Annotated in this window: 40 protein-coding genes and 2 tRNA genes; 22 read left to right on the top strand and 20 right to left on the bottom strand. The window is 60.7% G+C overall.

The window, feature by feature from the left end:
- Window positions 1-161: 161 nt before the first annotated feature.
- The 5 genes from VJR29_13980 to mraZ are packed head-to-tail and all read right to left on the bottom strand — an operon-like array spanning window position 162 to window position 4,979.
- The gene (locus VJR29_13980) at window positions 162-2,156 is read right to left on the bottom strand and encodes a penicillin-binding transpeptidase domain-containing protein (GenBank protein HKY64512.1); all 1,995 of its coding nucleotides are present in this window, start codon (window positions 2,154-2,156) and stop codon (window positions 162-164) included.
- A 39-nt stretch (window positions 2,157-2,195) separates the two neighbouring features.
- Entirely contained in the window at window positions 2,196-3,272 is a 1,077-nt protein-coding gene (locus tag VJR29_13975; protein ID HKY64511.1) for a cell division protein FtsL, read from the bottom strand.
- A gap of 15 nt (window positions 3,273-3,287) precedes the next feature.
- Window positions 3,288-4,211 (bottom strand): 16S rRNA (cytosine(1402)-N(4))-methyltransferase RsmH, encoded by a 924-nt coding sequence (rsmH, locus tag VJR29_13970; protein ID HKY64510.1) that lies wholly within the window; start codon window positions 4,209-4,211, stop codon window positions 3,288-3,290.
- Complete coding sequence (locus tag VJR29_13965; GenBank protein HKY64509.1) at window positions 4,177-4,539, bottom strand: STAS domain-containing protein; 363 nt, start codon at window positions 4,537-4,539, stop codon at window positions 4,177-4,179. Before VJR29_13965 ends, rsmH begins: the two co-directional genes overlap by 35 nt.
- Window positions 4,540-4,541: 2 nt before the next feature.
- Window positions 4,542-4,979, bottom strand: a complete 438-nt coding sequence (gene mraZ, locus VJR29_13960) for a division/cell wall cluster transcriptional repressor MraZ (GenBank protein ID HKY64508.1) — start codon at window positions 4,977-4,979, stop codon at window positions 4,542-4,544.
- A gap of 223 nt (window positions 4,980-5,202) precedes the next feature.
- On the opposite strand from mraZ, the gene VJR29_13955 reads away from it, so the two are divergent.
- Both VJR29_13955 and VJR29_13950 read left to right on the top strand, forming a co-directional pair.
- Entirely contained in the window at window positions 5,203-6,300 is a 1,098-nt protein-coding gene (locus tag VJR29_13955; GenBank protein HKY64507.1) for an FAD-dependent oxidoreductase, read from the top strand.
- Between the two features lie 59 nt (window positions 6,301-6,359).
- Complete coding sequence (locus VJR29_13950) at window positions 6,360-6,743, top strand: hypothetical protein (GenBank protein HKY64506.1); 384 nt, start codon at window positions 6,360-6,362, stop codon at window positions 6,741-6,743.
- An 83-nt stretch (window positions 6,744-6,826) separates the two neighbouring features.
- Here VJR29_13950 and VJR29_13945 read toward each other — a convergent pair whose 3' ends face one another.
- Window positions 6,827-7,162 (bottom strand): hypothetical protein, encoded by a 336-nt coding sequence (locus tag VJR29_13945; protein ID HKY64505.1) that lies wholly within the window; start codon window positions 7,160-7,162, stop codon window positions 6,827-6,829.
- A 66-nt stretch (window positions 7,163-7,228) separates the two neighbouring features.
- Entirely contained in the window at window positions 7,229-8,419 is a 1,191-nt protein-coding gene (locus VJR29_13940; protein HKY64504.1) for a hypothetical protein, read from the bottom strand.
- 126 nt (window positions 8,420-8,545) lie between these two features.
- Here VJR29_13940 and VJR29_13935 point away from each other — a divergent pair, with 126 nt between their 5' ends.
- On the top strand, window positions 8,546-10,105 hold the full coding sequence (locus tag VJR29_13935) for a sialidase family protein (protein HKY64503.1): 1,560 nt from the start codon (window positions 8,546-8,548) through the stop codon (window positions 10,103-10,105).
- A 115-nt stretch (window positions 10,106-10,220) separates the two neighbouring features.
- Here the strand turns inward: VJR29_13935 and clpA are convergent, their stop codons facing one another.
- A complete protein-coding gene (gene clpA, locus VJR29_13930) occupies window positions 10,221-12,506 on the bottom strand; it encodes an ATP-dependent Clp protease ATP-binding subunit ClpA (GenBank protein ID HKY64502.1) in 2,286 nt (761 codons plus the stop codon).
- 28 nt (window positions 12,507-12,534) lie between these two features.
- Window positions 12,535-12,855, bottom strand: coding sequence for an ATP-dependent Clp protease adapter ClpS (clpS, locus tag VJR29_13925; GenBank protein ID HKY64501.1), 321 nt, complete (start codon window positions 12,853-12,855; stop codon window positions 12,535-12,537).
- Between the two features lie 115 nt (window positions 12,856-12,970).
- Here clpS and VJR29_13920 point away from each other — a divergent pair, with 115 nt between their 5' ends.
- The 3 genes from VJR29_13920 (at window position 12,971) to VJR29_13910 (ending at window position 15,450) form a co-directional block, all read left to right on the top strand.
- The gene (locus VJR29_13920) at window positions 12,971-13,999 is read left to right on the top strand and encodes a zinc-binding dehydrogenase (GenBank protein HKY64500.1); all 1,029 of its coding nucleotides are present in this window, start codon (window positions 12,971-12,973) and stop codon (window positions 13,997-13,999) included.
- Between the two features lie 11 nt (window positions 14,000-14,010).
- Window positions 14,011-14,475, top strand: coding sequence for an FKBP-type peptidyl-prolyl cis-trans isomerase (locus tag VJR29_13915; GenBank protein ID HKY64499.1), 465 nt, complete (start codon window positions 14,011-14,013; stop codon window positions 14,473-14,475).
- Between the two features lie 210 nt (window positions 14,476-14,685).
- Window positions 14,686-15,450 carry a hypothetical protein gene (locus VJR29_13910; GenBank protein ID HKY64498.1) on the top strand — a complete coding sequence of 255 codons (765 nt, stop codon included), beginning with the start codon at window positions 14,686-14,688 and terminating at the stop codon, window positions 15,448-15,450.
- A 243-nt stretch (window positions 15,451-15,693) separates the two neighbouring features.
- Here VJR29_13910 and VJR29_13905 read toward each other — a convergent pair whose 3' ends face one another.
- Together VJR29_13905 and hemL are read right to left on the bottom strand one after the other, a co-directional pair.
- The gene (locus tag VJR29_13905; protein HKY64497.1) at window positions 15,694-16,935 is read right to left on the bottom strand and encodes a patatin-like phospholipase family protein; all 1,242 of its coding nucleotides are present in this window, start codon (window positions 16,933-16,935) and stop codon (window positions 15,694-15,696) included.
- Window positions 16,936-16,939: 4 nt separating this feature from the next.
- The gene (gene hemL, locus VJR29_13900; GenBank protein ID HKY64496.1) at window positions 16,940-18,247 is read right to left on the bottom strand and encodes a glutamate-1-semialdehyde 2,1-aminomutase; all 1,308 of its coding nucleotides are present in this window, start codon (window positions 18,245-18,247) and stop codon (window positions 16,940-16,942) included.
- Window positions 18,248-18,415: 168 nt separating this feature from the next.
- Here hemL and VJR29_13895 point away from each other — a divergent pair, with 168 nt between their 5' ends.
- From VJR29_13895 to VJR29_13875, 5 genes are all read left to right on the top strand, one after another.
- Window positions 18,416-18,817: a hypothetical protein gene (locus tag VJR29_13895; protein ID HKY64495.1), complete on the top strand. Its 402-nt coding sequence runs from the start codon at window positions 18,416-18,418 to the stop codon at window positions 18,815-18,817.
- A gap of 11 nt (window positions 18,818-18,828) precedes the next feature.
- Window positions 18,829-19,581, top strand: coding sequence for a hypothetical protein (locus tag VJR29_13890; protein ID HKY64494.1), 753 nt, complete (start codon window positions 18,829-18,831; stop codon window positions 19,579-19,581).
- A complete protein-coding gene (locus VJR29_13885; protein ID HKY64493.1) occupies window positions 19,578-20,630 on the top strand; it encodes a hypothetical protein in 1,053 nt (350 codons plus the stop codon). The genes VJR29_13890 and VJR29_13885 overlap by 4 nt, the downstream gene beginning before the upstream one ends.
- 83 nt (window positions 20,631-20,713) lie before the next feature.
- Window positions 20,714-20,805 (top strand) — tRNA-Ser (locus VJR29_13880).
- Window positions 20,806-20,941: 136 nt separating this feature from the next.
- Window positions 20,942-21,015 (top strand) — tRNA-Arg (locus VJR29_13875).
- Between the two features lie 144 nt (window positions 21,016-21,159).
- On the opposite strand, the gene VJR29_13870 is transcribed toward VJR29_13875, so the two are convergent.
- Window positions 21,160-21,888 (bottom strand): hypothetical protein, encoded by a 729-nt coding sequence (locus VJR29_13870; protein ID HKY64492.1) that lies wholly within the window; start codon window positions 21,886-21,888, stop codon window positions 21,160-21,162.
- 239 nt (window positions 21,889-22,127) lie between these two features.
- On the opposite strand from VJR29_13870, the gene VJR29_13865 reads away from it, so the two are divergent.
- Window positions 22,128-23,723: a CSLREA domain-containing protein gene (locus VJR29_13865; GenBank protein HKY64491.1), complete on the top strand. Its 1,596-nt coding sequence runs from the start codon at window positions 22,128-22,130 to the stop codon at window positions 23,721-23,723.
- A 200-nt stretch (window positions 23,724-23,923) separates the two neighbouring features.
- The gene (locus tag VJR29_13860) at window positions 23,924-24,577 is read left to right on the top strand and encodes a hypothetical protein (GenBank protein ID HKY64490.1); all 654 of its coding nucleotides are present in this window, start codon (window positions 23,924-23,926) and stop codon (window positions 24,575-24,577) included.
- A 68-nt stretch (window positions 24,578-24,645) separates the two neighbouring features.
- Here VJR29_13860 and VJR29_13855 read toward each other — a convergent pair whose 3' ends face one another.
- Both VJR29_13855 and VJR29_13850 read right to left on the bottom strand, forming a co-directional pair.
- The gene (locus VJR29_13855; GenBank protein HKY64489.1) at window positions 24,646-26,109 is read right to left on the bottom strand and encodes a hypothetical protein; all 1,464 of its coding nucleotides are present in this window, start codon (window positions 26,107-26,109) and stop codon (window positions 24,646-24,648) included.
- A gap of 20 nt (window positions 26,110-26,129) precedes the next feature.
- Window positions 26,130-27,326, bottom strand: coding sequence for a nitronate monooxygenase (locus VJR29_13850; protein HKY64488.1), 1,197 nt, complete (start codon window positions 27,324-27,326; stop codon window positions 26,130-26,132).
- 214 nt (window positions 27,327-27,540) lie between these two features.
- Between VJR29_13850 and VJR29_13845 the strand changes: the two genes are divergently transcribed.
- The 4 genes from VJR29_13845 to VJR29_13830 all read left to right on the top strand — a co-directional run bounded on the left by VJR29_13845 (window position 27,541) and on the right by VJR29_13830 (window position 30,631).
- Window positions 27,541-28,665 (top strand): helix-turn-helix transcriptional regulator, encoded by a 1,125-nt coding sequence (locus VJR29_13845; protein HKY64487.1) that lies wholly within the window; start codon window positions 27,541-27,543, stop codon window positions 28,663-28,665.
- A 258-nt stretch (window positions 28,666-28,923) separates the two neighbouring features.
- Complete coding sequence (locus VJR29_13840; GenBank protein ID HKY64486.1) at window positions 28,924-29,424, top strand: DUF1566 domain-containing protein; 501 nt, start codon at window positions 28,924-28,926, stop codon at window positions 29,422-29,424.
- A gap of 30 nt (window positions 29,425-29,454) precedes the next feature.
- On the top strand, window positions 29,455-30,210 hold the full coding sequence (locus VJR29_13835; protein ID HKY64485.1) for a hypothetical protein: 756 nt from the start codon (window positions 29,455-29,457) through the stop codon (window positions 30,208-30,210).
- A 40-nt stretch (window positions 30,211-30,250) separates the two neighbouring features.
- Window positions 30,251-30,631, top strand: a complete 381-nt coding sequence (locus tag VJR29_13830; protein HKY64484.1) for a hypothetical protein — start codon at window positions 30,251-30,253, stop codon at window positions 30,629-30,631.
- Here VJR29_13830 and VJR29_13825 read toward each other — a convergent pair.
- Entirely contained in the window at window positions 30,598-31,023 is a 426-nt protein-coding gene (locus tag VJR29_13825) for a hypothetical protein (GenBank protein ID HKY64483.1), read from the bottom strand. The genes VJR29_13830 and VJR29_13825 overlap by 34 nt on opposite strands.
- The gene (locus VJR29_13820) at window positions 31,020-32,435 is read right to left on the bottom strand and encodes a multicopper oxidase domain-containing protein (protein ID HKY64482.1); all 1,416 of its coding nucleotides are present in this window, start codon (window positions 32,433-32,435) and stop codon (window positions 31,020-31,022) included. Before VJR29_13820 ends, VJR29_13825 begins: the two co-directional genes overlap by 4 nt.
- 145 nt (window positions 32,436-32,580) lie before the next feature.
- Here VJR29_13820 and VJR29_13815 point away from each other — a divergent pair, with 145 nt between their 5' ends.
- Together VJR29_13815 and VJR29_13810 are read left to right on the top strand one after the other, a co-directional pair.
- Window positions 32,581-33,804: an NnrS family protein gene (locus VJR29_13815; GenBank protein ID HKY64481.1), complete on the top strand. Its 1,224-nt coding sequence runs from the start codon at window positions 32,581-32,583 to the stop codon at window positions 33,802-33,804.
- 135 nt (window positions 33,805-33,939) lie between these two features.
- Window positions 33,940-34,263, top strand: a complete 324-nt coding sequence (locus VJR29_13810; protein ID HKY64480.1) for a DUF6130 family protein — start codon at window positions 33,940-33,942, stop codon at window positions 34,261-34,263.
- Between the two features lie 17 nt (window positions 34,264-34,280).
- Here VJR29_13810 and VJR29_13805 read toward each other — a convergent pair whose 3' ends face one another.
- Window positions 34,281-35,879 (bottom strand): MFS transporter, encoded by a 1,599-nt coding sequence (locus VJR29_13805; protein ID HKY64479.1) that lies wholly within the window; start codon window positions 35,877-35,879, stop codon window positions 34,281-34,283.
- Window positions 35,880-36,088: 209 nt separating this feature from the next.
- Here VJR29_13805 and VJR29_13800 point away from each other — a divergent pair, with 209 nt between their 5' ends.
- Window positions 36,089-37,777 carry a phosphoethanolamine transferase gene (locus tag VJR29_13800; GenBank protein HKY64478.1) on the top strand — a complete coding sequence of 563 codons (1,689 nt, stop codon included), beginning with the start codon at window positions 36,089-36,091 and terminating at the stop codon, window positions 37,775-37,777.
- On the opposite strand, the gene VJR29_13795 is transcribed toward VJR29_13800, so the two are convergent.
- Complete coding sequence (locus tag VJR29_13795) at window positions 37,774-39,096, bottom strand: BamA/TamA family outer membrane protein (GenBank protein HKY64477.1); 1,323 nt, start codon at window positions 39,094-39,096, stop codon at window positions 37,774-37,776. The genes VJR29_13800 and VJR29_13795 overlap by 4 nt on opposite strands.
- The gene (locus tag VJR29_13790) at window positions 39,089-40,771 is read right to left on the bottom strand and encodes a hypothetical protein (GenBank protein HKY64476.1); all 1,683 of its coding nucleotides are present in this window, start codon (window positions 40,769-40,771) and stop codon (window positions 39,089-39,091) included. Before VJR29_13790 ends, VJR29_13795 begins: the two co-directional genes overlap by 8 nt.
- 154 nt (window positions 40,772-40,925) lie before the next feature.
- Between VJR29_13790 and VJR29_13785 the strand changes: the two genes are divergently transcribed.
- On the top strand, window positions 40,926-41,567 hold the full coding sequence (locus tag VJR29_13785; protein HKY64475.1) for a hypothetical protein: 642 nt from the start codon (window positions 40,926-40,928) through the stop codon (window positions 41,565-41,567).
- A 14-nt stretch (window positions 41,568-41,581) separates the two neighbouring features.
- On the top strand, window positions 41,582-42,451 hold the full coding sequence (locus VJR29_13780) for a metallophosphoesterase (protein ID HKY64474.1): 870 nt from the start codon (window positions 41,582-41,584) through the stop codon (window positions 42,449-42,451).
- Between the two features lie 59 nt (window positions 42,452-42,510).
- Here the strand turns inward: VJR29_13780 and VJR29_13775 are convergent.
- The coding region (locus tag VJR29_13775; GenBank protein ID HKY64473.1) for a hypothetical protein at window positions 42,511-43,774 on the bottom strand (1,264 nt) is incomplete at its 5' end.

Here is a 43,774-nt window from a genome sequence, read left to right as displayed (position 1 = left end):
CGAGGCCCAGGGTTACGGTAGAAATCCCATACAAGATCCGTTTTTGCTTCAGTGTATTCATCGCTCATCTGCCTTGTCATCCCGAACGAAGTGAGGGATCTCATACCCACCAAGGAGGTATGAGATTCCTCGGCCCCTTCGGGTCCTCGGAATGACAGGTGCTAAATCGGCGGCTCGCAGTCCAAAACGATCTCGGCTCCGGTTTCCAAATCGCCGCCGGCTTGCGGCTCTTGACGATTGCAGATCCCGCTGCCCCGGATCTTGACCTTGAAATTCTTCGACTGGCCCCGGCGGAGCGCTTCGCGCACCGAGAGCCCGGTCAGGTCGGGCACCGTGGTCTGAGCCACCACCGTTTCGCTGTCGCCCGAGATGGCTTCGACCGTTTCGACGGCTTCCTCCGGCGCGGCCACCGGCTTGCCCTTTTTGACGGCCGGCTTGGCCTTGCCTTTGGCTTCGGCGAGCTTGGTCTCGGGCTCGATCGGATCCGGCGGCGTCTTCAAATAAGCCAGGCTCTGACCCATGATTTCGCGGAACGGCGGGGCGCTGACCAGACCTCCATAATAATCTCCCTTGGGTTCGTCAATAGACACCAAAACCACCAAGCGGGGGTCGCGCGAGGGAGCGAAACCGACGAAGGAAGCGACGTATTTGTTCTTGGCGTAGCCCTTGGACCCGGCCACGACTTTTTGGGCGGTGCCGGTCTTGCCGGCGACCCGAAATTCCTCGAGCCGGGCGGCGGTGCCGGTGCCGCCCTTCTCGACGACGGTCTCCAGCATCTTGGCCATTTCCTTGGCGGTGGTCTCGCTGACGACCTGGCGGAGGATCTGGGGGCCGAAGGTCTGGAGGGTCTTGTCCTTGGAGTCGCGGATCTCCTGGATCAAATAGGGCTTCATCAGGAAGCCGCCGTTGGCGATGGCGACGTAGGCGGAGGCGATCTGGAGCGGGGTGGTCGAGATGCCCTGGCCGAAGGCGATGGTGCCGAGCTGGAGGCTGCCGAGATTGGCGAGCGTGGGCATCAGGCCGCCGACCTCGCCCGGCACCTCGATGCCGCTCTTTTGGCCGAAGCCGAAGTCCCGCATTTTTTCGTAGAAGGTCTTTTTGCCGACCAATTGGGCCAGCTTGTAGCTGCAGATGTTGCTCGAGTACTTGATGATGTCGTTCAAATTGAGCGGGCCGTGGCCGTGGGTGTCGTTGATGGTGAATTTCCCGACCTGCATGGCTCCGTTCTCGCAGTGCAGGGTTTTCTTCAGGTCGAAAGCGCCGGTTTCGAGAGCGATGGCGGCGGTCACCGCCTTGAAGATCGAGCCCGGCTCGAAGAGGTCGGTCACCGCCCGGTTCCGCCAATGTTGAGGCTCGTATTTATAGTACTCGTTGGGGTCGAAGGTCGGCTGGACCGCCATGCCGAGGACCGCACCGGTCTTGACGTCGAGCACCAGGGCCACGCCGCCGGCGGCCTTGGCCTTGTCGACCGCCGCCTTGAGCTCGCGCTCGGCGATGTATTGGATGGTCTTGTCGATGGTGAGGACGACGCCGTTGGGATGCTCCAGGCCCATCAGGGCGAAGGGCGAGTAGGATCGGCCCTTGGCGTCCTGCTCGATCAGCTTCGGCGGGTCCTGGCTCCTCAACACCTCGTCCTTGGCCATCTCGAGGCCGGAGAGGGCCTCGGCGTCGTAACCGACGGCCCCGAGCAAGTTGGCCGCCAGCACGCCGTTGGGATAGAAACGCTTGTACTCGGGCAGGGTGCCGAGACCGGCCAGCTTCAGCTCCTTGAGCTTGGCCGAGTCCTCGGGGCTGAGCCGTCGCTTGAGCCAGACGAATTTCTTCTTCTTGTCGTCGATCTTATCCTGGACTTTGGCTTCGCTCCAGCCGAGGAGCGACGCCACCGCCTTGGCGAAGGCCTTGCGGTCTTCGATCAGGTGGGGCGAGGCGTAGAGGCTGTCGACCTGGAGGTCGATGGCCAGGGTGTCGCCGTGACGGTCGAGGATGGTGCCGCGCTTGGGCGCCACCACCACCTTGCGGTGGTATTGGTTCTTGGCCAGGTGGCTCAGCTTTTCATTGTCGGTGAGATGAAGCTCGAAGGCCCGGGCTCCGACCAGCAGAAAGAGCAGAAAAAAAAACACGCCGACGAAGCCGATCTTGAAACGGACCTTCTTCATCGAGACGCCTGACTTGCTTAAGCTGGAGTTCATGGAATCTTAGGGCATCGGGTCAAGCATGACCGCCGGCACTTTTTCCTTGGGTTGGTAGGCCAGGGCCGGCCCGGCCTTGGGCTTGGCCGATTTCTCGGCGGCCGGCGCCTTTTCGACGATGCGGGCCACCAGCACGGTTTCTTTCTTCGGCAGCTTGGTTTCGGCCGAAGGCTTGGCCGGGGTCGATTTCGCCGGCTTCACCGGATTCTGGGCCAGTGCTTTGCCGTTGTTCGGCTTCGCCGGCAAATCGGGTTTTTCGACGTCGGAATTTTGGGGATCCTCGGCGGCCGGGGCTTTGGCGACTTTGCCGGGCGCGCTTGCAATCGGGGGGACCGCTTTAGCGGCGACCTCGGGCGGCGACTTCTCGGCCGCGGCTGGGCTCGGCTTGGCGGCCGGCTTGGCGGCCAAGGTCTTGGAAGTTTCGGTCGGCGCTTTCGCGGCCGGAGCCTTGGCGGCCAAGGTCTTGGGAGTTTCAACCGGGGCTTTTGCCGCTGGGGCCTTGGCGATTTGGGTCGGAGTCGCGGGCTTGGCCGCGGCTTTGCTCGCGGCCGGCTTGGCGGCAATGGCCTCGGCCTTGTCGCTCTTCTCGGGCTTCGGGGCCGGCACCGGTTTCTCCGGGGCCTTGGCCAAGGCTTTCTCCGTCGGCGCCGGCTTCTTGGCTGCTTCCTTCGCCGGCTCCTTGGTGGTCGGCGGCGTCGAAGGCGCCGCGGCCAACCGAAGGTTCAATTCCTCGTCCCAACGGCTCAGGTAATAAACCTGTTGGGTCTTGGGCAGGACCAGGCCGAAGACTTCCTTGGCCTCCTCCTCGATCCGGGTCGGCGACTTGAGGCGGGCGATCTCGAGGTCGAGGCGCTTGTTCTCCTCGATGAGATGCTCTTTTTTCTGCAGCTCTTGGCTGAGCTTGTAGCCGAGGTTGACCGCTTGGACGTGGGTCCCGATGTAGAACACCGCACAGGCGCTGGTGAGGATGATCAGAGTGAGGAAGGCGCCGAGAAAAGTCCGGCGAGACTTGTCGAGCGGCGAGAAGGTCGGCTGTCGGCGCACGCTCTTGGCGGTGTAGAAGATGGACGTGGCACGTGCCATGGATATCCCAGCGCCTTATTCAACTCTTCGAATCGCCCGCAGCTTGGCGCTGCGGGCCCGCGGATTTTTTGCCACCTCGCCGTCGCTGGGGCCGAGGGGCTTCTTCGTCAAAACTTGGTAACGCTCGAAAGAGCGGAAGGCCCACTTGACGATTCGGTCCTCCAAGGAATGGAAGGAGATCACCGCCAAAGTGCCGCCAACGGCGAGGAAGTCGGGCGGCCGGGCCAAAAACTTTTGGAGCAGGTCGAGCTCGCGGTTGACCGCGATCCGCAGGGCCTGGAAGACCCGGGTCGCCGGGTGAATCCGATGGCGGCCCTTGGAAAAAGGTACGGCGCGGGAAACTATTTGGCACAACCGCTGGGTCGTCTCGATCGAGCCTTCCTCGCGGCTGCGGACTATAAGTCGGGCGATCCGCTTCGCGAAACGTTCTTCCCCGTATTCGCGGAAGATCGCCTCCAACTCTCTTTCGGGGAGGTCATTCAAAAGCTCCCGCGCCGTCACCTCTTCTTCCAGGTCCATCCGCATATCCAATGCGGAATCTTGGGTGAAACTGAATCCCCGCTTGGCGTCGTCGAGCTGGAGGCTGGAGACGCCGAGGTCGAGGATCATGCCGTCGATCGGCCCCAGGTCGGCCTCTGCGATCAGCTCCGGCGCGCGGTCGTAAGTCGCGTGCTTGAGGACGATCCGGTCCTTGAAGGGGCTGAGGCGCTGGGCGGCCAAGCGGAGGGCCTCGCGGTCGCGATCGATCCCGAGCAGTCGGCCTTCAGGTGCCGAGCGTTCGAGGATCGCGAAGGAGTGCCCGCCGAGGCCCAGGGTGCCGTCGACGTAGTTTCGATTTGCTCCAACTTGTAAAAGATCCAAAACCTCGTCCCGCATCACCGGGACATGAATTTCTTCGGGCGACTCAGTGCCAGGTTCGGTGCCGTTCCTGGGGTCCATTGAAGCTCATCACCGCGTCGTAAACCGAGTCGTAGGCTTCGACCACTTGATCCAGGCCGGTGAAGCGGAAGATATTGCGGGTGTAGTTATTGAGGGAGGCGCACTTCAGGTCGCCGCTCAATCCCCGCAGCCGGGTGGCCCGGTCCAGCAAGCGCGAGACCGTCTTGTAGTTGACGTGCTCGACCTTCTGGAAATTCAGCACCACCTTGACCTTCCGGGAAGTCATCAGCTCGCTCAATACTCCTTCCAGTTCCTTCATCTCGTAGTGGGAAACCTCGCCGCTCAGGTGAACGACGGCCACATCGTCGAAGCTCGTCATTTCAAACATCGCTACAATCCCAAATTGGCTAAGTCTTCGGAGCCGTCGATTCGGGCCTGGGCGGCCGTGAAAACCTCGCTCCACTTTTCTTTCGACCAAATCTCGATCCGCTTGGTCATCCCGACGAAAAGGATGTCTTTCTTCAAGCCGGCGTAATCCCGAAGCGTCGGCGGGATGACGATCCGGCCCTGCTTGTCGAGGGGGCACTCGACCGCGCCGCTGACGAAGACCCTTTGGAGGGCCTTCACCTCGGCCTTGAATTGGGGGAGGGCGGCGATCTTTTCCTCGATGACCGACCACTCCTTCACCGGATAAGCCCAAAGACAATTGTCAAAGGTCGTCAGGATGAGGCGCTCGTCGTAGTTCGCGCTTAAAACCTCTCGGAACTTCGCCGGCAGCGAAGTCCGCCCCTTCTCGTCGATGGTGTAATCAAAGCGTCCGCGAAACATCGTCGGCCATTTAAGACCGGCTCGGAGGCGACCGTCAACCACTTTAAACCACATTAGGCCGCTTTTTGGATCTTTTAAACCACTAGGTTGAAAATTGTCAATAGGGCTAATGAAAAAATTCCTGAAAAATCGAGCTATTAGTCCGATCGGCGGGAGTGGAGCCTGAATGATTGTACAAATTTTGGGCCTGGTCAAAGGGATCGCCCTCCACTAGTCAGGGGCTATGAAGGAGTACTCGGCCATTGTTCTAGGAGCCGGCTTTGCCGGGGCGGCCACCGCCTATCACCTGTCTCGGATCGGGATCGGCGAAGTCCTGGTCCTGGAAAGAGAGCCGGCAGCCGGCCGCCACGCCTCCGGTCGCAATGCCTGCCTGCTGCGCCAAGCGGTGGAATGCGAGGAATCGGCCCGCTGGATCCAAGAAACCCGGCGGGCGCTGGAAAATCCGCCGGCCGACTGGCCGAACCGCGAGGTCTTTCGGGCTCAAGGCTCCTTGTTGCTCGGCGAACATGCCGCGCTCAAAGCGCTGCGAAAAATTTTGTCGCGGGTCGGCGGCCGAGCCGAGCTGTTTCGGCGGGCCGAGCTCAAGCTCGATTTTTTTCGGCCTTGGAAAGAAATTTTGGCCAAGGCCGACTTCGAGGCTTTGCTCTTTTCGCCCGAGGACGGCGTCGTCGACGTCGCCGGCTATTTGCAAAATCTGGTCGCGGCCGCTCAAGACCGCGGCGTCGAATATCGCTTCGCCTGCGAGACCACCGGCTTTCGCCGGGAGAACGGCGGCTGGCGGGTCCTGGCCGGCGGCGGCGAATTTTTCGGCCGCTGCTTGATCAACGCCGCCGGCGCTTGGGCCGATGAGCTGGCGGCCGCGAATGGTCTCGAGCGGCGGAAGCTCGAGCCGATGCGGCGCCACCTCTTCGCGTCAAAAAAATCTTCCTGGCATCCGCCCCCGGGCACTTACCTTTGGGATCTGCGTCATGGATGTTATTTTCGTCCGCACGGCGAAGGACTCTTGCTTTGTGCCGGCGACGAGACTCCTCACCCCGCGTCAAGCCTTAGCCTTGATCCTTCGGTAGAAGCCGAGCTTTTCAAAAAACTGCGTCAATATTTTCCGAGCTTGGCCGGGCTTGAGGTCGCCGAGGCTTGGGCTTGCCTCCGCACCTTCGGCCCCGAGAAGCGGCCGCTCGATCCGGCCGATCCGCGGGCGCCGGGACTTTTTTGGGCCGCCGGCTTGGGTGGCCACGGGGTCGGCTTGAGCTTGGGGCTGGGCCGAAAGGTGGCCGGGGCGGTCCATGAATTTTTGGTAGGCAGGCCCGAAGAATCGTTGTAGATCCAGCTGCGACGAATGAGCGGACCGAAATGACAAGCTCCTCAAGGAAAGGGGGATCCATGGCCAAGAAGAGAAAAACCACCAAGAAGAAAAGCGCGATCAGCCACGCCCGCAAGGCCGTCCGCAAGGCCAGCACTCGAGCCGCTGCCGTCGCCCCCCGCAAGCAGCACGTCAGCTACCGCTTGCTCGAAACCGAGATCAATCGGCTCTCCGACCTGCTCCAGACCGTCAAGCAGAAGAGCCGCTTGGTTCGCCGCTCGCTGGCCTACCTCGAGAAGGAGCAGCGCAAGGTCAAGAAGCAGCTATCCCAAGCCCGCAGCTTCTTGCTCCGGCTCAAGAACAAGGGCGTCAAAGCTTTTCAGAATTTCCCGCAAAGCGCCGAAGAGCTCTACCAGCAAGTGAAGAGCGAATTTAATCGGCTGTCGAAGCGCTGGAGCGGCTGATCTTACCCCCCTTTGAAAAAGGGGGGGCAGGGGGATTTGAACGCCGTTGCCAAGCAATGGAGCCCCTTTTTCAAAGGGGGAAATCATTGACCTTCAGCGTTTTGGGGCGCCGGTCGATGATCGAACTCGCGGTCGATGGGCGCACCTTCCAAAGTTTCGTAGGCGCGATCGTTCATCCAGTTTGTTCCCAACACAGCGGTTCCGCCGCTTGCCATTAACTTGGGACCTAAGGTCATTTGGCGGGTCTGACGCAGCTTCGACAGTGCGGCGAAAGAGCCGCCAAAGATCGCAGCGAAGGAAAGGCTGCTCCAGAGCGCGGCGGCATCGGATTCATCGCTCCACTCGCGGGTTTCGGTTAGCCCAACGGCCGACAAGAGGAGATTGATCCAGCTTCCTGCGTCGCCTTGGCTCTCGTGCAAGGTTTCTTTGGCGAGCTTCCTGCTTGCCGGGTCGATGGAATGGGCTAACTTATCGTCATCAGGGGTTCAGGGTTGCCTGTGACCCTGGAGAAAGGCCAATCGCTCGGCGTCGTGACCGATGGCCCGGCCGTCGGCGCCGCGGGCGGCCACTTGGCGGCCGCCGGAAAAGAGGAAGACCCGATAGTCCTCGGCGTAGCGCTCTTCCAAAACCCGATCGGCCACGCCCGGCAAAGTCTTGCGGTAAAATTCCATCGTCTCCTTGGTTTCGGTGACGTGAGCCATCTCGTGAGCCAAGGTTTGGGTCAGGAAGGTTTCCGCGCCGGCTCCGAAGATCGCCGCCATGTCCTCGGCGTAAGAGGCGGCGAGCTTGGCGTCGGTCAGCGGCGGACTGAAGGGTCCGTAGAGGTCGATTCGGCCGCCTTCCTCGAGATGGGTCAAGCCGCCGCCGCGGTCCAGGTCGAGGTGAAGCGTGACGGTCGAAAGTTTAGCGAAGTCGTTCGGGGCCAGGGCCCGGAGGCGATCGAGCACTCGATCCAAAGTTTCGGCTTGGGCCGGATTTAGCTCGCCGCCGGCCCGCCGCAAATCGAGGCCGTGTTTTTTCTCCAGATCGGCAACGTGCTTCGGAGTGTGGACTTCGTGAAACGACTCCTCGGCGAAAGCCTGTTGCCCGAGCTCGGCTTGGGCTTGCTTGCTCCAGTAGGAGCCCTCGTCGATCAAGAGTCGCCGGGCGATTTGATCGATGCGGTGGAAGCCGCCGGGGCCGGCCGCCGAATTCGCGCCCTGTCCGCGGACGAAGTCTTGGACTCGCAGCAAAAAATCGCGGCTTTCCTGGCTCGATAAAGTTTGGAATTCGCCGGCGTAAGGTCCTTGGAGAATTTCGGCCAGAGTCTTAGCCACCGCTTCCCGGTGCTTGGCCGCTACGCCGCTCAGCCGGATCTTGCCGCCCTGGAATTCCACCCCCAGCCCTTCGAGTGCGGCGCGGTTTTTCATCAAGCCTTCTTGAAAGGCTCGGGCGAAGAACTGGGTCTTGGCCTCTTGGAGCTTGCCCATGGTGCCCCGAAAGCGGTTGAAGTCGTTGTTTTGGACCGAGCTTTGGAGGTCGATGAAAAAGCGCTGGGCGGCCTGCTTGCCGAAGCGTGCGGTCAAGTCGGAGCTTGCCAGGACGCCGTCGCGGTCGGTGTCGGTTGCCAGGATTTCCTTTTGCTGAGAAGGAGTTAGCGGAGAGTTCCGGAGATGGTTTTTCAGCTCGACGCTCATGGGCCCCCTGTCGCTTATCGATTTTAGGAGCCTGAGAGTTGTGGGGCAAGCTGGGGCAGATAATTCTTGCCGGTCTTCGATCGATGCCTTCTAATTCCTCCAAATAGCGGATCCTTAGGAGGCACTATGAAAAAGGCTTGGCGTGTTGGCAGCGGGTTGATGGCGTGGATCGGAGTCCTGGCCTGGATGGGTTTGGCCGGAGGCCTCGGCGCCTGCGGTGGCGACGATGACGAAGTCTTGACGATCAGCCCGCCGGGGCCGGTGGTGGTGGAGAAGGGCAGCACTCAGCAATTCACCGCCAACTTTGCCGGAGTCACCTGGTCGGTCGAGGGCGGCGACGCCAACGGAACCATCAACGTCAACGGCCTCTACACGCCGCCGGCGACTTTGCCGATCGATCCCGAAGTGACGGTGGTCGCTTCGCTGCCCGGCGCCGAAGACAGCGCCTTGGTCGAGCTCCGCACCGCCGACAGCATCGCTTTTCCGCCGGCGACCGAGGCGGTCCAGGTCAACCAAGATCCGGCCGATCCGAGCGTCCTCTTCGAAACCTTGATCCTGGCCGGTATCGGCGATCGGCTGGCGGTCAACCTCGGCTCGATCCACGTCAATGCCGTTTGGAACGGCGGGTCTTCGGAGCCCTCGATCTTTTTTGGCCACTCGCTGGATTTCGGACCTTTCAGCCCCGAGCTCAACATCAGCCCGGCCGGGACCTCCCAGTTGGCGGCGGTGCTGGAGAATGACGGCGATCACAATCCGATGCTGGCCTTGGTCGAGCTGCCGCCCGAGCCGACCGCGACCCCGACGGCCACGCCGGTGACCCAGGTCTTGTTCACCCGCAGCGAGAACCAAGGCGCCAGCTTCACGGCGCCGGTGGCGGTCGCGCCGTCCACTCTGTTCCAAGGAAACCCGTCGATGCGGCGGGATGAGAACGGCGTCATTCATTTGGTCTACGGTCAAAGCGAGGAGCTGAGCGAGGGCGTCCTGGGGTCTATATTCTACGTCCAAAGTGCCGACAACGGCGCCACTTGGTCGTCGCCGATTCCGGTGGTGCCCCCGCCGACCGCTCCCGCGGTCCTGGGCTTCCCTTACATCGCGGTCGATCCGGAAGGCCAAGTGCTCCATGTCTGCTTCGCGACCTTCCCGGATAGTTCCAGTCTCGATGACTCCTTCATCACCAGCGTGAAGAGCGTCGATGGCGGGGATAGTTTCGGCGAGCCGGTGGATTTGGAAGCAACGTCCGGCGTCGCCGACCTGCTCTGCCGCAACGCCTTGGGCAGCAATGGCGAAGTTTACATCGGCTGGAGCCGCGATGTCGGCGACATCGCCCAGGTGCTTTTCTCGGTTAGCACCGACGGCGGATCTTCGTTCAGCTCGCCCAAGCGTATCAGCAGCGTCGCCAACTCCTCCGAAGCCTTTGCGATGCTTTCGGTGGATTCGCTCGGCCGCTTGGACGTGGTTTGGACCGGTGACCCCACCGGCGGGACCGATTTCGCGGATCTTATCTATGTGCGAAGCACCGACGCCGGTCAGACCTTCTCGGATAACGCGACGCTAGCCCAAGGCGTCGAGGCCATGGTCCCGCTGGGACTGCGCCACGATGTTTCGGGGCGGACCCATGTCATCTTCGCCAGCGACATCAACGATCCCGGCAACAGCGTCGACATTCTATATTTGTTGGGAGAGTGAGCGATGATTTCCCCCTTTGAAAAAGGGGGATTCAGGGGGATTTAAAGCGGTCGCTGGAAGATAAAAGCTTGGATTTCAAATCCCCCCAGCCCCCCTTTTTCAAAGAGGGGTAAGATTAGGACTCGGCCTCGGCCACCGACTCGCTGGCCTGGATCCGCGGCTCGTATTCGAAGCTGAGCTCGTCGTCCTTGACGACGACCTTGACGGTGCCGCCCTTTTCGAGGCGGCCGAAGAGGATCTCGTCGGCCAGCACCCGCTTGATCTTCTCTTGAATCAGCCGGCTCAGGGGCCGGGCGCCGTACTTCTCGTCATAACCGTTCTTGGCCAGCCATTCCTTGGCTTCGGTCGCCATGTCGAGCTCGACCTTCTTTTCCAAAAGCTGTATTTCCAACTCGGCGAGGAATTTCTCGACCACGTGGAGGACGATCGGCATGTCGAGGTGGGCGAAGGGCACAATCCCGTCCAAGCGGTTGAGGAACTCGGGGCTGAACAGGTCCTTGATCGCCTTCATGTCGTGGCCGTCGGAGCCGGCCTTGTTCTCGATGCCGATCGATTTCTTGGCCAAGTCGCGGGCCCCGGCATTGGTGGTCATGATCAAGACGATGTTGCGGAAATCGGCCTTCTTGCCGTTGTTGTCGGTCAAAGTTCCGTAATCCATCACTTGCAGCAAAATATTGAAGAGGTCGGGATGGGCCTTCTCGATCTCATCCAAGAGCAGGACCGCGTGGGGTTTCTGGTTGATCGCGTCGGTGAGCAGGCCGCCCTGGTCGAAGCCGACGTAGCCCGGCGGGGCGCCGATCAAGCGCGAGACCGTGTGCTTCTCCATGTATTCGCTCATGTCGAAACGGAGGAATTGAATGCCCATGACCCGGGCCAGCTCTTTGCTGAGCTCGGTCTTGCCGACGCCGGTCGGACCGCAGAAGAGAAAGGAGCCGATCGGCTTCTCGGTGGCGCCGAGGCCGGAGCGCGAGAGCTTGATCGCGGCGGCGAGCTGCTCGATGGCCTTCTCTTGGCCGAAGACCCGCTGCTTCAGGTCGCGGTCGAGGTGGCGGAGGGCCTCCTTGTCGTTGACCGAGACGGTCTTGGGCGGAATCCGCGCCATCTTGGCGATCATCGCTTCGATGTCCTGGGCGGTGACGGTCTTCTTCTGCTGGGACTTGGGCCGCAGGCGCAGGGCCGCGCCGACCTCGTCGATCACGTCGATGGCCTTGTCCGGCAGGTGGCGGTCGCTCAGGTAGCGCGAGGCCAGTTGGGCCGCGGCGACCAGGGCCGAATGGGTGTAGCGAACCTGGTGATGGGATTCGAAGCGCGACTTCAGCCCTTCGAGGATCTTGACCGTCTCGTCGACGCTGGGCTCGGGCACGTCGATTTTTTGGAAGCGGCGGCTCAGGGCCCGGTCCTTCTCGAAGGCCTTGTATTCTTGATAAGTGGTCGAGCCGATGCACTTCATGTCGCCCGAGGCCAACACCGGCTTGAGCAGGTTGGAGGCGTCCATCGTCCCGCCGGTGGTGGCGCCGGCGCCGATCAGGGTGTGGATCTCGTCGATGAAAAGGATGGCGCCTTCCTCTTTTTTGAGCCGGGCCAGGACCGCCTTGAGGCGCTGCTCGAAATCGCCGCGGAACTTGGTGCCGGCGAGCAAAGCGCCCAGGTCGAGGGCGTAGATCGTCGAGTCGAGCAGGATGTCGGGCACGTCCTTTTGATGGATCTTGAGGGCCAAGCCCTCGGCGATGGCGGTTTTGCCGACGCCGGCCTCGCCGACGTAGAGCGGGTTGTTCTTGCGGCGGCGGCAGAGGACGTGGACCGTCCGCTCCAGCTCGTTCTCCCGGCCGATCAGGGGGTCGATCTTGCCTTCCTTGGCCTTCTGGTTGAGGTTGACGGCATAGCGCTCCAGCACGTCGGTGCCGGCGCCGCCGCCCTCTTCCTCGAGCTCCTCGTTGGTCGTGAACTCGGCTTCGCTGGTCTCGGCCGGCAGCTTGCTGATGCCATGGGAAATATAGCTCACCACGTCAAGGCGGTGGATGCCCTGCTTGCCCAAAAAATAAACCGCGTGGCTGTCCTTCTCGCTGAACAGCGCCACCAGGACATTGGAAGCCGTGACCTCGCTCTTGCCCGCGGCCTGGACGTGGAAGAAGGCCCGCTGCAAGACCCGCTGGACCGCCAGCGAAGTGTGGATCTCGGTCCCGCGCTCGCTCTCGTCGCTGATCAGCTGGTCCTCGAAGAAGCGCTCCAGCTCCTTGACCAGCTTTTGGACGCTGCCGCCGCAGGCGTGGACGATCTTGATGATCGCGCCGTCCTGCAGCAGGGCGTAGAGCAGGTGCTCCAGCGTCAGGTAGTCGTGTTTCCGCTTCTTGGCCTCGGTATAGGCCAAGTTGAGGGTGTTTTGCAGTTCCTTGCTGATCATTCGGTTAAGACAACCTTTCCTTCAAACCTTATGCCTCTTCCATGATGCATTGTAAGGGAAACTCGTGAGCGCGGGAATAGTCGACTACTTGGGAGACCTTGGTCTCGGCGATTTCCTTGGGATAGATCCCGCAAACGCCTCTTCCCTTCATGTGAACGTGGAGCATGATCCGCCGGGCCTCCTCGAAGGGCTTTTGGAAAAACTTTTCCAGGACCTCGATCACGAACTCCATCGTGGTGTAGTCGTCATTGAGCAGGACGACTTGGAACATGGCCGGCCTTTGGACCTTGGTTCGAGTTTTGGTGGCGGTTTTGCCCTCGCGATGATGCTCGTCGTCTTCCCATGCCATCCGGCCGACTCCTTTCCTTATCTATATGCACGATGGGGCCTCTCGACAAGCCCAGCCTTACCTTGACAGGCCGATGGCGGCTTACTAGCCCTATCCTATGGAAATCCCTGCCAAGATGAGGGTGGCACGGTGGTACGCACCGGAGCGGATCCAGCTCGACGAGGTGGCCGTGCCCCGGCCCGGCCCCGGCGAAGTCTTGGTCAAGATCGGAGCCGCCCTGACTTGCGGCACCGACTTCAAGACCTTCAAGCGGGGCCACCCTCGGCTCATCAAGGAAATTCCCGGCCCTTTCGGCCATGAGATGGCCGGGACCGTGGCAGCGCTTGGTCCCGGCGTCGCCGCCTACCAGCTTGGCGACCGGGTGGCGGTGGGGAATTCGGCGCCTTGCGGGACCTGCTTTTATTGCCAGCGCGGCTCCTTCTCGCTCTGTGAGGATTTGCAATTTCTCAATGGGGCCTATGCCGATTTCCTCTTGGTCCCGCGCCGGATCGTCGAGGTCAACCTCCACAAGATTCCGGCCAGCTTACCTTTCGCCTCCGCTGCCTTGGCCGAGCCCTTGGCCTGCGTGCTTCACGCCTTCGACAAAGTGGCGCCGCAGCCCGGCGAAACCTTGGCCCTGCTCGGCGCCGGGCCGATGGGCGTGCTCTTCGCCCAGTTGGCCAAGCTGGCCGGGGTGCGTTTGGTGGCGATCGCCCGTGACAAGGCCAAGCTCGAAAATCTTAAAAAGCTGGGAGCCAGTGAAACCATCAGCCTGACCGAGGATCCCGAGCCCTTGGCCCGGGCCCAGGCCCTGCTCAACGAGGGCCGGGGGGCCGACGGGGTCATCGAGGCGGTCGGCCTGCCCGAAATGTGGGAGTTGGCCGCCAAGCTGGCCAGGCCCGGCGGCCGGGTCTGCTTTTACGGCGGCTGCGCCAAGGGTAGCGAGGTCAAGCTCGACACTTACCGGATCCACTATGAGGAGCTGCGGCTCTTCGGCGTCTTCCACCACACCCCGGACTACTTCGCCCGGGCGGTCCGGTATCTCAGCGAAGAAAAGGTTCGACCCGAAGGCCTGGTCGTCGGAGAATACCGGCTGGACCAGATCCACGACGTTTTTCGCCCCGGCGCGAGCTCCAACCCGCTCAAGCTGGCGGTGATTCCTTGACAGGAGGTTCCATGGCCCCGCGTGTTTTCACCATTCACTACCAAATCATCGACCCCAGCGGCGCGGTCATGGAAGATTCCCGTCCCGGCGAGCCCCTCACCTTCATGGAGGGCGCCGGCCAGATCCTGCCCGACCTCGAAACCGGGGTTTTAGGCCTCAAGGCCGGCCAGAAGGCCTCGCTCGACGTGGCTTCGGACCATGCCTTTGGTCCGCGCGAAGAAGGTCGAGTGGTCAAAGTTGAGCGTCGGCCCGGCGAGAAGACCGAACTGCAGATCGGTCAAACGGTCGCTCTAGGCAAGGAGCAGGCCCCCGCCACCGTGATCGACGTGACCGGCGCTTATTATATCGTCGATGCCAACCACCCTTTTGCCGGCATGGACCTGCGCTTCGAAATTGAAGTTTTAGCGGTTCGTCCGGCCACCGCCGAGGAAATCCAGCATGGCCATGCTCATGGCCAGCACGGCCACGGTCACTAAAATTCGGTAACATATGATGACCACCCTCCGAATCGGCTCAGACTGCCGAATCCGGATATCTTTGTTTTTCAGCCACTTAAATTCATCCCTCCCATCTCGGCACGCCTCTTGCTCTCTTGGGGGGCAGGGTAAGGATTCGTAACAAAATGACAAAGTAGTACCCAGTCTGCCGGTCTTCCGTGGACGACTTGCAGAAGGGGGGAGGGGTTTATGAAACGCGCCTTATTTGTCCTTTCGACGATTCTTTTCCTGGGACTTTCGACTCAGGCCCAAGCCTTGCTGAGCGGCTCACGGATCACCTCCGTGACCAAGATCGATGACTCGACCTGTGCCATCACCTTGGACGCCGACGGCAGCGGCCTCCTCGACATCTTGTCCTTGGACCAATTGCAGCTGAACGACAGCTTGCTGGTCAATTTGAGCGGCCTCGTCCAGCGCCTGTTGAGCCTCGACTTGACCCAGGTCCGCGAAGTGCTGGTGGCTTCGCCGGCCTTCGAGACTCTCACCGGCCTGACCGCCGACGTCCACCTCGACAATGACGACTGCACCGAGCTCGAGGTGGGCGATGTCCTCAAGATCGCGGTTCCCGGACTGCTCGGCTTGGAGATTTTGGATACCGTGACTCTGCCCGGAGGTTTCGGCGACCTGACTTCAATATTGATCGATGAAGAGGGGAACATCGATCTCATCAATCTGGTGGAAGAAGTCTTGGAGATCGTGGGTCTCGACAGCGCCGGAACGATCGGCGGCGGTCAAGGCAACGTCGGAACTCCGCCCGAGGGCCAGACGCCCGACGACAGCGGCGTCGGCGGCAGCACCGGCGGTGAAGGCGGCGACGGAGTCGTCGGCCCCCTGCCGGGCAACGCGGCTTCGGGCGGATGCAGTCTGGGCGCGGCGACGCCGGCGGCGGGACTCGAGCTCTTGACTTGGGTCGGGGCAGCCGCGGCGTTGTTTGCATCGCGGAAGCGGCGTTAAGCCGAAGGAAATCGATTTCCTACCTGCCCTATAACCCTGCACCGTCGGGCTGGACCTCCCTGGCCCGGCGGTGATTTTTTGTATGGGTCATCCTGAGCGGAGCGAAGGATCTGTGACTGACCAATAAACTATGAGGCGCCAGGTTCCTTCGTCTCCCCGGAATTCCCTTAAGATGACACGAAGAGAATGGGCCTTTCAAAAGACCTTGGCAGGTCGCAGATCCTTCGCTCCGCTCAGGATGACCTACTCCCCGTCCATGATTTCGATGAGGCGCTGGCGATTCTTCTTGGCGTCCTCGAAGCCGAGGTCGAAGAGGGTGCGGAGGTATTCGGGGGCGAAGGTGAGATAGCTCAAAAGATCGCTGCCGGTGCTGGGCTCGATGTCGAGGAGGCGGATCAGCATTTTCTCGAAGGCCGCGAATTGGAAATCGCCTTTCTTGGCCCTGGAGACCCAGCGCAGGAAGAGGCCGCTGATCGACTGCGATGGCTTGATCTCGAGGGCCTGGATCTTGCGCAGGCCCCGGCTGGCGATGTCGACCTTGAGCCCGTCCCGAGACATCTTCTTGTTGAGCTTCTCGAGATAGTCGGGCCCGTAGACCTTCTCGCTGGTCTCGACGATGGAATTGATCCGGGTCAGCTGCTCCATGTCGTACTCGATCCGGTCGAGGAAGACGCCGTTGAGCAGGCGGCCGAGCTGGAGGGCGATGGTCGGCTCGGGCATGTCCTTCTTGAAGTGGAGCTTCTCCAGGGTCGCCGAGCGATAGCGCAGGCCGATCACGATCAGCGAATCGGCGCCGAGTTGGATCGCCGGCGACATCGGAGTGAAAAGCCGGAGGCTGCCGTCGGCGTAGTAGGTCTTGTCGAGCTTGACCGCCGGGAAGATGATCGGGATCGCGGCCGAGGCCATCGCATGGTCGACGTTCAGCTCGACGTCGAAGTGGCCGTAATGGCCCTGGTACTCGTGGTCGGGCTTGCGTTGGAGGAAGAGCTCCTGCCGGCCGTTGCGGAGATTGGTGGCGTTGAGCGCCACCGCGTCGATCGGGCCTTCGAGGACGTTTTTGCGGATCGCCTTCCAGGGCACCACCTTCTTCAAGAATTCGCGGAGCGGCGAGGTGTCGAGGAAGGAGTTGAAATGGGGGCCCTTGCGCCGGCCGATCTGGAAGGGATTGAAGGTGAAGAGGTTGCGCATCACCCCGCCGACGGTCGAGCCCAGGAAGTGGGTGGTGGCGCCGAAGTCGCGCTGATAGACGTTTTCCTGGCGGATCGAGAACCAGACTTCCTTGATCTTTTCGGCTTGGGCCTTGGGATCCTCGGCCATCGCGGCCATCGCCGCGGTGTTGAGGGCGCCGACGCTGGTGCCGGTGTGGATCTGAAAGGCCTTCTGGGCGACCTTGGCCGGAAGGCCGGTGCGCAGATAGTAGAGCACTCCCGCTTCGTAGGCGCCGCGGGCTCCGCCCGCCGCCAAGACCAAGGCTAACCTTCCCATATCCTCATCCCCCTTGTATCCCCGCATCCGCCAAACTGAGAAAACTGTCCTTGGCCGCCCGCAAGGTTTTGGCGAGCTCGTTCTCGCCGTGGCTCAAGGAAAGGAACCAAGCCTCGAAAGGCGAAGGCGGAAGGTAGATTCCCCGCTTGAGCATTTCGTGAAAGAAGCTTCGGTAGGCCGCCGGATTGCCCGAAGTGGCGTCGCGGAGATTTTCCACCGGCTTTTCGTTGAAGAAAAGGCTCAGCATGCCACAGACGTAAGGCACTTGGACTTTCATCTTGGCGGCGGCCGCGGCTTCGAGCAGGCCCTTGGCCAGGCGTTCGGTCTTGCGAAGCAATTTGAAATGGGCCTTGGGCGTCGAAATGATCTTCAAGGTGGCGAGGCCGGCGGCCATGGCCACCGGATTTCCCGAGAGGGTCCCGGCCTGGTAGACGCCGCCTTCGGGGCTGACCCACTTCATGATCTCGGCCCGGCCGCCGTAGGCGCCGACCGGCATTCCGCCGCCGATGATCTTGCCCAAAGTGGTGAGGTCGGGCTTGATGCCGAACAGGGCCTGGGCTCCGCCCAGCGCGACCCGGAAGCCGGTCATGACCTCGTCGAAGACGAGGAGGGCGCCGCTTTGCTTGCAAAGCTTTTTCAGGCCCTCGAGGAAGCCGGGCTTGGGCAAGACGCAGCCCATGTTGCCGACCACCGGCTCGACGATGATGGCGGCCAAATCCTTGCGGTGCTTGGCGACCAGGGCCGCGGTGCCTTCGAGATCGTTGTAGTCGGCGACCAAGGTGTGCTCGACGAATTCCTCAGGCACGCCGAGGCTGTCGGGCCGGCCATGAGTCAGGGCGCCGGAGCCGGCCTTGACCAGCAGATAGTCGGCGTGGCCGTGATAGCAGCCGGCGAATTTAAGGACCTTGTCGCGGCCGGTGAAGCCGCGGGCGGCGCGGAGGGCGCCCATCACGGCCTCGGTTCCCGAATTGACCAGCCGCAATTTTTGGAGCGAGGGGACGTGGCGGATCAAGGCCTTGGCCATTTGGATCTCGAGCGGCGAAGGCGCGCCGAAGCTGAGGCCGAGGGCGCTGGTTTGTTGGACGGCCTCGACGACTTTGGGGTGGGCGTGGCCGACGATCATCGGGCCCCAGGAGCCGACGTAGTCAATGTAGTTGTTGCCGTCGACGTCGCGGAGGTAGGCTCCGTGGGCACTGGCGATGAAGCGGGGATGACCGCCGACGCTTTGAAAGGCCCGAACCGGGCTGTTGACCCCGCCAGGCAGCAATTTGCGGGCCGCGGCGAATAATTTTTCCGAATGCTTGGTGGCCATGGCTCCTGCTGGGTCTAACCTTGCGGGCGGGCAATGTCAAACCGAGCTTTGCCGGCGCCGGGCGAGCTAAGCTCATGTTTTTAAGGTGAATTACCGAAAATTTGCTTGCTTGACGGATCGGGTGGGGGAGGCTATTTCTAGCCGCCAATTCAATCGAAGGAGGCCCCCGTGATCCGCAGCTATCGGCGAACCTTTCTCACCGCGGCATTTTTGGCGCTCTTCGGCGCTGCCTGCGGCGGCTCCGACATTCCCAAGATTGCCGTCCAGGTCGAGCCGCTCTGCGCTCCGGTGCCTCCGGGCGCCAGCCAGCAATTCAATGCCCGTATCTTCGTCGACAGCGTCGATCAAGGCATCAACAACGCCGCCGTGACCTGGAGCGTCCTCGGCGGCGACGTCAACGGCGTGGTCACCGCCGATGGGCTCTACACCGCTCCCAACACCGTTCCGCCGCCGGCCGCTCAGGTGACGATCATCGCGACCAGCAACGAAGACGTCCAAAAAGAGGGTCAAGCCACCGCGGTGCTGACCGGCGAATGCCCGGTGGTGCCTCCGCCCACCCTGGAATTCTAAACGGATCTTTTTTGTCCGAGCTCTGGGCCATCACCGTCGCCCTTCCCCATGAAGCCGACGGGCTATTCTCGCTTTTTTCGCCGCGGGCCGAATATCGGGAGCGCGGCTTGCGAATCCGCGAGCTCGCCACCCCAAAACAGGACCTGCTTTTAGTGACCACCGGCATGGGACCGGAGCGCGCCGCCGCCGCGACCCGCATCCTGCTCGAGCGCTATTCGGTGACTCATCTGCTTTCCACCGGCTATTGCGGAGGCTTGGCCGCCGGCTGGAGCAATGGCGAGGCGGTGCTGGGCAATCCGGTGCGTTTCGCCGGTGGCACCGCCCACCAGCATCGGCCCGATCCGGCGCTGGCGGCGAAAGTCCGGGAGACCTTGCGCGATTTGGGTGAGCCTTGCCGCGAGGGCCTCATGCTTTGCTCACCCCAGCCGGTGCTCAAGACCGAGGAGAAGCGCGGCTTGGTGGAACGCGAAGGGGCGGTCGCGGTCGAGATGGAAAGCGGCGCCATCCTCGAAACTGTACGAATCTCGTCCAAAAAAATCGCTTCAGTCACCCTCCGATTTATCGTAGACGCCTTGGAAGACGAATTAACCGACACCGGACCCTTCTTGGGGGAGAACGCTGAAGTGAAACCGCTTCGCTTGGTTCGCGAAGTGCTGCGGCGTCCCCGGCTATTGAAGGATCTTCCCGATCTCGGGCGCAAGGCCCAGCGGGCCCGCGAGCGCATGAGGCGCTTCGTTGGCGCATTTTTTAAGGAGAAAATATGAGTTTATTTGCTCGGCGTTTCAGTCGTTTCACCCTGGCGATTTTGATGTTGACCGTGGCCCTGGCCGGTTGCGGCAAGGGTTGCCGCAAGGAAGCCGGCGAGGCGGCCAAGAAGGAAACCTTTACGCTCATCCCCGCCGACAGCAATGTTTTGATCGGAGTCGACTGGAAGAAACTTCAGGCTTCGCCGCTGGGACCCAAGATGACCGAAGGCGTGCCGGCCGACGTCCAACCCTATCTTAAGGATATCGATGGCCTGGTCCTGGCGATGAAGATCCAGGGCATGGAGCGCGACGCCAAGGATTTCCTGGGCATCGTCAACGGCAAGCTCGATCCGGCCGCGCTGCAAGCTCAATTGACCCAGCACGCCGAGAAGACCGGGACCACCGTTCAGGAGCAAACCTACGAGGGAGTGAAGATTCAGAGCACCGCCAAGGAGCCGGACTTCGGCACGGCTTTCGTGGAAGGCACCGCGATGTTCGGCAAGATCGAGACCCTCAAGAAGGCCATCGATCCGTCCAAGAAGAAGGGCGATTCGATCGAGAAGAACGCGGCGATCATGGATTTGGTCAAGGGCGTCGACAAGGGCAAGATGCTTTGGGCGGTCGCCGCCATTCCCGAGGGTTCGATTCCGGCCGGCGGCGCCGGCAATCCGATGGCCTCGCTCTCCTCGGTGAAGGCGGTCGATTTGGCCCTCGATTACGCCAAGGAGCTGACGGTCGACCTCGGCATCTTCGCGGCCAGCAAGGAAGACGCTCAGCAGATGATGACGATGGCCAATTCCTACAAGACGCTGTTCGGCGCCTCCTTGGCCAGCAAGAGCCCCGAGTTGGGCAAGATTTTGAGCTCGCTCTCGATCGATGCTAAGGAGAGCAAAGTGGTCCTGGCGCTCAAGCTGGATCAAGCGACGGTCGAGGAATTGGCCAACAAGGCCAAGCAAAGCGGCGCGGGTTTGGCTCCGGCGGTTCCGGTCGAGGGTGGCGACGCTGGCGTTCCGCCGCCTCCGCCATCGCCGGCCGCGGCTGAATCGGTGCCTTCGGCGCCGCAATGATAACCTATTGATTTAATTCATTAAAAATATGTATTGAGTCGGCGAAAGTCCATCTGCTAAGGATGCCACTCCATTTTGCGTCGGGAGAGGTGGCCGAGTGGCTGAAGGCAACGGTTTGCTAAACCGTCATAGGGCCTTTAAAGCTCTATCGAGGGTTCGAATCCCTCCCTCTCCGCAGTGAGCGGAGCGAACGAGGAGAGATTGTGAAAATCAGGAGGTCTCGGGTGCCCTTTGGGCAGAGACCTCCTCTCACAAAGGATCCCGAGACGTGAGTCTCGGAATCCCTCCCTCTCCGCAGTAAATTTTAAAAAGCGCCCATAGCTCAGCTGGATAGAGCGTTGGTCTACGAAACCAAAGGTCGCATGTTCGAATCATGCTGGGCGCGCAGAAATTGAAAAAGGCCTTCGGGCCTTTTTCAATTTCTGGGTGTTCCATCTGTGATTGGATCATTTTCGACAAGCAGTTCTCCGAAGGAGAACAATGTGATGATCGTCGAGACCGGGTGCCCGTCGAAGAGGCCAAGCGCGCATTAATTGATGCAATCCCCAAATACGTTTCCATGGACGACCGCAAGGCCGAAAACTTGGTCGGTGCTGTCGCAATAAATAGTGTCGAAATGGCCATAATAGAATTCATCGCCGGAATAGGGCCCGGTGTCGTCATTTGTAACATAGACCCCTTGGCCTTCCGTCTCGCTCGGCCCGCCGAAAAAGTAATCTTCGCTTTCGCCTCCATAGATGAGCGCGTAATCCCGAATATTCCCGGAAAAGGCGTCATTGCCGTTTCCGCCGCTCAAGTAGGCATACTGCAAGAAATAGTCGTGGAATTCATCGTTTTGGTTTCCGCCGTAAGCCTCGCCATTGAAATAATTCGATGAGGACCCAAGGTAAAATTTGTCTTTCCCATCGTCACCGTAGAGAGCGATGCCATCGCAGCCGACCACGTCGAACACATCCCCGCCACTTCCCCCATAAACTTTGCACGAGATATCGCAGCTATCGGGAATCGAGACGGTGAAATCGTCAGCTCCGTCAAAGCCGTAGAGCTTGATAACGGTGTTCGCTGAAGAATCGCATTTGGAAGAATCAAGATTCAGCTCTAGGACGCCGTTTCGGGTGACGAAAATCGTTCCGAAAAGGGCAAGGGTAAACGTGTCACTTCCGGAAGTTCCGTAGACCTCATAAGTAGTCGCTCTTCCAAAGGTCGGGAAAAGAAAAAGAAATAGCTGCCCGAGCAGCAGGGTGACGATCCATTTCATGGCCCCCTCCTTGTACGCACCGTGCGTAATTTTGTTACCGGCCCTTAGGCTTGTCAACCATTGGTCCAAATAAACGCCGCAACCTTGAGTAAGCCGCACGCGGAGAATGTTGGGTGGAGTTAGCTTGGTGGTGCGGAAGAACCCGCTTCGAAGGATGGGTCCTCGATTTTAAACAATTTAAACACGTTTTCTTCCCCACAAACCTCCGTCATAGTTTTTTCCAGCCATAGTGAGGTTTTATGAAAGGTTTTTGGAAGTCGGCGCTTCTTGGTTTTTTTTTGGCCGTCTGGAGTTTCGTTCCTTCAGCCCACGCGCTGGTCTTTGAAGTGACCCGGACCGACGATCCTCCGCCGGACGGCTGCGATTCCGGTAACGATTGCTCGCTTCGGGAGGCGATCCTCGCCGCCAATGCCAACGACGGCGACGACGCCATCTCGCTTCAGGGGGCAATCTACCGATTGACCCGCTCGGGCGCCGATGAGGACGCCGCGGATACCGGGGATCTGGATATCGACGACGGGGGGAACGCCACGACGATTTCCGGCGTCGGCGCTGATTCCACCATCATCGATGCCTCGGGGCTCGGGGACCGCATCCTCGACGTTCCGAACAGCGCCGGCCAGACGGTCAATCTCACCGACCTCACCTTGCAAAACGGCGACGCCGGGGGGGCCGACGGAGGCGCCATCGCGGTTTCCAGGAGCTCCGGCGGCAACCTTTTGAACATCAGCGATTGTAAAATACTCGATAACCAAGCCCGGGACGGGGGAGCCATCTGGGGACAAAACCACGGCAATCAAGGATTGGTCCTCTTGCGGTCCTTAGTCCAAGGAAACATCGCTTCGCGGGATGGCGGCGGACTATGGACTCGAAGCGGTTTTTCGCCCAGCCTCGTCGACAGCGCCCTGGACGACAACGAAGCCGGCGGGGACGGAGGAGGGGGCTACATTCGGGAAAACAACTCGATGGAAATCCGAAACAGCACGGTTTCCAACAACACGGCGGCCGGAAACGGCGGCGGTCTGTGGTTGGACAGCATGACCGCGGACCAGGGCTTCCTCCCTTTCTTGGTCAACAGCACCCTTTCGGAAAACCACGCGGGAAACAAGGGGGGAGGCCTGCGGCTCGGCGCCTTATCCTTGAATGTCCACAATGTGACGCTCACGCGGAACGGCTCCACTGCGCAAGGCGCCGGCGTCTATGTCGAGTTCGAAGTCGGCTCCGTGGAGGTCGCCAACTCCATCATTGCGGGAAACGACAGCAATTTTCTCGGCGCCGATTGCTTCGAGGAGGAAGAGGCGTCACAGACTCCCCCCAACGTGAGCTCTTTGGGATACAACTTGTTCGGGGACGTCTCGGCTTGTAGTCTTTTCTTGGGGCCCGAGGATCAAGCGGGACTCGGGTTTTCGGCTCTCGGGTTGGGCGTCCTGGCGGACAACGGAGGCCCCACCTTGACGCATGCCCTGATGGAGGGATCGCCGGCCCAGGACGCCGGCGATCCGAGCGGCTGCTTGGATGCGGAGGGGATGGAGCTGAGCGCCGACCAGCGAGGGGAGACTCGCCCGGGTGGGTCACGCTGCGACGTCGGCGCCTTTGAGCTGCAGGAGCAAGCGCCCGGAAACGGGGGCGGTGACGAAGGCGAGGCAGGCGGCGGGGACGATGATGGCGACTCTGGAGGCCAAGAGGACGCCGAAGGGGGCGGTTGCTCCCTTGCTGGGAGCGGCGCGGCGGAAGGAGTCTGCTGGATGCTTGCCTTCGCGGCGGTTCTGATGTTTCGGGTGAGGGGTAGCGATGCAAACCGAGGAATTCCAAAAAATCGTCCGCCGGGGATTTGACGAGGCCGCCAAAGGCTACGGCTTTTGGCCGGACATGGAGGGGCGGCCCAAAAGGTTAAGAAAATGCGGAGGTCGAAGAAAATGCCGTCGCCCTTATCGGGACCCTTAGGCCGGAGGATCGGGAGATCTTGCAAACGCCGAGATTTGTTGGCACCCCGCCGCCAAAGAATGTATCTTCCGATCCCGAAGGAGAAGAGAACATGGGAGCATATGCCAAGGGCTGTCTACTTTTCTTGTGTTTCGCTCTTTTCGCCGGTTGCGGGAACGATTCGCCCGCTCCCACGGACGAAACGCCGGTGCTAAAAGCGTCGACCGGCTCCTTTGCCGTCGATGGCCAAGGAATGGTTCGCCTGTCTTTGGCGGGCATTCAAGGCAAGGCGGTGTCCGCCGACGGCAGCCAAAGCGTCGGCACCGCCGAGTTTCTCAATGCCTATCCTTTCAGCGCCGACTCTCCCAGCCCGGCGGGCCTCGTCTTCGGATCCAATCGTCAGCGGATCGACCTCATGCTCGCGAACCCGATTTACGACTCGGCAAACGCCAATTTGCAATTCGACGTCTCGGGGGTCGATCCTCAGGGTCTGCCGCCCAGCATCGACACCGTCGAGCTCCGCCTCGAGTCTTGCCCCGATCAAAATTACGTCTGCGCTTGGAGCGACATCACGGTCTGCGATAGCTCGATCGGACCGGTTGGAACTTGCTGGCAATGGCTCTCCCTATCCTGCGACCCTTGCGATTGCTCGGCCGACATTCAACTTTGCGCCGAGGCAAATCCACAATGCTGCCCCGACCACGGCGGCTGCTTGCCCGCCAAGATCGTTCCGCCCCCCCAAGGGTTGCAACGGTATTGCCTGTAGCCATAATGAGCCGGTGGAAATGAAGGTTCAGGGAGCTCGGCGGCTCCCTGAACCTGCCGCCAACCGCTTTATCGACGATACCCGTCATGGTTGATCCCACGAAAGCCGCTGTAAGAAGCGTCGGGATCGAATGGCACTCCGTCGAGAGAGATTAATCTCGTTTCGCTTTCGAGAATGGTGCCGCCAAAATCAGCCGGCGCGTCTTGAATCAGGACGTCCAATGAGCCGTCGCCGTCGGCGTCTCCGATCACGGGTGTCCCCGCCCAATTCACGTTACCGTAGCTGAGAAGAGGGGATCCGCTCTTCCCCGATAGGACTTGCAGGTACGACGGATCCGGCGGGCCGGTAAACCCCGGCAAGAGATGCGCCACCCAGATGTCTTCCGTCCCATCGCCGTCGGCGTCCGCCGTCACCGGGGATGAGGTCACGGGCAGGTCCAAAGTCGCCGACCAAAGGGGCGCGCCGTCCTTTCCGCGGAAAGCCGCGACCACCGACTCGCGTTCGAAATAAGTCTCCGGAAGGCTGAAATTGAATGCGCTCCCCGCAACGACCACGTCGTAGCCTTTCTTGCCGTCCAGATTGACGAGAACCGGATTGGAAACGATGTATCGCGGTGTAATTGTTCGGCGCCACAGCTCGTGGCCCCAGAAGGTGAAGGCGGCGACGTTGCCGCACATGTCGGCGGCGACGACTTCAGGCAGATGGAGTATCCCGCCCGTGATGTCGCCGATGACCGGGGAAGGAATGTAGCCGCCGCTGTCACAAGCCGTCGGAATCTCGGCGATGGGAACGAACTTCTTAAACGTCCGGTTATAGATCAGGAAGTGCAAGCTGCCGGGCAGGGTTTCGCCGCCGGAGCCAAAGACCACAAGGATATTGCGCGGGTCCTGCCCCGCGGCAACGACCGCCGCGGAGGAGTAGACTTCCGCTTGGTTGGGTTCCGCCCAACGGGCCAGCAGCTCACCGTCGGTGTTGATGGCCAAAATGCCGCCGGGATTGCGGGGGCCGCCCACGTCCTGTTCGCCGCCGCCGCCCGTCGTCACGAAAAGCAGATCGGGGTGCTGCGGCACGCCTACCGGAGCATAGATATTTCCCATGGGCGCGTCGGGATGTTGATCGGTCAAGGCCCACAAGCGCGAGCCGTCAACGCCCGACAAAGCGTAAACGTCTTCAAAGCGCCCGGCGGTGATGATGTCCAGCGTGCCGTCGTCATTGACGTCACGGCAGATTGGATGGGAAAAGCCCGCGGTCCCCGGTGGGGTGGTAAAGACGGGAGTTCCCGTCGCCGGATCAATGACGTTCATGTAGCTGAGATCCCCGAAGCCGGGGAGTGGCCATGCGGCGGGCACGATGGCTTCGTCTTGACCGTCGCCGTCGAGATCGCAGTAGGTCGGCGAGCCCTCGACGCCGAAGCCCGGCAGCTCCGCTACGCTCCAAGCGTCGGTGAGCGTCGTTCCGAACGCCGAAGTGAATGTCGTTGTCGCCACAGCAATGGCTGCGACAAACGCTATCTGGAATAATCGATAACTCATGAGATCCTCCCTTTCAATTTTTAGTCACGGCCCCAATCCGCGTCGTCGCGGCCGCAGGCGATGTCGTCGAGCGCCTCGCGCGCCTCGTGCATCATTTCCCGCACGATCCTTCCGGCCGGCAGAACCGAACGGATCCTGTGCGATCCGGCGCCGGCGGGTAGCCCCATCTCTTCGAAATCGCCCTCGGTTTCCGGATCGGGGACCACGGCGCTGAACTTCGGCATCGTGTAAGGAACCCGCAAGGTCAGCGGGAAAAGCACCGTCGTGCCGATCGTCGCGGGCGGCGGCGGAGGACTGGGGATTTCATCTTCCCGTCCCGCCCATTCGTTCACCACCCGGTTTCGCAGCACCCGGTAAGGCTCGTCCGGGAGCTCGGGGCCGAACATCGTGGTGCTCACGGTCTCGCCCCGGCCGGCGTTCGCGACGCGGCGCTTGTATTCGGGGTGGGCGTGGGCTTCCACCGACGCGATCAAGCGGCTTCCCACCCACACGCCCTCCGCGCCGGCGTGCAAAGCGCGCGCGGCGTCCCGGCCCGTGACGATGCCTCCCGAGGCCAGCACCGGTTTGCGCGTATTCCGCAAAATCTCGCGCAACAGCTCCCGCAACGGAGTGGTGGTGTTGCGGTTGTGCCCGCCGGCTTCCGATCCCTGCGCCACGATCCCGTCCACCCCAAGGTCCAAGGCATCCATGGCCTGTTGGAAGGACGGCACCTGCGCCCACACGCGGGTGCCCACCGCCTGCAACTGCAGGACCCAGTCGCGCTTGGGCAAGTCGAAGTGGAACACGACCAGGGAGACGCGTTCCGCCGCGGCCACCTCGATGTGAGCATCCAAGGTGCCGGGGCCAGCAGGGGTATCGACCACGCTGAAGTCCACGCCGAAGGGCCGATCGGTGAGCTGGCGAATTTGCTGGATGAGGATCTGGGTTCCGGGCGGGGGTTCTATCGCGTTGCCCAGCACGCCCATGCCGCCGGCGTTGGACACGGCGGCGACGAGCTCGGGCATGGCGACAAAGCCCATGCCCGCGCCCACGAAGGGCCAGCGTATCCCGAATTCCCGGGTCAGGCGGGTATGGAGGGAAAGGTCGGTGTCATAGCCGGCCTTGACGGACGAGGGAAGGATGGCGCTGGTTGCCAAGCTCATGCCGCCGATGCCGAGCACCTCCAGCGCCCGGCGCCGGCTCATTGTTTTCGAGGAGTCGTCGTTGTCGTTTGCCATGGGAAACCTCCGCTTTTCGTATCGAAAACATACAGTCCAAGTCGTTCGCCGACGTCACCGAAATGGGTGATTTTCACTTGGAGGGCAGTAGCTTATTGAGCTACTATAACTTTTCAGGATTCGGCTTGGATGGCGCGTGAAAGATACCCCCACAAATTTTACTCCCACCGATGCTTGAGCGCGTCACTGCATTCTTCCGAATGATGAGAGGGCGATGCGAAATTTAGATTTTCAGGAAAAAGCGGCGGGAAACATCCTGCGGGCCGCCTATGAAGCTTCCTCATGGGAAGATTTCAACGCCCAGAGCCTCTCTTCTTTCCATGATCTTTTCGACACCAGCTTTTTGGTTTCTTTTCGATCCGACGAACGGGGGCCCCTGATCGCGAACCCGGAAGCCCAAGAAGCTCAGCGCATGTGGGCGGAGCAATTTTACCCCGACGATCCCATGGTCGCGGCCACTCACAGGCCGAACCAAGGGATCCTGCAAGCGTCTCGATGTCCGGAGTATAGGGCATTCTTGAAACATCCCGTTTATCACGAGGTGGGTCGACGCCATGGCGTCCATGATTACCTCCTGCTCCATCTCAGCGATGTCATTCCTTACCAGCCGGGCTCCGTTTATCTCTTGCTGGCCCGGAACCACCGGCAGCCCAGCTTTAGCCGGGAGGAGCTGTTCAAGGCAGCGAGCCTGATGCCGCCGCTGAAGTCCTTGGCTAGGTGGATCGATCGCGTGAATACCTTGCAGGAATCCTGTTCCATCATGGAGGGAAGCCTGGACTCGGAGAAACGTCCCAAGATGGCTTTCGACATTGATGGCAAGGTGCTCTGCGCCTCGCGGGATGCCGAGAAAATGGTTGGATGCCAAGACCGCGGCCGTTTTCGGATCGCGAAAGAGCTCCTCGCGGCGGTGCGGAAATTTGGAAATTTGGCGAAAGGGCAAAACGGCGAAGCGCCACCTCCCGCCGTCACTCTCTTCGGGGAAAATGCCCGACCGATCCAGGTCACGCTTCGCTTGGCCAAAACCCGCTCCGGAAAACCTTTCGTCTTCGCCGAGATCGAGCGCCCCGATTCACTCCCTTTAGCTTCACAGCTCGCAGAAACGGCCCGGCGCTTCGGCCTGACCGCGGCGGAATCCCAAGTTCTCGGCCTGCTGGCGCGGGGACTTTCCGACCGCGAAATCGCGCAACGGCTCTTCGTTTCCCGGGATACCATCCACACGCATTTGGGACACCTCTTCGGCAAACTGGACGTGCGCTCGCGTTTGCAGGCGGCGCTGCTTGCCTATGGACTTCCCCTGGAAGGCTGGCAAGGTCTCACCCCATGGAAGCGCGAGAGCTGAAAACAAACCTCGCCACCTACAGGAGAAGGCAATGAGTTTCTCCTGCCCGCAATCCTCGCACGGGACCCTTAAGAAACCGTGAGCCAGAGCACAATTTTTTTTTGCCTCTCGACAACCCTGCCGGTTTCTTCCAAAATTTTGCATCCGGGGGGAAATATGAAAAACCTATCGCCTGTTCGGGTTATTTTTTTTAGCCTAATCCTTTGCGTTTTTTGGGCAGCTTCGGCCCTGGCCGGAAGCGGGCTGAAACCTTGGCCCTTGCTGCTGCAGCCCACCCAACGCTTCGTCCTCTACGGGGCCGCCCAAGACCTGGTCTTTGACCGCACGACGGGGCTGATTTGGGAAAGGACTCCCAGCGGGACCTCCAACGTGAGTTGGACCAATGCGGTCAACGGCTGCATCCACAAGGCCTACCCGGGTGATATATTTACCATCGGATCCACCCTTGGCTGGCGCCTGCCCTCCGTCGAGGAGCTCGGCAGCCTGCAAATGCTGACATTTTATGACGACCATGGCGTAGGAACCGACGAATTCCAGTATAGCCCCGCCTCCGACCTTTTTCAGAACGTCACCGGGGGCTACTGGACCTTTACCACTTACCCATTTTCCGGCGTCGGGGCCAACGTCGACCAGGCTTACCAAATCCATTTCGGCACCGTGAGCCCGGGCATTAATCAGGACAGCAAGACCGACAGCACCGCCAAGCAATGGTGCGTCTACGGCGGATCCAATCCCGTCCAATTCCTCCACACCAACTAAGCCATCGGCTGGAATATGAGGGAGGATGATATGGGAAATAATCAGGCTCGAACTTTCGGGAAACTCTTGGCCCCGGTGTTTTCATTCCTCCTCTTGGCTCTGGCACCCAGCTCCGCCAAGGCCGTTCCCTGCTCGGTGGAATGCGGGATTTGCGGCGATTTCCTTTGCGATCCCTGTTCCGAAGATGCCTCCAATTGCGCCGAGGATTGTTATTGCGGCGACTCGCACTGCGATGCCACCGAAACCGCCGCCATCTGCCCTCAGGATTGCATTGACAGCGTTTGCGGCGATTTTATCTGCGACCTAAACGAGGATTGCCCGGCCGATTGCGACGCGGCGGCGGAGCCGTCCTGCGGGGAGGTGTCGATCTGTGGCAATGGGATTTTGGAAGCCGGCGAAGCTTGCGACGACGGCAACCTCCTCGACGGGGACTGCTGCAGCTCGAGCTGCGCTGCCGAAACCGGAGCTTCCTGCGAGGACGGCGATTTTTGCAATGGCGTCGAGGTTTGCGATGCTTTTGGTATCTGCGCCGCCGGCGAGGAGCTGGTTTGCGACGACGGCAACGCCTGCACGGCCGAAGTATGCGATCCCGGCGAAGGCTGCCAGTACCAGAGCGTGGTCTGTCCCGACGACGCCCTCAGCTGCACCACCGCAATTTGCGAACCGGCCTTTGGTTGTGAGCAAATGCCCGATCATCGCTTCTGCCAGGAGCTTCTGGGCCCCAAGGCCAAGTGCCAGCCGGCTAAGAAGGGGAGCGATCCTTTGACTGGCTGCGTGCGGAAATAAGCCACGACCGAAGGCCCAACGAGGTAAGGGGGAAAATTCAATGAAATACTTAGTGATGGGGGTTATCGCCCTCGGCATTCTCGGGCTTGGAATCCATTCCAATTTGCACGCCGACAAGACCAAGGTTCCGACCTTCGAATGCTGGGACGAAGCGAATCAGCCGCTGACGCCGTTCCTGTACCCCAATTCCGACGACAAAGGCCGGCTCGATGTCACCGCCGGCGCGGCTCGGTGCCGGATACACTTTGCCGACTTTCAAGGATGGGTGGCTTGCGTCGCCATGGAGCAATCGGGAAAGCCCATGGGCGGAACCCAGCTATTTGCCGATGAAAGTCCGGTCTATGAGTTTCGACCCGGAGTTGGACATACGACCTTCCAGTCGTTCAACTATCTTTGCGGGGAATTAGGGGATCTGCCATAGGGATCGGGCTGATCCTCATAAACGAGGGCATGAACCTTCAGCTCGGGAAAATCCCGGGCGAGGTCGGCGAGCATGGCGTCCTTGGAGCGCGCCCGCTCCCAAACGAGACCCATCGATTTTTGGGTGGCGGAAATCTTGACGGTGGAGGGATCGACGCCCGGCCGCGAGCTCAGCCATTGCGTCAACCGCTCCACGGTCGATTTCGGCAAAGGGCCGATGATCTTGAAAACCGCGAATTCCAGGCGGGCGGGATCGGCCTTCGCCTTTTGCACCGCTTCATAGGAATAGACGGCGGAGCGGTCGTCTTCGTGGCAGAGGCCGCAGGGCATTGCGACGCGGGGAAACAGCGCGAGCCCCAGCATGGAGAGCGACAGCCATCGGGCCATTTTCATTTCGTCGCCTCTTTCAAGTAGGCGAGGAGTTGATCCAGTTCCTCGCCGGTCAGCGGCACCTTGGGCATCTGAGTCTTGTATTCCTCCTTGAGCTTCATCGCGATGGGATCGGTCTGAGTCATGGTGGTGGGATCCGGGATGTACTGGCGAAGCCAAGCCTCGTCGCGACGCGAGAAGAGGCCCTTGAGGTCGGGGCCGGTCATTTTGCCCTTCCCGATGCTGTGGCAGGTATAGCAAGTCTTGGTCTTGAACAATTTGGCTCCGGGCATGTCCTGCAAGCCAGTGGGAGCGGTGGCCGCCGGCGCGGGACTTGGCGCCGTTTCGGGCGCTTTGGGCGGGGACGGCGGAGGCGGCGCCTCGGCCGGCGCCGGCGATTGGCCCGAAGTGGCATCGATCGCCCCCAAGGCGCCGTGGTGGGCATCCGCGAACTCATGGTCGACCAGGACGTATTTCCCGGCCTCGGGAATGACGAACTCGATGACCGCGCCGTTGGAGGCTCCGAGCAGGACGGTTTGCAAGCCGCGCCATTGATTTGCCGGATTGCCGTCCAGCCAGACCTTGTCGAAGATGGTGCCGATCACATGGAAGCTCGAGGTATCGTTCGGCCCGACGTTGAGGACGAAGAGCCGGACCCGGTCCCCGGGCGAGGCCTTGAGCCCTTCGGTCAGGTGGCGATTCACTCGGCCGTTGAAGGTGACGTAGCTGGGTTGCTTTTTCTCCACCTTGTCCATGTCGATTTCGTAGACGCCGTCCGTGCCCGGCTGGTCCTGAAGGTAGAATTCGGATTGAACCACCGCGTATTCGCGGTCCACCCGCCCGGGCCAGCCTTCCTTGGGATCGACGATCACCATCCCGTACATGCCCGCGGCCAGGTGCTGGAGGACCATCGGCGTCGCGCAATGATACATAAAGACGCCGGGATAGTTGGCAGTCCACTCGAAGCTGAGGGTCTGGCCCGGATCGATCGAGCGGTACTTGTCCTGGGGCGAGACCATCGCGGAATGAAAATCGATGGAATGCGGCATCGGTGGCACCAGCTGCACCGACTCGGTGCTTCGGTTGGTGAGCGTGAACTTGACCTTGTCGCCTTGCCGGACCCGGATGGTGGGGCCCGGAATGTCGTCTCCGAAGGTCCAGCCGTGGAATTTCACCCCATTGTCCAGTTCCACCACCTTGTGGGTGACATCGAGGCGCACTTCCTTCACCGGCGAAGCGTTGACGATGGGCACCTCGGGCAATTTCGCGACCGATCCTCCCAAGAAATACCTATCCCCCTTCGGCAAATCGGCGCCGACCTTCGAAGGAGCTGCGCCGTAGTCGGTCCCGTAACGGGGACCGAGATCGCCGGGACCTGTGCAGGCGGCAATCCAGCCGATGGCTAGAAATAGGGCGGGGATTGCAAGTCTTCTCATAAGGAGTCCTTTCTTATGAATGACGTATTCAACAATACGATTCCCGGCATTTTCCCGATATGATCCAGATCATAGGGGCAAGAGCCCCAAGCTGCTAAATCGAAAAACAAGGATGGCGATCGAAAAATCCATTAAAAACCTACTAGTGGAACCGTACCGGCTGCTGTTCGCGGGCGGCTCGCTCTATGCGGTCTTGTCGATGGCTATCTGGTTTAGCTGGCTCCATCTGCTCGACCATCAAATTCCCTGGTTCGGTTTTCGGGTCGGCCCCAGCCAGTATCACTCCCACGTCATGCTCTTCGGTGTGATGGGCTTCTATGTCTTCGGCTTTATCCTCACCGCATTCCCTCGCTTCGTTGGACAGCCCCATCCTTCGGCCGGGGCCGTTGTGGCATGGTGCATGGGGTTGGTTGGCGGACAAATCTGCTTCTTTTTGGGAGCCACCCGCGATCCAGCCTGGATGTGGCCGGCGGCTGGATTGGAGGGCCTGAGCTATCTCTTTTTGCTAGGCTTCCTCGTCAAGACCTACCTCCGCTCGGGGAAATGCCTCGAGGACAAACAGCCGCGCTTCCTGCTGCTCGCCCTCGGTTTCGGCACTCTCGGGCTTCTGCTTTCCTACGCTTATTATGCAGCGGAGGGCAGCTTCACCTTTTACACGCTCAGCATTGAGCTCGGAACTTACGGTTACCTCTTTCTTTTAGTGGTCGGCATCACCTACCGCATCGTTCCCTTCTTTGCCGGGCGGGTGATATCAGGTTACGAGGGCCGGCGAGGCGCTCATACCTTGGCGGTCGTCACCGCGCTCATCCTGCTCCGAATCTTTCTGGTCACCCTGTGGGCGGACACGCCGCGGCAGCACTACGCAGCCTGGGCGATCAACCTGGCCCTCTTGGTGGTCTTGGCGATGGAATGGCTGCGCTGGAAGCCATGGCAAGCGAAGGAAACGCCGATCCTCTTCGTCCTTTTTCTGGGGCTGTTCTGGATTTTGGTCTTCTTGGGGTTTTCGGGGTATGAATTGGGCTACCACCTGGCCCACCGCGAGGCCGCAGTCTATCCGATCTTGCGGACTCCCGCCCTCCATGCTCTCTACATCGGCGCCTTCGGGACGCTGATCTTGGCGATCAGCACCCGCGTAGTGCGCGGCCACGGCGGGGCCCCGATCGTGGCGGACCGCTATACTCTTGTCGCGCTGCTCTTGATGCAGGGGGCCGCCCTTTGGCGGGTCCTCACCCCGGTCTTTTTTGGAGCTTCCGACAGCCTTTGGTTGCGAAATTACTGGGCCGGCTTACTCTGGTGCATCGCCTTTGGAGTATGGGCCTACCGTTACCTGCCGTTTCTGTTTCGGCCGAAGCCGCCAACGTCGGCCTGATTCTTACCGCTACTGGCTTTCTTTTGGAGCCAAGTTAAAATTGTGGCTCCATCAAAAGGGACATCTTGAAAGGAGCCAAGCATGAAACGGATTACATTATCGCTGTTTGCCGCCGTTGCCATGGTAGCCGGCCCTGTGAACCCCCCACTGCCCGACCTGCTGGCTCAGGGTGTTGTATGGATCCAATGGCGGGTCGAGAACGTCAATATCGTCCCGGTGTTTGGGCAGGGGGCCCTCAACGTTTCGCCACGGGTCGGGCATCTCCACGTCAATGTGGACGACCTGCCTTGGTTGTGGGCCGATGCCAGCAACATCAATACGATCGACTTGGCCGGCTTGCCGCCGGGCCCGCACAAGATACGAATCGATTTGGTGAATGCCAACCATCAGGTCTTTCCCGGACAGTCCAAGACGGTGAACTTCACGGTACCTAAGGGGGCTGCTGGTCACTCTCACTAAATGGCGCTATTTTTTTCTCAGTTGGAAGCAGAGGCGCTCTGGCCCGGGCCGCGCTTACCGGCGATCAGCAGCCACGAAGCCAAGGCGCTCGCCGCGGCGAGGCCGGCCGCCAGCCAGGAGACCAGGCGAAAGCCCTCGACAAAGGATTCTTGAATCGCCTGCCGAATGCCCGCTTGGGTGCCCTTTCCGAGAGTATCGGGAATCCTAATATTGGCCAAGTCGCCGCTGTGTCCGAGGACTCGCGCTCGCTCTTCCGGCGGAATCGGCATTGCACTCAAACGCCCGGAAAGATTGGCTTGGAAAGAGCTCAGCAGAAAAACCCCGAAAACCGCAACGGCAAGCAGGCTGGCGGTGCGGGCAACGGCGTTGTTGATGCCGGAAGCGACACCGACGTGCCGTTCCTCGACGGCGCCCATGACGGTGGTCGTCAGCGGCGCGACGCTCAAGGCCATTCCCAGGCTCATTACCGTCACCGCCGGAAAGAAATTGGCCCAGTAATTGCCGGCCTGGGGCCCCGGCAAGGCGAACAAGGCAAAGCCGGCGGCGGCGACAAGGGGGCCGACAACAAGCGGAAGCTTCGATCCAAAATGATCGACCAAGCCGCCGGCCCAGCGCGAGAGCAGGAACATCGTCAATACGAACGGCAGCAATGCCGCACCGGCGGCGGTTGGGCTATAGCCTTGGACTTGAATCAGGTTGAAGGGCAGGAAGAAAAGGATTCCACCTAGCGCGGCATATAAGAAGAAGGTCAATAAATTTGCGCCCGCAAACGTCGCCGAGCGAAACAGTCCGAGCGGCATCATGGGGTCCCGGCGCCTCGCTTCGACCGTGAAAAATCCGGCGAGCGCCGCAAGGCCAGCGGCGATGCTGACGGTGACGACCGGGGAGGTCATGCTCCGGGTGTTCGATTCGATCAGGCCGAAAACGATGCCGGTGAGCCCGAGGGTTGCCAGAGCTCCACCCAAGAAGTCCACTCCCTTGGCTTGCTCGTCTCGGCTTTCAGGGACTTGACGCCACGAGATCAGCAATACGGTCGCGGCGAGAGGAAGATTGATAAAAAAAATCCAACGCCACGAAAACGTCTCGACGAGCCAGCCACCCAAGATGGGACCGGCCCCGGCCGCGATTGAAGTGAAGGCCGACCAAGTCCCGATGGCCCGGCCTCGTCGCTGTTTCGAGAAATTGGCGCTGATGAGAGCCAGGCTTCCCGGCACCAAGAGGGCTGCCCCCACGCCTTGGGCACCGCGGGCGATGATGAGCTGGATCGCGCTCGGGGCGATTCCGCACCAAGCCGAGGCGAGGCCGAAGAGCAGGGCGCCGGCCGAAAAGACTCGCTTGCGACCAAGGCGGTCGCCGATCGAACCGCCGACCAGAAGCAAGGAGGCGAGCATGAGCGCATAGGACTCCACGATCCACTGCGCTTCCGAAACGCTGGCTCCGAGCTTGCTTTGGAGCACCGGAAGGGCGAGGTTCACCACCGTTCCGTCAATGAAGGTGATGCTGGAGCCGAGGATGGCCGCCGCCAACACCCAAGGCCCCTTGGCCCCGCAATCCTTGACCTCCGGGCGAGAGCGCAGGATCGCTTCATTGCAAGGGTCTCGAGCGTCGCTGAGCATTTCGGCTTCCTTTGCGCGGCCCATTCTAGGGCGCGGGCACCGAACCTAACAGCGAATTAATCGCCCCATGGTGCGGGGAGAGGGCAATCCGGCTTCCTGGCCGCGCTTAGGGCTTGCTCGAAGGCGCGATTTGAGCCTAGGTTCAAACGAACGATTATTCGGAGTTTTCTCGCCTGGAAGAGTCATCCCGACCGCCGAAATGCCACGAATTGGGCGCCTTGATCCTTTGCTACGCCCTGGCCCTCCTGCCTCCCTTTCTGGTGGAGCTTTGGCACGATTATTCCGGCGTCTATTACCTTTACGCCAGCCGCTGGAACTACATCTTCAGCACCTCGCTGCTGATCCTCTTGTTCGCGCTGGCGTTGGCTTGCTTGACCCACTACGCCGGGCGCTTTCGCCGCTTTCTGTTCGTTTTATTGATGCTGGCTCTGTCTTTCTTGGGCACGGTCAATCTCATTCATGTCGCCCTATACGATGCGCCTATTTCGGTCGGCGCGGTCGACGCCTTGCTGGGGACCGATCTCCACGAAGCGATCGAATACCTCACCTTCCATTGGACCAAGGGAGTGATGCTGTCCTTGGCGCTTTATGGCGCCGGCGGTTTGGCCATGGTGCTGGGAATGTGGCGGTTGCTCGGCCGTCCTCGTTGTTGCGGCCGTCGCGACCATCGCTGGGCTTGGCCGGCCCTATTGGTCTTGGCCGCGGTGGTTTATCGATTTCCCGGCATCGCTTATTACCATGTCGAGGCTTTCCAAAAGAAAGCGCTGTGGTCCCGGATGGCCGAGCTCAACCGCCAAGTGCCCAGCGTCCGCATCTTCCACGACATCGGAAATTGGCTGGCCTATCGCCAATGGCTCGAGCAGACCCAGCAGGTCCGGGTCGGCAACAACTACGGCGCGGCCTTGGTCGAGGCCTCGCGGCCCCGGACCGTCGTGATCGTGCTCGGCGAGTCGCTGCGCCGCGACCGGATGAGCGTCTACGGCTATCACTTGCCGACCACTCCCCGCTTGGACGCCAGGCGCAAGCAGCTCCTGCTGTTCAACCGGGCTATATCGCCGTCCAATCAAACCGTCCCGAGCTTGACCAAGATGCTGACGACCGCCACCATCCATGAACCCGACCGCTTTCTGACCGAGCCCTCCATCCTCAACGCCGCGAAGAATGCCGGCTACCGGACCTATTGGCTGTCGAACCAGGGCAGGGTCGGGGTTTTCGATTCTTTGATCTCCCTGATCGCCCACGACTCCGAGACGACCATCTTCACGAACACCGAGTTCTATGGGACCGTCTACGACGAGGCCCTGCTCCACCCCCTCGGTGTCGTCTTGAAGGAGGAGTATCCGCATAAATTCATCGTGCTGCACACCTTGGGATCCCATCAAAATTACCGGAACCGCTACCCGCCCGAAAACTCCCATTTTAGCGCCGAAAGCTATCTCGATGCCTGTTCCACCCCGGAAGAGGCCCAAACGCTGGCCGAGTACGACAACAGCGTGCGCTACACCGACGAGGTGCTGGGCGAGATTTTGCAGTTGCTGGAAAAGCAGCCCGACAGCGTCCTGCTCTTCGTCAGCGATCACGGCGAAAGGCTGTTCGACAAGGAGGGGAGCGCCTGCGGCCATGGCTTTCCCGAGCCCCGCCGGCTGGAGTTCGACGTGCCCTACTTCATCTGGTGCAATGGCGGCTGTCCCAAGGCCTGGAAGCGTAGTCAGGCCCGGAACCGCGACGTCGCCTTCAGCACCGAGAACCTTTTCCACACCGCGGCCAATTTGCTGGGGCTGGAGATGGAGGTCTACAAAGCCCAGGACGACGTCTTGAATCCCCGTTACTTGCCGGCGCGAAAGCCCCTGATCATCGACGTCAATCGCCAAGTCCGGCCGTATTTTTCGCTGCCTTAAAAAGAGCTGCCCATCTTGAAGAAGATCAAGGGTCCTTCGCCGCCGTAACCGGCCTCCAGCCGCATCAGAAGCTTTTCTCGCATCAAGACGCTCAGGCCGCCGCCGACCGAGTATTTCCAATCGTCGAAGGAGAAATCCGAGATGCCCGGAAAGACCCGCCCGGTGTCGACGAAAACCACCCCGTCGATGAAGGAACCCTTTTGATCGTCCCAAACACTCGAGTAGGTCCATATCGGAAAACGATATTCAGCGTTGAAGAGAACGCTGGACTCGTCGCGAAACCTTCCGACTTCGAAGCCGCGCAGGGGGGAGTAATGGTCCAAGTCGGTGAGCAGGTTGAACGGGATCGTTCCGCCGCCGGTCGGCTGTTGGAAGGCCCAGGCGTTTCGCAGCAGCAAGACATAGCGCGGCGCCCAAAGGGGGATGTATTGCTGGATGTCGATCTCATATTGATTGAAGCTGAAGGATCCGGCGCTCAAGTCCTGGAAGCGGGTGAAACGGAAGGAGCGGTATCCGCCTTTGAGCGGATAGATCGGGTCGCTGCGGGTGTCGTGGGCGATGCCGAGCCCGGTCACGAAGTAATGGGTGCGTTGTTGGAAGCCCGGCAATTCCGAAGGCGGGAAGACGTCCTGGACCGGCGGGGCCGAATCGCCGCCGGCCCCGTGGGCTTTCGCGGTCATGAATTGAAGCGGCACCGTCATCTTTAAATGGGGCAGGACTTCGTAGCTTAAATTGACGCCGGTGCTCAGTTGGTCGTAAGCGTATTCGCCCTCGGCTTGCTCCGGCGTATCCGAGCCGATTCCGAAGTAGGCGGCTTCGTTCCGATTTCGGAAATGGGCGACGACCTCATATTGAAAGGGCCGGCCGCCCAATTCGATGGGATTGCCCGAAAATACCAGGTTGGCTCGGTTATCGACGTCGAAAAAGAAAGTGTAATCGAGATATAAATCTCCGGCCTTGAAGATGTCGTCGATCCTCAGGCTGAAACCGAGCCCGAAACCCTCGCCGCCGCCGGTCTGGAGGATCGGAAAGACCGAAAACTTTTTCGGCTTGGGCTCGCCTTGGCGATGTTTTCCCATCCACTTGCTCTCGACCGCGCGGATGCCTTGGATGAAAGGCCAGGTGATGCCTTGCATGACGTAGGCCGGAATCTTCAGGGGAAAGAGAAAATATTGTTTCCTTTTGGCCGAGGGCGGCGAGGTGATGGTCACCAGCGGCTCGGGCGACGGCGTCGGTGAAGGCGAGGGGACCGGGGGTCTGCCCGCCGCCGGGCCCGAAAAGAGGCAAAGCAATAAAATGGTTCCCAGTGCTTTACGCATCGTAACGCCGTTTCAACCCCAGCAAGCGGAGCTGGCCGTCTTTCTGAATGACCAAGTCGATGATCGGACCGAAAAACTTCCGATCTTGAGCCCGAGTCTGAAGCTGCAGCAAGTATGGCTTTCCGGGATGGAGGCGCTCGACGACTTCGGAAGGCAGAGTCAGCGAATTGACGGCGGTCTCGGTCCAAGGCATCGCCACGTAGACGCCGCGCTCCTGAAGAACCCGGAAACGGTAAAGCGCCGAGCCGGCCGGCCGCATCCCCGAGGTCACCGCGAGGTCCTCGAAGTCGAGGCGGACCCCCTGGGCTTGAGCCGAGAGTTTAAAGTTGTCGAGCGGGTTCATGGCCGTAAACCAGTGATCGCGAATCTTGTTTCGGCGCTCGATCAGGGTCTTGGTCACGTAGGCCTCGGCCCGGGGATCGGAATACCGGCCCTCCTTCACGATGAGCGCGATTTGCTGGTCGCTCAAGCGGGTGAGGATTTTGGTGGCCCAAAAGGCGTCGCGATCGGTCGTGTTTTGGAAGGGTGGATAGGGGTAATGGGGACGGAAGGTTTGAGGCTTGAAGTATTTGGATTCGAACAAGCCGACCGAAGGCATTCCCGGATCCGCTATTTTCTCGTCATTCCGCCGGTAACCGCCGAGGGTGACGGTCGTTGCCAAAACCTCGCCGTAGTTGAACTCATAGTCTTGATAGTGGAGCTTGGACTTCGGCTTGACCGTGGCGCTGCCCAAGGAATTGCCGAAATCCATCATGTGGTGCTTGACGTAGCCCTTGCCGCCGGGCCCGGTTCGGATAAAGGAGTCCAGCGAGTTTCCTTCCCGGACGTCGGTGTTTCCGATCAAAGCCGAGAAGTATCGATATCCCCGGATCTCCCGGCGATGCTCGTGGGGGATGCGGTCGTTGGCATCGGCCCGCCGTCTTCCGCGAACCGGGAATGGCCCGATGATTTCCCCTTCCAGCAAGCGGCTGGCGACGGCCCGCAATTTCCCATCGGACGTTCGAGGGACGTCGCGCAGCATTTCGTCCAGCTTTTCTTGATTTAGAGAAACCTTTTCGGTGAGTTCAAGGATCGTCGGCGAAAAATTGACGATATAGGTCTGGGCCACGTTGTAACCCATCGCATAGATGATGCGGGTTCCGATGACCTCGGCGGCGGTCATCATTTCCAAATGTTGGGGCGGGTCGAATTTCAGGAAAAATTTCTCGCCGGCCGGATCCTCGATGAGAAAACCCGGGCTGACCCCGGCTTTCTTGGCTTGAATGATCTTCCAGGGGCCGCGAGGGTCGGGACCGTTTCCGGGTCCGGCTCCGCGAAGCTCTTCCGCCGGCAGCTCTCTTTTCCCCAGTCGGTTGGTGAACCAAGTCGAGTCCGCCACTTCATCGAAGTTGTTGGTGTTGTAGGCCTCTTCGAGCGGCGCGGCCCCCAGGGCGTGCAAGGCTCTTTGACCGCGCAAGGGCACGTCGACCAGCCGCTCGAGCTGATAGAAAAACTGATACTGAACGCCGTCGGCGATGCTGTACTCACGCCGGGTCTTGGGCTTGTCGATGGGAATTCGATCGTTATCCTGGAGCCAACGGGTTGCTGGATAGCGAACGACTCGGGTCGGGGCGCAGGCCGAAAAATGACCGGCGCTCAAGGTGAGTAAAAGAATCGGGATGCAAATTCGTTTCATGGCGAATTGCTGTCCAGAGGCCCAAACGCCCATTTTCACGCATGCCGCCGAAGGCTCACAACCTATTTTAAATCATATTTTTCGTCGCCAGCTCCGCCTTGCCGGCCGGCCGGTCCGCGCGTAACCTATTTCGATGCTTGGTGGAGGAACGCCCATGTCCGCAAAATTATTCAGCGCCGCCGTATTGCTGGCGCTTGTATTGAATGGAATGTCCCCTTGCCAAGGGGCCGATAAACCCAAGGCGCCGCCGCCGACCTCGGAAAGCCCGGCCGCCGCGCCCCCCACCAAAAGGGTCGTAGGACCGCTCAGCCCGGCCGATGCCCAGGCCTTGGCGACCATGAACGATCGCCTGAAGGAATACATCGACCTCCACGTTAAAATCGAAGCCACCCTTCCCAAGCTCGGCAAGGACGCGACTCCCCAGGAAATCGACAAGAACCAAAGAGCCTTCGAAGCGCAGATGCGCAGCGCCCGAGCCAATGCCAAGCCCGGCGATATTTTCACGCCTGAAGCCCAGCCGGTCATCAAGCGCTTGCTGGCCCAAGTGTTCGGCGGTCCCGAAGGACGGCAATTGCGGGCCTCGATCATGGACGAAAACCCGGTCGGGATCACGCTTTCCGTGAATGGCCGCTATCCCGACAACGTGCCTTTGTCGACCGTTCCGCCCGAGGTTTTACAGACGCTTCCCAAGCTGACCGAGGACATGGAATACCGCTTCATCGGCGACCGGCTCATCTTGCTGGATACCCACGCTCACATTGTGGCGGATTTCGTCAATGATGCGATGCCGAAGTAGAGGAGAGCGCTCCAATGCATCACTTGAATTTTCACCGTGCCGTTTTGATTTGGCTCGCGATGCTGGCGGCTCCGGTCCAGGCGGAGCCCGACGTTGCCTTGCCGAACAAGGAGGGATCGGTGAAATTCGCCGTCCTCGGCGATTTCGGCACCGGCGCCAGCACCCAATATCAGCTTGGCGAGCAGATGGCGAAATTCCGGGAGGGCTTTAAGTTCGACTTCGTGGTGCTGGTCGGCGACAACCTCTACGGCAGCGAGCGGCCGCAGGATTTCCAGAAGAAGTTTGAAACGCCTTATAAGGCGCTGCTCGATGCCGGGGTGAAGTTCTATGCTTCGCTGGGCAACCACGATTCGAGGGAGCAGCGTTTCTATAAGCTGTTCAACATGGACGGGAAGCTCTATTACACTTTCAGCCCCAAAACCGACGTCCGCTTTTTTTTCTTGGAGAGCACCTATCCCGAGCCCGAGCAAATCAAATGGGCCGAAGGCGAGCTCAAGTCCTCGAACAGCGATTGGAAGATCGCGGTGTTCCACCACCCGCTGTACTCGTCGGGCAACCGGCATGGATCGGACATCCGGCTCCGCGAGGCCCTGGAGCCGATTTTCATCCAAAACAACGTGAGCGTGGTCCTCACCGGCCATGACCATTTCTACGAGCGGATCAAGCCCCAGAACGGGATTTACTATTTCGTCGTCGGCTCGGGCGGCAAGCTTAGGTCGGGCAATATCGACAAAAGCTCGGGATTGACCGCCAAGGGTTTCGACACCGATCTAGCCTTCATGGTGGCCGAAATCGTGGGCGACGAGATGTATTTCAACGCGGTTTCACGGACCGGGAAAATCGTGGACTCCGGCGTTTTGACCCGCCGAAAACCCGTCAAGTGACCGTAGATGTTTCTGGAGCATGTCCTGCCGGGACTTCCATATTTCCGTCTTCGAAGGTGTCACTTGAAGACTTCCGACGATGGCGGCGACTGGTCGAAGCCATCGTTGACTCGCAAGAAGGACTTGAGGCTGCCGAGAATCTCCAGCTCATTGCCTTGGCCGGCGTTCTCGGGCGGAAGTGGGAGATCGAACTCGCCATAGGCCGTGTCGCTGTATAAGTTGTTGGGGCTGTTGCTGCCCTCGGCCCCGACGATCAAGGCTCGCAGCGTGTTGAAATCGCCGGTCGGGAAGGCGTCGGCCGATCGGGCCGCCACCAAGTATAGGTCAGAGAAGGCGCTGTTCTCGAATTCGGCGCTGATCAACTTGAGATCCAAGTGATTGTGGGAGCTCGGTCCGACATGATCGGCGTCGGAGAAAAATCTCACGGCGCCGGAGGCCAGGACGCCGATGCCGCATTCCTCGAAGCGATCCCGAAACGAGAACATCGCCAAGCTGTTGCGCTCGGTTGTGATATCCAGTGGAAAGGGGATGGGAGCGCCGGAACCGCCGGTCAATGCCATCCCGATGATGGTGCCGGCGGACGCCGGACGATACAGGTTATGGATCGAAGTGATCGAGGTCGAGGAGTCGTGGACGGCGTCGGGCCGGCTCACGCCGCCGTTAGCATCGACTCCGCCTTCGAATTTATTTTGATGGAGCAGGACGTCGATATGGGAGCGGGCCGCGAAATTGATCGCGAAAACGCCGGAGCCGCCGCGGCCGGCCCGGTAGACCGAATGGCTTATCTTGGCCGACAGCACGGAATCGGTATCGGCGCCGGGCGGGTTGCCGAGGTTGAGATTACGGGTGATGACCGCGACTCCCCGGCCGCTGGGGCCGTTGGGCACGATGCCCGAGAAATTGGGGTTATCGAGCTCGCATTGATGGATCTCGGCTGCGACCGAATCGTTTTGCGAGCGCGGTGCGACCTTCACGAGGTTGCCGCGATTGCGCGAGCAGCAGCGCTGGCGCGCCGGATCCGGGACATTGGGCGGAGTGCACATGGTCGCGTCGTCGGCGGTGCAAAGCCCGCCCGGCCCCATGTCGAGGTCCCGGATCAGGAGATTTTCGACCCTCGAGCCATCTCCCATGACGACGATGTCGCCGACCAGGCCGAGAGTGGCTTGAAGGACCGGCGCCGTGTCCGGCGCCAATCCCTCGGGATAGCCATTTCCGTCATACTCCATGACCCCTTCGCCACGGACCGTGGCTCCGTCAGGGACGGTGAGAGTCGTGCTCACCTCATAGGTTCCGGCATGGACCAAGATCCGCTTGCCGGCATTG

The sequence above is a fragment of the bacterium genome, from assembly GCA_035281585.1.
Taxonomy (GTDB): domain Bacteria; phylum UBA10199; class UBA10199; order DSSB01; family DSSB01; genus DATEDP01.
This window is presented reverse-complemented; position numbering and strand designations above follow the sequence as displayed.

What these genes read in the sequence shown, in the direction of transcription:
- VJR29_13915 (HKY64499.1), top strand. Translation starts at nt 14,011, where the DNA reads ATGGCCCCGCGTGTTTTCACCATTCACTACCAAATCATCGACCCCAGC.
- VJR29_13980 (HKY64512.1), bottom strand. Translation starts at nt 2,156, where the DNA reads ATGAAGAAGGTCCGTTTCAAGATCGGCTTCGTCGGCGTGTTTTTTTTT.
- VJR29_13940 (HKY64504.1), bottom strand. Translation starts at nt 8,419, where the DNA reads ATGAGCGTCGAGCTGAAAAACCATCTCCGGAACTCTCCGCTAACTCCT.
- VJR29_13935 (HKY64503.1), top strand. Translation starts at nt 8,546, where the DNA reads ATGAAAAAGGCTTGGCGTGTTGGCAGCGGGTTGATGGCGTGGATCGGA.
- mraZ (HKY64508.1), bottom strand. Translation starts at nt 4,979, where the DNA reads ATGTTTCGCGGACGCTTTGATTACACCATCGACGAGAAGGGGCGGACT.
- VJR29_13955 (HKY64507.1), top strand. Translation starts at nt 5,203, where the DNA reads ATGAAGGAGTACTCGGCCATTGTTCTAGGAGCCGGCTTTGCCGGGGCG.
- VJR29_13780 (HKY64474.1), top strand. Translation starts at nt 41,582, where the DNA reads ATGCATCACTTGAATTTTCACCGTGCCGTTTTGATTTGGCTCGCGATG.
- VJR29_13870 (HKY64492.1), bottom strand. Translation starts at nt 21,888, where the DNA reads ATGAAATGGATCGTCACCCTGCTGCTCGGGCAGCTATTTCTTTTTCTT.
- VJR29_13805 (HKY64479.1), bottom strand. Translation starts at nt 35,879, where the DNA reads ATGCTCAGCGACGCTCGAGACCCTTGCAATGAAGCGATCCTGCGCTCT.
- VJR29_13825 (HKY64483.1), bottom strand. Translation starts at nt 31,023, where the DNA reads ATGAAAATGGCCCGATGGCTGTCGCTCTCCATGCTGGGGCTCGCGCTG.
- VJR29_13860 (HKY64490.1), top strand. Translation starts at nt 23,924, where the DNA reads ATGGGAGCATATGCCAAGGGCTGTCTACTTTTCTTGTGTTTCGCTCTT.
- VJR29_13950 (HKY64506.1), top strand. Translation starts at nt 6,360, where the DNA reads ATGGCCAAGAAGAGAAAAACCACCAAGAAGAAAAGCGCGATCAGCCAC.
- VJR29_13795 (HKY64477.1), bottom strand. Translation starts at nt 39,096, where the DNA reads ATGCGTAAAGCACTGGGAACCATTTTATTGCTTTGCCTCTTTTCGGGC.
- VJR29_13905 (HKY64497.1), bottom strand. Translation starts at nt 16,935, where the DNA reads ATGGGAAGGTTAGCCTTGGTCTTGGCGGCGGGCGGAGCCCGCGGCGCC.
- clpS (HKY64501.1), bottom strand. Translation starts at nt 12,855, where the DNA reads ATGGCATGGGAAGACGACGAGCATCATCGCGAGGGCAAAACCGCCACC.
- VJR29_13975 (HKY64511.1), bottom strand. Translation starts at nt 3,272, where the DNA reads ATGGCACGTGCCACGTCCATCTTCTACACCGCCAAGAGCGTGCGCCGA.
- VJR29_13790 (HKY64476.1), bottom strand. Translation starts at nt 40,771, where the DNA reads ATGAAACGAATTTGCATCCCGATTCTTTTACTCACCTTGAGCGCCGGT.
- VJR29_13850 (HKY64488.1), bottom strand. Translation starts at nt 27,326, where the DNA reads ATGGCAAACGACAACGACGACTCCTCGAAAACAATGAGCCGGCGCCGG.
- VJR29_13865 (HKY64491.1), top strand. Translation starts at nt 22,128, where the DNA reads ATGAAAGGTTTTTGGAAGTCGGCGCTTCTTGGTTTTTTTTTGGCCGTC.
- VJR29_13920 (HKY64500.1), top strand. Translation starts at nt 12,971, where the DNA reads ATGAGGGTGGCACGGTGGTACGCACCGGAGCGGATCCAGCTCGACGAG.
- rsmH (HKY64510.1), bottom strand. Translation starts at nt 4,211, where the DNA reads ATGGACCCCAGGAACGGCACCGAACCTGGCACTGAGTCGCCCGAAGAA.
- VJR29_13820 (HKY64482.1), bottom strand. Translation starts at nt 32,435, where the DNA reads ATGAGAAGACTTGCAATCCCCGCCCTATTTCTAGCCATCGGCTGGATT.
- VJR29_13845 (HKY64487.1), top strand. Translation starts at nt 27,541, where the DNA reads ATGCGAAATTTAGATTTTCAGGAAAAAGCGGCGGGAAACATCCTGCGG.
- VJR29_13855 (HKY64489.1), bottom strand. Translation starts at nt 26,109, where the DNA reads ATGAGTTATCGATTATTCCAGATAGCGTTTGTCGCAGCCATTGCTGTG.
- VJR29_13885 (HKY64493.1), top strand. Translation starts at nt 19,578, where the DNA reads ATGAGTTTATTTGCTCGGCGTTTCAGTCGTTTCACCCTGGCGATTTTG.
- hemL (HKY64496.1), bottom strand. Translation starts at nt 18,247, where the DNA reads ATGGCCACCAAGCATTCGGAAAAATTATTCGCCGCGGCCCGCAAATTG.
- VJR29_13965 (HKY64509.1), bottom strand. Translation starts at nt 4,539, where the DNA reads ATGTTTGAAATGACGAGCTTCGACGATGTGGCCGTCGTTCACCTGAGC.
- VJR29_13830 (HKY64484.1), top strand. Translation starts at nt 30,251, where the DNA reads ATGAAATACTTAGTGATGGGGGTTATCGCCCTCGGCATTCTCGGGCTT.
- VJR29_13785 (HKY64475.1), top strand. Translation starts at nt 40,926, where the DNA reads ATGTCCGCAAAATTATTCAGCGCCGCCGTATTGCTGGCGCTTGTATTG.
- clpA (HKY64502.1), bottom strand. Translation starts at nt 12,506, where the DNA reads ATGATCAGCAAGGAACTGCAAAACACCCTCAACTTGGCCTATACCGAG.
- VJR29_13835 (HKY64485.1), top strand. Translation starts at nt 29,455, where the DNA reads ATGGGAAATAATCAGGCTCGAACTTTCGGGAAACTCTTGGCCCCGGTG.
- VJR29_13910 (HKY64498.1), top strand. Translation starts at nt 14,686, where the DNA reads ATGAAACGCGCCTTATTTGTCCTTTCGACGATTCTTTTCCTGGGACTT.